This is a genomic window from Nonomuraea sp. NPDC050691, from assembly GCF_040654455.1.
GTDB lineage: Bacteria > Actinomycetota > Actinomycetes > Streptosporangiales > Streptosporangiaceae > Nonomuraea.
The window spans coordinates 1-57671 of record NZ_JBFAIA010000031.1 but is presented as its reverse complement, the minus strand read 5'-3'; the positions used below and the strand labels follow the sequence as shown (position 1 = coordinate 57671).

The following is a 57671-nucleotide window of genomic DNA, read 5'->3' as shown; positions in this document are numbered from 1 at the left end:
GGGTGAGCTGGGCGACGCGCTGCGTCCCATCTACATCGAGTACCTGACCAAGCACCCGGACGCGTAGCCGCGCCGTCCGCTCACCGGAAGGGGCGCGGGCGGCCCGCCGGTCACCCCGCCAGGCGGGGCTGCGCGATGTGCGCGGCGAAGCCGGGCGTCGAGTACTCCCGCCCGTCCCCCTCGATGATCATGCTCTCGTACGGGCTGCGCACCGCGGTCTCGGCGGCGAAGCGCCGGGCGCGGACCGGGCCCATGGCGTACATGGCGGTGGCGTAGGCGTCGGCGACGCCCAGGTCGGGGCCGATCACGGTGACCGCGTCGACGCCCGTGCGCCGGCGTCCCGTACGGGGATCGACGACGGGCGAGGCGCCCGAGGTGGCGATGCCGAGGTCGTGCGCCGCCACCACCGCGCGCACCAGGCCGGTGCGCGGGTCGCGGACGCCGACCTCCCAGCGGCGGCCGGGGGCGGCCGAGCCGCGCAGCCTGATGTCGTCGCCCGCGTCGATGCGGTGGTCGCCCGCTCCGGTGCTGGCCAGGGCGCGCGACAGCCGCTCCAGCGCCCAGCCCTTGATGTAGCCCGACGGGTCGACGACGCCGCCACGGCGGGCCTCGAACCAGCCGCCGGTGGCCTCGCTCAGCTCGTCGCAGCGGTGCAGCACCTCGATCAGCTCGGGCACCTGCTCGATGGTCTGGCCGCGGTTCAGGCGTCCGATCTGGCTGTCCTCGCGAGAGGGGTGGAACGTGGCCTCCACCCAGCGCAGCCAGGCGAACGCGTTGTCGAGCAGGGGGGTGAGCTCCCGTACGGGCAGCGGGGTTCTGATGTCCACGCTGACGGGCATGCCGGCGATCATCTCGACACGGGTGCCACCGGGAAAAGTCGTCACCTTGCCTCCTTGCTCGCCTGTGGGCTGCAACCGTCCCATATCAGGCGTAATGTCGCCCTAAGTGATCCACTCGCCGGGGAGATCGGTTCGCCGTCAGGCGCTCTGGGTGTCCTCGACCCGGCCCGGGGCGAGGCGGAACAGGCCGGCTCCGGCGCCGGCCGTGCGGATGCGCGCCCCCGGAACGGCCAGGCGGGACAGGGCGCCGCGGACGTACCGCTGGAAGGGGCGCGGACCCGCCACGACCACCTTGCGCGCGGCGATGTCGGGCACCTGCCGCCGCAGCCCCGAGGCGCTGACCCGCTCCTTGACGCGCGGGTCGTGCTCGTCGCCGACGACCAGGGTCAGTCCGTGCTCGTCCTGGAGGGCGCGCAGCTCGGCGGTCATCCGCTCGGCGCGGTAGATGACCACGGTGTCGTCGGCGCGTTCGGCCAGCAGGGCCCGCAGGCGGGCGGCGCCGAGGCCGGACGCGACCACCAGCACGCCCTTGGCCGGGGGCGGCGTGGCGTGGTGCCAGACGGCCATCGCGGCGGCCATGCCGTACAGGATGAGGGAGCCGGTGCGGCTGAGCGGCGTCACGTACGCGGTGGAGCTGAGCTGGTGCACGGGCACCAGCACGCCGGCCAGGTACGTCGCGAGCCGGAGCCGCTGCCGGGCCGTCTCGGACCGGAGCAGGTCCGCGGCCTTGACCGCGAGCAACCCCAGGGCGACCAGTAAGCCCGCCATCGCGTAGGCCGTGGGACGCCAGGGGAACCCCAGACCCGGCTGGATCGCCCCGAACTCCGCCACGGCGACCCCGCACCAGAAGAGGATCGGCCACTGATCCGTTTTCGCCTTACCAACCATGACTTCAACGATGCGTGCCGAATATGAGAGGTGTCTGAGTAGGGTCTAAATCATGGCTAACGTGCGTGTTGAGCGGACAGATGACGGCGGATTCAGGGCGACGAACGCCCGCGGCGCCGAGGTCCGGATGGGCGGCGGCGACGAGGACGGGGTCTTCACGCCGGTCGAGCTGTTGCTGGCCGCCGTGGGCGGCTGCAACATCGTCACCGTGGAGCCGCTCACGGCCAAGCGGGGACACCAGCTGGTGCGGCTGGCGATGACGGTGGAGTCGGAGAAGGTCGAGCCGAACCTCCTCGGCCCGGTGACGATCACCTACGACGTCGAGCTGCCCTCGGAGGAGGCCGGCGAGGTTTACCGTGCCGTGGCGCAGCGGGTGCACGAGAAGTACTGCACGGTCAGCCGTTCCCTGCAGGAGGGGACGGAGGTCCGTTTGGAGCTTTCGTAGCCGGATTAGGCCGATATTCGACCCCGTTATGACGCGTCCGTTGCATTCCTCTCGGTAGTGTCGAGGCAGGTCAGAAGGTACGCCGACTGACCGCGAGAGCCTTTACCGAGGCGGACGCGGAGGGGGACCGTAGTCCGCAAGTGCGGGACCGCCGGCGTTTTGGGGGAAGCGTCGGCCTGGACCGCCTTCGATCGGGGCCGGGCAGGTTTGGGGGAACTGCCCGGCCCCGACTCATGCCCGGGGTCGTCCTGGAGTCCATGCCCGGGACGGGGGCTTCGACGCCCTGCCCCATAAGGTGCATCCGTGACAAAACTCCTCATCGACTGTGATCCCGGCATCGACGACGCCCTGGCCCTCGCCCTGGCCGCCGGCTCCCCGTCCCTGGAGATCATCGGCATCACCACGGTCGGCGGGAACGTGGACCTCTCCCTCACCACCGCCAACGCGCTGGCCCTGCGGGAGTTCCTCGACCTCGGGGAGGTGCCGGTCGTGCCGGGCAGCCGCGGGGCGCTGCTGCGGCACGAAGTCCGCGCCGCCACCGTCCACGGCAGCACCGGCCTCGGCGACGCCGTCCTGCCCCCCGCCACCCGCCCGGCCGGCGACGGTCACGCGGTGGACTTCATCATCGAGGCCCTGCGCGCCGCCCCCGGCGAGATCACGCTCGTGGCCATCGGCCCGCTGACCAACATCGCCCTCGCGGTGCGCAAGGAGCCGCGCGTCGTGGAGTGGGCCCGCGACTTCGTGATCATGGGCGGCTCGTACACCCGCGGCAACACCAACCCGGCGGCCGAGTTCAACATGCTCGCCGACCCCGAGGCCGCGGCGATCGTGTTCGACGCCGGCTGGACCGTGAAGATGCTCGGCCTGGACGTCACCCTCACCGCCCTGGTCACCACGGACGTCCTGGACCGCATGCGCCCCCTGGGCCGGCTCGCCGACCTCCTCGTGCCCGCCGCCACGTCCTACGGCGTGGTCACGGCCGAGGGCGGCCCCGCCATCCACGACGCCTGCGCGGTCGCCTACGTCCTGGACCCGTCGCTGTTCGCCTGCGTCCCGGCCGTGGTCAAGGTCGAGACCGCCGGCCGGTACACCTCCGGGATGACCGTGACGGACTTCAGGCCGGCGGATCGGCAGGCGAACGCCCTGGTCGCGACGGCCCTGGACGTGAAGAGGTTCTGGGACCTGGTGCTGGACGCGTACACCCGGCTGGCCTCCCGCCTCGGCTGAATGTGCGGGTGGTCCGCGGCGGCTGCTACAGTTACACCTGTTGCGGGCGCCGCTAGCTCAGTTGGTTAGAGCAGCTGACTCTTAATCAGCGGGTCCGGGGTTCGAGTCCCTGGCGGCGCACAGCGAGAAACCCCAGTTCGGCAGGTTCGGGCTGGGGTTTCTTTGTGCTTTCTCAGAGGGAGCGGCGCCGTTGACGACAGCTCGCTGCGTCATACCCCTCCTTTCGGGGCCAAGTCGGATACCCTCTGTCGCCTCATCCCGCTAGCGAAGAGGGACAGCGCGTGGCCGAGATCGGGGACAGGCGGCTCACCGTCAAGGACGTCAAGGCGCTGTGCGCGGACGCCGGCCTCCTCCTCGGCGACGCCCGGACCCTGATCGAGGAGCACGCGGAGGTCCTCCAGGCGGTCCATCGGGCGCTGGCGGACGTACGGGCCGAGCTGTCGCGGGCCGAGCTGGGGTCGATCCCGGTCAGCCGGATCAAGGACGTCACCGGTGGCCGGTTACGCATCGGAACGCTGGAGCGCTCCGGGTACACGACGGTGCTGCAGGTCCTGGACGCTTCGCCGTACCGGTTGCAGTTGGTGCCGGGGATCGGGGCGCAGACCGCGGGCCAGGTGCATGCGGCGGCCCGCCAGATCGCCACGGCCGTCGAGCAGGCGGTCGGCATCCGGCTGGACATCGAGCACCAGGACCGGCACAGCAGCGCGCTCGTGGTCGCCCTGCACCGGCTGGTGAACGTCGGTCCCGAGCTGGCTCGTGCCCTGGAGGCGGCGCGGACGCTGAGCACGCGCCTCGACCGGCTGCTGCGGGACGCCAAGCCCGCGCGCAGCCGGCTGCGGATGTTGTTCGCGGGGGGTGAGCGGCGCGGCCAGGCCCAGGCGGCGCTGGCGTCGATCGCGGCACTGCTCGAGGACGCGCGCGAGACCAGACTGCTGCTCGCCCAGACCACCGCGGACGTGCTGCGGCCCGCGGTGACGGAGTTCGAGGCGTGGACGGACTTCGAGTACCGATCGGCGGACTACTACGGCCTGCTCGCGGAGGTGGCGGGCGAACCGGTCGCGGCCGACCAGGGGATCCTGCCCGACGATCTGCTCGCGAAGGTCAACGCGCAGGAACTGGACGACACGCACCGGCGGGTGTCGTTGCGCGGCTACCAGTCGTTCGGCGCCCGTTTCGCCCTGGCGCAGCGCCGGGTGATCCTCGGGGACGAGATGGGCCTGGGGAAGTCCGTCGAGGCCATCGCCGCACTGGCCCATCTGAGGGCGCGCGGGGCCACGCACTTCCTCGTGGTGTGCCCGACCAGCGTGCTGATCAACTGGGTGCGGGAGATCGAGTCGCGCAGCACCCTGGCCGTCCACCCCGTCCACGGCGCCGGCCGCGAGGCGGCCCAGCGGGAATGGGTACGGCGGGGCGGGGTCGCCGTGGCCACCCTGGACAGCCTGCACCGCCTTCCGGTGACGGAGGTCGGCCTCCTGGTGGTGGACGAGGCGCACTACGTCAAGAACCCGCAGACCAAGCGGGCCAGGGCGGTGGCCGAGTGGTGCCGGCGCACCGAGCGGGTGCTGTTCCTGACCGGCACGCCGATGGAGAACCGGGTGGAGGAGTTCCGCACGCTGGTCTCCTACCTGCAGCCCGACCTGGCCGCCGAGCTTCGCGGCAGTGACGTGGTGGCCGGTGCGCAGGCCTTCCGCAAGGCGGTCGCCCCCGCCTACCTGCGTCGCAACCAGCAGGACGTGCTGAAGGAGCTGCCTGAGCGGGTCGAGGTGGAGGAGTGGGTGGAGTTCAGCGGAGCCGACTTCGCCGCCTACCGTCAGGCCGTCGCGGAGGGCAACTTCATGGCCATGCGGCGGGCCGCCTACGCCGCCCCCGACACCTCCGCCAAGCTGAAGCGGTTGCTGGAGCTGGTGGAGGATGCCCGGGCCAACGGGCTCAAGGTGATCGTCTTCTCCTACTTCCGCGATGTCCTCGGCGCCGTGCAGTCGGCGCTGAACGGCCGGGCCCATGGCCCGATCTCGGGCTCTTTGACGGCGGCGCGCCGCCAGCAGGAGGTGGACGCGTTCTCCCGGGCCAGAGGGCACGCGGTCCTGCTCAGCCAGATCCAGGCGGGCGGGGTGGGACTCAACCTGCAGGCCGCATCGGTGGTGATCATGTGTGAGCCGCAGGTGAAGCCGAGCATGGAGGCCCAGGCGGTGGCCCGCGCGCACCGGATGGGTCAGGTACGCACGGTCCAGGTGCATCGCCTGCTGTCGGTGGACGCGGTCGACCAGCGCATGCTCGACATTCTGGGCGCCAAGGCGGAGTTGTTCGACGCCTATGCCCGGCGGAGCGATCTGGCCGAGTCCACCGCCGACGCGGTCGACGTCTCCGAGCAGTCGCTGGCCCGGCAGATCGTGGAGGAAGAACAGCGCCGCCTCGCCCTCACCGGCGCTCCCGCGGCGGATGGAGCCGACGGGCCCGCGACGGATTGAGCCGGTGTGCCCGCGGCGGATCGCGCGGTTTTCTCCGCCGAAAAGCGTTATGCCGCTGGTCGTGGGCCGTCTCCTGCCCGAGAGCTCGTCTTGACGAAAGGACTGACATGGGTCTCCAGACCAGCCGGCGTGACCTGTTGAAGGCGGCGGCAGGGGTGGCCGTGCTGCCCGCGCTGGGCGGCCGGGCGTGGGCGGAGGAGCGGGCGGCGGCGCCGTTCAAGCATCCGGGGCTGCTGCACACCCAGGCCGACTTCGACCGGATCGCGGCGGCCGTGCGGGCCGGGGCGCAGCCGTACAAGGCCGGGTGGGACAAGCTGGTGGCCAACGGACGCTCGAGGAGCACCTGGAAGCCGCGGCCGCTGGCGACCGTGGTGCGCGGCGGCGACGGGCAGAACTACTCGCAGCTGTACAACGACATCCACGCGGCGTACCAGAACGCGCTGCGCTGGCGCATCAGCGGTGACAAGGCGCACGCCGAGACGGCGAGCGCCATCCTCAACGCCTGGTCGGCCACGCTCAAGACGGTCACCGGCAACGCCGACCGGTTCCTCGCCGCCGGCATCTACGGCTACCAGTTCGCCAACGCCGCCGAGCTGATGCGCGGCTATCCCGGGTTCGAGGTCGAGCGGTTCCGGACCATGCTCCGCACCGTCTTCCACCCGCTGAACGAGGCCTTCCTGACCAAGCACAACGGCGCCTGCATCACCAACTACTGGGCCAACTGGGACCTGTGCACCATCGCCTCGGTCATGGCGATCGGCGTCTTCTGCGACGACCGGGCGATGTTCGACCGGGCCGTGGACTACGTCAAGAACGGCAAGGGCAACGGGTCGATCATGAACGCGATCCCGTTCCTGCACCCCGGCGGGCTCGCCCAGTGGCAGGAGAGCGGACGCGACCAGGGGCACACCATGATGGGCGTCGGCCTGCTCGGCACCATCGCCGAGATGGCCTGGAACCAGGGCCTCGACCTGTACGGGTACGCCGACAACCGGATCATGAAGGCCGCCGAGTACGTCGCGCGGTACAACCTCGGCCAGAGCGTGCCGTTCACCACCTACACCTGGGGCACCGGCCAGAACTGCGGCCACCGCGAGCAGACCGTGATCTCCGCGGCCTCCCGGGGCCAGGACCGGCCGGTGTGGGAGCTGCTGTACAACCACTACGCCAACCGCCGGGGCCTGGCCGTGCCGAACACCAAGGCGTACGCCGAGCGGGTGCGCGCCGAGGGCGGCGGCGGCGACTACGGGCCCAACAGCGGCGGGTTCGACCAGCTCGGCTTCGGCACGCTCCTCTACACCCGCGCCGCCACCGCGACCACGCCCGCCGGCGGCGTTCTGCTCCAGGCCGGCACCACCCGGCGGCTGCTGTCGATCAACTTCCCGGAGGAGGGGATCGGCGCCTCCGGCGCTCTGGGCATCCTGGGCGAGGGGGCGGCGCTGCGGGTGGTGCCGGGCCTGGCCGACGCGAAGGGGTTCTCGTTCGTGGACGACGACGGGCGCTACCTGCGGCACAAGGACTTCCGGCTGCGCTTCGAGGGTGACGACGGGACGGCGCTGTTCGAGCGCGACGCGACCTTCCACCCCCGGGCGGCGGCGGGGACCGGGCGCCTGCGGCTGGAGTCGGCCAACTACCCCGGCCGTTTCGTCCGGCACCGCCACCACCAGCTGTGGCTCGACAAGGACCAGGCGACTTCGGCCTTCCGCGCCGACAGCACCTTCCGCCCCACCGCCTGACGATCCTCCCGCCCCGAGGCGCTCCTCGGTGACGGAGCGGTACGTCGTATGGCGATTCGGGTGATCATGGTAGCGGCGCACCGCGCCCTTCCCGTACCTTTGCCCCCAACGTAAACGATCTTCGATCGGGGGTTCGACCATGGTGAGAGCAGGATTCAAGGCGCTGGCCGCGGCCTCGGGTGTCGCCGTCGTGCTGGTCGCCGGCGCGGGCGTCGCGCAGGCGCAGACCACACGTGCCGCGGTGGACTGCGTCAAGAAGGTGGACGGGGGCCGGACGATCACGGGCAGGCCCTGGGTCAAGGTGAAGAACGAGTGCGCCTGGACGTACGACATCAAGATCGTGTGGAAGTACGGGCCCGACAGCCTCTGCAGGGAGCTCTCGCCGGGTGAGACGCTGCGGCACGAGTCCGCCCAGAGCGCCACGTACGACGGCACGAGGATCTGCTGAGCTCGCGGAGCAGGACGAGCCTCCTGGGCAACTTGCCCAGGAGGCTCGTCTGTTTTCGTCAGTCCCTTGACGGCGTGGAGCCGGGATCTGAACCACGAACCTGCCTCGGTCCGGTCTCCACACCACGCCTCGACGCGGGTCAGTCAGCCCAGCACCTGACCGCACACGCAGGGCTCAGGGGCCGTCCCCGCCGGGCAACGGCTCGCCCTTCGGCAGGTCGAGGGGCGCGGGTTTGGCCGCCCACGGCACGGCGACCCTCATGGTGACGTTGCCGGGGAAGCCTATGACGTACCCCTTCGCGAGCGGAGGAAGGCCGCTCCACCACCCGCGCCACGCCGCGGAGCCGAGCCTGTTCACGAGCTTGCTCTCCCCGATGCCGACATAGAGCACGTTCAGGCTCCCGGCGAGAGCGGTCGACACCGCGACGTCCTTCACGGTCTGCTCCCACGACTTGTTCTCGACCCGGTCGTTCCAGAGCGTCGAGCCGCCGCTGGCGAGTGCCCCCTGGATGAGGTTGCGCTTCCATGGCTTCATCGCGGCGAACATCGCCATGCCACCGATGCCGCCGACGGCGCCGCCGACGATGGCGGAGTTGCTGCCCTCGGCGAGCGAGAGCAGGGACCTGTCGAGCGGGTGCCGTCCGCGGAACGGGTTGGCCACGGCGTTGATGGCGACGTTGCCCCCGATCCCCCACCGGTACAGCTGCCAGTAGGAGCTCCATGACCCTCGCGCCATCTGCAGGAAGGTCAGCCGGCCCTCGCCGGCCGCCGTGCCCAGCCCCCGCACCACCCGCGACCGGCCGACGGCTATCGTGCTGCTCCTCAGGAGGCCACCGAGCAGGCGGAGGACGAGCTGGAGCCTGCCGAGGGCGCCGGTGGCGGCGAAGGCGACGTCGGCGGTCGTCTTCGCGGACCTCGCCCAGGCCGCCAAGGTGCCCAGTCCGGCGGTGACGCTCGCGATCGCCGCGGCCGCCACCACCGAGATGATCAGGCTTTTCAGCAGCTCCTCGAGGGCCTTCTGCGTGCTGACCGAGATCTCGGCGGCGGAGTCGAGCATGGTGGCGGCCTCACCGAGCTGGGCGATGGCCTGCAAGCGGAAGTCCCGGTCGAGAAAGCGTGCGTACTTCGCCTTGAACGTGGCCGCGTCCTCGCCCTCCCACACGTCGAGCAGCTCGTTGACCGGGGTGAGGTCGTCGTCCGCGGCCATCAGCGCCGTTCTCATCCGCCGGCAGCCCTCGGCCATGGTTCTCAGGCGGCGTACGTCCTCGTCGTTCCCGATCCGGAGGATCGCGTGGCAGAGCGTCTCGATGAGTTGCAGGGGCCGCTCATACCACTCCGCCACGCGTTCCCCCTTGTCCGGCCACTGTCACCAGGCGGACCCGTCGAGCCTGGCGGCTTCCGCCCACGTGTGGTCCTCGGTGCGTTCCTGGTTGCGGCTGATGCGCGTGAGCGCCTCGCCGGCCGCGGCCAGCTTCTTGTGCAGGTCGCCGACGTAGTCGTTCAGCTCTGTGTAGAAGTCCCCGTAGTGCTCGTCGAGCTGCCTGGAAGCGCCTTCCACGAGACCGAAGCAGCGCGCCGTGGGAGCCGCGTCGACGGCGAACGCCTCGGCGTGTCCCTTGAGCACTCGTCCGACCTCGCCGCAGACTCCTCCTGCGGACTTGATGCTGGTCGGGGGAATGACCCTTTTCTCAGTCATACGGCTCCATGCTTCAGGCTTGGCGTGAGCGTAGTGGACGGCTTCCCGTCAAGGTGACGCCGGCCTGGCGATCAGGCAGAGCATCAGGTCAGGTCGCGGACCGAGCCGCGTGCCTTGAGCGTCGGCCGCTGGACGACCCGGCGGCGGCGCGCGCCCCCGTCGGCGGCGGCCGACACCAGCCGGACGGCCGCCTTCACGATGCCGTCGATGTTCCAGTCGACGGTGGTCAGCCCCGGCGTGAGCAGGCCCGACATCGGGTGGTCGTCGTAGCCCATGACGGAGACGTCGCCGGGGATCGACAGGCCGAGCTCCTGGGCCGCCGCGTAGACGCCGTACGCGATGGAGTCGGCGAAGCAGAACACCGCCGTGGGGCCGCCCGGGCGCAGCGCGCGGTGCGCGGCCTCGGTGGCGGCGGCCAGGCCGTGGGAGGCGGTGAGCACCTCCATGTCCAGCCCGAGCCGCTCGGCCTCGGCCGTCACGTGGACGTCGGCGGGCCGGTCGGGCGTGCTGGCCCGGGTCGGGGTCAGCACCGCGATCCGGTGGTGGCCCAGGGCGCGCAGGTGCTCCAGGGCCAGCGTGACGCCGTCGCGGTTGTCGAAGACGACCTCGGCGGCCGTGCCGGCCAGCGAGTCGCCGATCGCCACGACGGGCACGGACTCGCACAGCTCCGGCCAGAACGGCGCCGCCGGGTCGACCGGCTGCACGATCATGCCGTCGACCCGCTGGTCGCGCAGTTGCTGGGCGAGCGCGCGCTCGCGGGCCGGGTCGCCGACGGCGTCGAGGATGAGGGCGTAGCGGTCCTTCTCGCGCAGACCCCGGCTGATGCCGACGGCGAGCGACTGCTGCCAGAGGTCTTCGAGGGAGCCGCACAGCAGCCCGATCATGCCGGTGCGCCCGCTGGCCAGGGCCCGGGCGATGGGGTCGGCCTCGTAGCCGAGCTCTGTCGCCGCCGCGCGCACCCGCTCCATGGTCTCCTCCGAGACCTGCAGGCCGCGCAGTGCGTAGGAAACGGCCGCCGGCGACAGACCGGTCGCCTTGGCCACTTCCCGGATCGTCGCTCTCTTCCGGGGCATTGGATCAGCCTATTGCGTGACGCGGACAGAAACCCGTACCGCTGCGGAACACCCGTTGACAGCGAAGAGGTGAAGCGGTTCACTGAACCGTATCACTGAAGCGGTTCACCCCCTTCGTCGTACAATGAGTGATCAGTAACCTATATTATCAGTAGGAAATGCAGGAAGGAGGCGGTCCGCCGTGGCCATCGACGTGCACCAGCACCTGTGGACGCGCGCGTTCATCGAGGCGCTGCGCGCCCGCACGACCCCTCCCCGCCTGGACGGCTGGACCCTGCACCTCGACGGCGAGCCCCCGTACGAGGTGAACCCGGCCGACCATGGCCCGCGCGACACCACGGGGCTGGACCTGGCCCTGGTGTCGCTGTCGAGCCCGCTCGGCGTCGAGTTCCTGCCGCCCGAGGAGTCCTGGCCGCTGATCGACGCCTACCACGAGGGGGTGCTCGGCCTCGGCGAGCCGTACGGCGCGTGGGCCGCCACCTGCCACAGCGACCCCGACCCCGAGCGGCTGGCGCGCGACCTCGACCGGGGGTTCGCCGGGCTGCAGATCCCCGCCACGGCGCTGCCCGACGACCGCCTGCTGAAGGTTCTCACCGACCGCGACATGCCCCTGTTCGTCCACCCTGGCCCCGCCGCGCCGCCCCGCGCCGGCGAGGCGCCGCAGCCGGCCGAGGCGCCGCCGTGGTGGCCGGCGGTCGTGCCGTACGTGCAGCAGATGCACGCGGCCTGGCACCACTTCCACGCGGTCGTCCGTCCGCGCCACCCCGGCCTGCGCGTGTGCTTCGCACTGCTGGCCGGCCTGGCGCCGCTCCACTCCGAGCGGCTGATCGCCAGAGGCGGCGGCGGGCGCGGCCGGGTCGATCCCGGCTTCTTCGTGGAGACCTCCTCGTACGGCCCGCGCGCGATCGACGCGATCGTCCGCGAGCTCGGCGTCGACGTCGTCGTCAACGGCTCCGACGCCCCCTACGCCACCGCGCCCGACCCGGGCCTCGGCGAGGCCGCCGCGCACGCCATCCGGGTCACCAACCCCCGTCGTCTGCTCGCCAGAAAGGAGACTCGTACGTGAACGAGGGCACCGAACCGACCACCGGCCCGGTCGTCGCCACGCCCGGCAACCCGGACATCGACCACGGCAACACGCGCCAGACCCAGGACGGGGGTGTCTGCGCCGACCTGCCCGAGCGCGCGCTCGACCGGCGTGAACTGCGCGAACTGGTCGACACGCTCGCCGCCAACCCCGAGCAGTGGGAGCACGAGGTGGACTTCCCCGAGGACGGCGGGCGGCACTACGCCTCGCTCTACCGGGACGCGTACGTGGACGTGTGGCTGCTGTGCTGGCGCCCGGAGGACGACACGGGCTGGCACGACCACGACGTGTCGTCCGGCGCGGTCCACGTGGTGCGGGGCGCGCTGCTGGAGTGCAACCCGCGCATCGGCGGCGAGCACCTGGAGACGGTGGTGCCGGAGGGGCGCTCGTTCTCGTTCGGCCCGGACCACATCCACCGGCTGACCGGGGCCACGCACGGCAGCGTCTCGATCCACGCCTACTCGCCGCCGCTGTGGCGGCTCGGGCAGTACTCGATCGACGGCACCGGCGTGATGCGCCGCGTCTCGGTCAGCTACGCCGACGAGCTGCGCCCTCTCGACGACATGGCGCCGGCGGACGAGGCGGTCGCATCGGGCCACCGGGTCGCCGCCGCCGCCGCCGCCGTCGCGGACGAGGCCGTCGCCTGAGGGCTAGGGACGCGGCCGCAGCACGCAGCAGCTTCCGCAGGGCTCCACGTCCGGCAGGGTCACCCACAGGCAGCAGGTCCTGCGGAAGTACGCGTCTCCGGCGGGCTCGACGAGCCCGTCGACCGGCCGCCCGATCGCGCGCAGCAGCGCCATGTAGTCGCCGGGCACCATGAGGGTCAGCGGGTGGGCGAACGCCTCGGCGGTCGAGCCCCACAGCGTGCGCTCGCCCACCTTGGCCATCCCGCTGAGGACCCGCACCAGCGGCGCCTGCGACTCCTCCAGCGCCTCGCGGATCGCCTCCGGCCCGGAGCCCCGGCGCACGCCGGAGGCGCCGATCGTCACCCCGGCCTCGGAGACCTTGAAGTACGTCTCGGCGAGCGGCATGACCGGGATCGGCCCGCCGAGCGCCCAGGCCAGCGCCATCGGCAGGGTGTGCCAGTAGCCGAAGGTCTTCCAGAACAGCGCCGCGCCGACGTGGCGGGGGGCGTTCCAGCGGGCCGCGGTCTGGCCGACGAGCTCGTCCAGCAGTGTGTACGGCGGGCGCAGCAGCTCCGTCACGGGCGTCCACGTCGCGTCGGGCGTGACGACGAGCCCCGGCGGGACCCCGATCACCCCGCCGCGCTCGGCCGCGACGCGTTCCAGCACCCCGGTAACGTCGCGCACGTCGGTCGCCACCACGCCGCACCCCCACATCGATAGGTAAGCCTTACCTAAGGTAGCAGGGGCCCGCTCGTCAAGGTCAATCGGACGTCCCGGGTGACAACGTTGTCCCCCTCACCGCCATGGGACATGATCCAGGCGTGAGACCGACGATGAAGGACGTGGCCTTGGCCGCCGGGGTGGCGCTCAAGACGGTGTCCCGGGTGGTGAACGGCGAGCCCGGCGTCCACCCGGCCACGGCCGAGCGGGTGCGCGAAGCCATCGACCGCCTCGGCTACAGCCGCAACGAGAGCGCCCGGGTGCTCCGCGCGGGCCGCACGTCCACCGTCGGCCTGGTCATCGAGGACCTCGCGGACCCCTTCTACTCGGCGCTCGGCAGGGCCGTCGAGGACGTCGTCATCGGCCAGGGCTGCCTGCTGCTGAGCGCCTCGTCGAGCGAGGATCCGGTGCGGGAGCGGGAGCTGGTGCGCACGTTCTGCGCGCGCCGGGTGGACGGGCTCATCATGGTCCCGGCCGGGCACGACCACTCCTACCTGTGTCAGGAGCTGGAGGCGGGCACGCCGGCGGTGTTCGCGGACCGGCCGCCCGGGCCGGGGCTCGACGTGGACACCGTCCTGTGCGACAACGCGGGCGGCGCCGCCCTGGCGACCCGGCACCTCCTCGCGCACGGGCACCGCAGGATCGCCTTCCTCGGCGACGACCCGTCGATCTTCACGGCCGCGCGGCGGCTGCACGGCTACCGCTCCGCGATGGGCCACCTGTACGACGAGCGGCTGGTCGCGATGCGGACGCCCGCGCCCGGCTCGGTACGGGCCGACCTGGAGCGCATGCTGGCCCTGGACCGGCCGCCGACGGCGCTGTTCACGGGCAACGGCCGGCTCACGGTGACGGCGCTGCGGGCGCTGGCGGGGCGGCCGATGGCGCTGGCCGGGTTCGACGACTTCGAGCTGGCCGACCTGCTCACCCCGGGGGTGACGGTGGTGGCGCAGGACCCGGCGGGGATGGGCCGGATCGCGGCGGAGCTGCTGTTCCGCCGCCTGTCGGGCGAGAACGACCCGCCGCGCCACGTCACGCTCCCGGTACGGCTCATCCCCCGTGGCTCGGGCGAACTGCCCCCGTGACATCCGCGACGGGGTCCTCGGCGGGCTCGTGCCTGGTCCGGAAGACGGGGATGAGCGCCAGCGCGGTCACGACGCCGGCCGCGCCCGCCGCGGCAATCGCCACCTGGGGCCCGGCCGCCTCGCCGAGCGCCCCCACCAGGGCCGCGCCCACCGCCTGGCCGGTCATCAGCCCCGCCGACAGCAGCCCGTACGCCTGCCCGCGCACCTCCTCCGGCACGGCCTCCAGGAACCTGCGCTGCAACCCGAGCTGGTAGGCCAGCCCGGCGGTGGCGACCGCGGCGAGCGCCGCCGCCCAGCCCATGCCGGGCCCGGCGAGGAAGCCCAGCCAGGGCAGCCCGAGCAGCACGGCCAGCGGCAGCGACAGCCGCTCCCTCAGCCCGGGCGCCGCGAACCGGCCGACCGCGAACTCCCCCGCGGCCATGCCCAGGGCCGCCGCCGCCAGCACCGCCCCGGCCCGCCCCTGCCCGCCGAGGTAGGGCACGACCATCGCCTCGGCCCCGGCCAGGCACGCGGGCGGCAGCCAGCTCGCCAGCAGCAGCCCGCGCACGCGCCGGTCCCGCACGAGCAGCCCGTTCACGCGCACGGTCGCCCGTACCGTCCCGCCCCGCGCCCGGCCGCCCGCCCCGGCGTCGCCGGTCCCGCGCTTCCCCAGGCCGGCGACCGTCGCGCTCCTGGGTGGCCGCTGGGGCAGGCCCGCCCACAGCACCACCGCGGCCACCGCCGCCAAGGCCGCCGTGACCCCGAGCGCCCCCTCCGGGCCCGTGGTGGCGAGGAACGCGCCCCCGAGCGCGAGCCCCGCGATCTGCGCCCCCGCCGAGGTCACCCCCATGAGCGAGCGGGCCAGCACGAACCCGTCCCCGGGCAGCACCTCGGGCAGCATCGCGTTGCGGGCCGCGCCGAACACCGGCGAGAACAGCCCCGTCACCAGCACCAGGGCGAGCATCGCCCACACCGGCAGCCCCCCGTACGCCAGCGCCAGGCAGACCACCACCCGGACCAGCTCGCCGGTCACCATGAGCCCCCGGGCGGGCAGCCGGTCGGCCAGCGACAGCAGGAACATCCCGCCGAGGATGTAGGGCAGCCACCCCGCCATGTACGCGGCGGCCGACAGCCCCGGCGACCCGGTCCGCGCGTACACCAGCACCGACAGCGCCAGCATCTTGACCGAGTCGCCCGCGATCATCAGCGCGAAGCTCCCGAACAGGACCCGGAACTCCCGGACCGCGAACACCTGTCCGAACGTCGCTCCACGTTCGCTCACCAACGCCCCCTTCACCGAGAACTCGTACAGAGCCCGATGGTGACGACGGCGGGCGCCCCGCGGCGAAGCTTTCGGATATAACCGAAAGGTGTTCACGATCGAGGTCACGCCCCAGGACGTGGCCGCCAGCCGGTTCGCCGTCTCGCCGCTGATCGAGACCATGCATGCCCAGTGGGTCCTGGCCGGCCGGGTGGAGGCGGGGCCGCACCGGCGCTGGGCGGAACGGTGGCGCGGGCCGTACCTGGAGCTGGAACGCGCCTGGCCCGCGCTGCGCGCCACGGCCGCGATAACCGGCAACCGGGGCGACAACGTGGACTTCGTCGCCCCGCCGCCGGCCGGGATGAGCGTGCCGTTCGAGACGGAGCTCGCCGCGATGCGCACCACGCCGGTCGCGCAGGCGCACGCGGAGATCACCGCGGTGCTGGCGAGCCGCCCGCCGGCGCCCGCATGGGTGCGGGAGCTGCTGCTCGGGCCGGACGTGGTGCGGGTGCTGGCGGACGCGTTCGAGGCGCTGTGGCGGGAGATCGTCTCCCACTCCTGGCCGCGCTTCCACGCGGCGCTGGAGCGGGACGTGATCCAGCGGGCCGGGCGGCTGGCCACGTACGGCTGGGCCGCGGCGCTCGGCGACCTCAGCTCGCAGGTGCGCTGGCGTGACGGCCGCATCGAGATCGAGATGAGGAGCGGCCGCGACGAGCGCCACCGGCTGGGCGGGCGGGGGCTGCTGTTCCTGCCGTCGGTGTTCACGGGCAACGTGGGCGCGTACCTGGAGGAGGCGTGGCCGTACGCGCTGATCTATCCGGCGAGGGGCGTGGCGGTGGAGCCGCCGCTGCCCGACGCCGGGCTCGCGGCGCTGGTCGGGCGGACCCGCGCGCGCATCCTGGCCGAGCTGGCCGTGCCCGCGACGACCACGCACCTCGCGGCCCTGCTCGGGCAGAGCGTCGGGACCACGGGCGGGCACCTCGCGGCCCTGCGCGGCACGGGTCTCGTGACCGGCACCCGCTCCGGCCGCTCCGTCCTCTACGTGCGTACGCCGCTCGGGGACGCGCTGGTCGCGGGCTCTCTTCCCTGAGCCTCGCCTGGGGGTTCGCCGGGGCCGGTCACGCCTGAGCCCGGGGCTCGCTAGCCTTTGCTCGGAGTGCGCGGAGGTATAGTCGGTGCGCATCCGTTCTGCACACGTGTTCACGCACCTGATCTCGCAGTTGATCTCGCACCCAGGGAGACCGCGCGCATGAATGCCGCCGACGTCGCACCGGAGGCCCAGACCCGGTTCCCTCAGGAGCTGATGTACGCGGCCGCCTCCCAGTACTACCTGGAGGACGCGACCCAGGCCGACATCGCCAAGCGGCTGGGCGTCAGCAGGGCGACCGTGAGCCGCCTGCTGACCGAGGCGCGCCGCCACGGCATCGTCGAGATCCGTGTCCACCGCCCGGCGACCCTGGAGGAGGGCCCGCTCGCGGCGGAGGTGGCCGAGGCCCTGCGGCTCCAGCGCGTCTACCTGGTGCCCAAGGTCAGCGGCCCGGCGCTGGGCCCATGGCTGGCCCCCGGGCTGGCCAGGGCGCTGACGGGCGTCGGGCTGACGTCCGGCGACATCGTGCTCGTCTCCTCCGGCAGCACGGTGTACGAGTGCGCGCGCGAGAGCCTGGGCCACTTCCCCGGCGTGACGATCGCGCCGGCCGTGGGCGGGCAAGAGGACCCGCAGCCCTGGTTCCAGACCAACGAGACCACCCGGCTGCTCGCCGAGCGGGTCGGCGGCGTACCCAGCTACCTCTACGCGCCCGCGCTGCCGGGCCCCGAACTCTTTGCCTCGCTGCAGCACGAGCCGTCCGTCCGGCGGGTCATGGACCTGTGGGCGCACGCCAAGTGCGCGATCGTCGGCGTGGGCTCGCCGCCGCTGATGCGGCAGGTCACGCCCGCCTTCGTGCCCCGCTACGCCGACAGCCTGCGCCAGGCCGTGGGCGACGTCTGCTCCCGGTTCTACGACCGCGACGGCGAGACGGTGGGCTACCCCGGCAGCGAGCGGCTGGTCGCCACCGGCCTGGACGAGCTGCGCCGCATCCCGTTCTCGATCGCGGTGGCCGCCGGCCCGGAGAAGGTCGTCTCGATCGTCGCCGGCGCCAAGGGCGGCTACTTCAACCAGCTCGTCACCGACGCCCTCACGGCCGAGAGCCTGCTCGCCGCCACCCGCTGAGCCGCGCACCCCGCCGGCCCTCACCCGCCGAGCCGCGGGTCCCGCCCGCCCTCATCCCGGGTCCACACCAACCTTCGGCGCGCCCGCGGAGGCATCCCTCCGCGCCTTGCCATGCGCAGTCCTCGCCATGCCCTCAGCCGGCCGTCCTAGGTGAACCGCAGGTCAAACGCATGGAAATACCGTGAACACTTTTGCTGGACAAATATTCCGAGGTCGCGCTAGCGTGAAACGCACCACAGCACGGCGCCGACCGTGAGCGATCCGTGCGTGCCCGGGATCCCGACCCGACCGGCTCCGCGAGGACCTAGCAAGTGAGGAAGCGACCCGTGAACAGAGCCAAGATCCGGACCTCCGCGCTCGCCGCGGCGGCAATCGCCGCGAGCGTCTCCCTGACCGCCTGCGGTTCGGGCTCCACCAACGGCGGCACCGGCTCAGGTGGCGGCGGCGTGGAGAACGCCAAGGTGGCCTTCCTCATGCCGGACCTGGCCTCCACCCGATACGAACTGGCCGACAAGCCGCTGTTCGAGGCCAAGATGAAGCAGCTCTGCCCGAGCTGCACGGTCATCTACCAGAACGCCGACTCCGACGCCGCCAAGCAACAGCAGCAGGCCAACTCCGCCCTCGCCCAGGGCGTCAAGGCCCTCGTGCTCGACCCCGTCGACTCCGCCGCCGCGGCCACGATCGTCAAGACGGCGCAGTCCCAGAAGGTGCCGGTCATCGCCTACGACCGGCCCATCCCGGCCACGCCCGCCGACTACTACGTCTCCTTCGACAACGAGAAGATCGGCGCGATGATCGCCCAGTCGCTGGTCGACCACCTCAAGGAGCAGAAGGCCACGGGCGGCCTCCTGGAGGTCAACGGCTCCCCCACGGACGCCGCGGCCGGCCTGATCAAGAAGGGCATCCACAGCGCCATCGACCCGAGCGGCTTCAAGCTGCTCGCCGAGTACGACACCCCCGACTGGCAGCCCGAGAAGGCGCAGACCTGGGTCAGCGGCCAGATCACCCGCTTCGGCGACCAGATCGCGGGCGTGGTGGCCGCCAACGACGGCACCGGCGGCGGCGCGATCGCCGCGTTCAAGGCCGCGGGCGTGAAGGTGCCGCCGGTCACGGGCAACGACGCCGAGGTGGCCGCCGCCCAGCGGATCATCTCCGGCGACCAGTACAACACCATCTCCAAGCCCATCAAGATCGTGGCCGAGGCGTCGGCGAACGTCGCCTTCCAGTTCATGAAGGGCGAGAAGCCGGCCGGCAAGACCACCCTCTACAACACCCCCTCCGAGCTGTTCGTGCCCACGGTCGTCACCCGGCAGAACATCAACGAGGTGCTGTTCCAGAGCGGGATCATGAAGGCGTCGGAAGCGTGCACGGGCGCCTACGCCAAGGGCTGCGCCGAGCTGGGCATCAAGTAGGCCCGCGTCAGACGGCCCGGCATCGAGTAGACCGACAGGAGACCCCTTGTCCTCCATCCGGCAAGCAGACAGCCAGCAGGCGGACGCCCCACGCGCCGAGAACGTCCTGTCGCTGCGCGGGATCAGCAAGACCTTCGGCGCGGTCGCCGCGCTGACGGACGTCGAGCTCGACGTGGCCGCGGGCCAGGTCGTGGCCGTCGTCGGCGACAACGGCGCCGGCAAGTCCACCCTGGTCAAGATCCTGTCGGGGGTCCACCCGCCGGACTCGGGCACGATCACGTTCGAGTCGCGCGAGGTGCACATCCCGACGCCGGCGGCGGCGCACAAGCTGGGCATCGCCACCGTCTTCCAGGACCTCGCCCTGTGCGAGAACCTCAACGTGATCCAGAACCTGTTCCTGGGCCAGGAGGTGCGTCCGCTCCGGCTCAACGACGTGGCGATGGAGACCCGCTCGTGGGAGCTGCTGCGGCAGCTCTCCGCGAAGATCCCCAGCGTCCGCGTGCCGGTGGCGTCGCTGTCCGGCGGCCAGCGGCAGACGGTCGCGATCGCGCGGTCGCTGCTCGGCGACCCGAAGGTCATCATCCTCGACGAGCCCACGGCCGCCCTGGGCGTCGCCCAGACGGCCGAGGTGCTCAACCTCGTCGAGCGGCTCCGTGAGAACGGCCTCGGCGTCATCATGATCAGCCACAACATGGCCGACGTGAAGGCCGTGGCCGACACCGTGGCCGTGCTCCGGCTCGGCCGCAACAACGGTGTCTTCGACGTCGCGGACGTCTCCACCGAGGACATCATCGCCGCCATCACCGGCGCCACCGACAACGTGGTGACGCAGAGGCAGGCGCGCAGCAAGGAAGGGCTCTCGTCGTGAACAGCATGGTCACCACCGATCGCCAGGACGAGCGGCTGCAGAGCCGCGACGGGCTGCGCGGCGCGGTCACCGATGTGGTGGAGCGCGCCCGCGGCGGCGACCTGGGCGTGATCCCCGTCGTGGTCGGCCTCGTCGTGATCTGGACCGTCCTCCAGATCCTCAACCCGGTGTTCCTGTCCAGCGCCAACCTGGTCAACCTGACCCTGGAGTCGGCCGCGGTCGGCGTCATCGCGCTCGGCATCGTGTGCGTCCTGCTCGTCGGCGAGATCGACCTGTCGGTCGGCTCGGTCAGCGGCCTGTCGGCTGCGGCGCTCGCGGTGCTGTTCGTCGGGGAGGACCTGCCGGTGTGGCTGGCCATCGCCGCCTCCGTGATCATGGGAGCGGCGATCGGCTGGGTGTACGCGCAGCTCTACAACCGGTTCGGGGTGCCGAGCTTCGTCATCACCCTGGCCGGCCTGCTCGCCTTCCTCGGCCTCCAGCTCTACGTGCTGGGCACCAAGGGGTCGATCAACCTGCCGTTCGACTCCGGCCTGGTGGCCTTCGCGCAACTCGACTTCGTGCCCGCGTGGCTGTCGTACACGTTCGCCGTGCTCGCGGCGGGCGGGCTGTTCGTCACCGGCTACCTGCACGCCCGCGAGCGGCAGCGCGCCGGGCTGTCGGCCAGGGGCGTGCCCGTGCTCGCGCTGCGGAGCGCGGCGCTGCTCGTCGTGCTGCTGTTCGTGGTCTGGTACCTCGGCCAGACGCGCGGCGTGGGCTGGATGTTCGTCTTCTTCGTCGCCCTCGTCCTGATCATGCACTACTTCCTGTCGCGGACGAAGTGGGGCCGGTCGGTCTACGCCGTCGGCGGCAACGTCGAGGCGGCCCGGCGGGCCGGCATCAACGTCAAGGCCGTCTACACCTCGGTGTTCGTGCTCTGCTCGACGTTCGCCGCGGTGGGCGGCATCCTGGCCGCCGCCCGGCTGGCCGCGGCCAACCAGAGCAGCGGCGCCGGCGACGTCAACCTCAACGCCATCGCCGCCGCGGTCATCGGCGGGACGAGCCTGTTCGGCGGGCGCGGCACCGCCTTCGGCGCGCTGCTCGGCATCATCGTCATCCAGTCCATCTCCAGCGGCCTGACGCTGCTCAACCTCGACTCCTCGATCCGCTTCGTGGTGACGGGCGTGGTGCTGCTGCTGGCCGTGGTGGTCGACTCGGTGGCGCGCAAGTCGCGTACCTCTCACGGAAGGGCCTGATGGCCGCCATCTGCGTCGACGCCGGCACCACGGTGATCAAGGCGGTCGGCTACGACGAGGAGGGCGCCGAGGTCGCGGTGGCCCGGCGCGAGACCCGCGTGTCCCGGCCCCTGCCGGGACACGCCGAGCAGGACATGGACGACGTCTGGGACGCGGTCGCGCACACCGTGCGTGAGGTCGCGTCCCAGGTGGAGGGGCCGGTCGACTTCGTCGCCCTCACCGCGCAGGGCGACGGCGCCTGGCTCGTCGACCGCGACGGCCGCCCCACCGGCCCGGCGATCCTGTGGAACGACGCCCGGGCCGCCGCCGTCGTGGACCGCTGGAACCGCTCCGGCCTGGCCGAGCGGGCCTTCCGGACCAACGGCTCGTCGGCGGCCTCCGGGCTGCCGCACGCCGTCCTGGCCTGGCTGGACGAGCACGACCCGGACCGGGTCACCCGCTCGGCCGCGCTCCTGACCTGCGGCGGGTGGATCTTCTCCCGGATGACCGGCGAGCTCGCGGCCGACGAGTCGGACGCCTCCGCCCCGTTCCTCGACCTGCGGGCGCGCTCCTACTCCACCGAGCTGCTGCGGATGTTCGACCTGGAGTGGGCGGAACGGCTGCTGCCGGAGCTGCGCGACGACGGTCACCGCGTTGCCGGCCTGACCGCCGAGGCGGCCGGCGCGCTCGGGCTGCCGGCCGGGACCCCGGTCGTCATGGCCCCGTACGACATCGTCTCCACCGCGATCGGCTCGGGAGCCGTGGGCGCCGGGCAGGCGTGCAGCATCCTCGGCACCACGCTGTGCACCGAGACGGTCGTGGCCGAGCCCGAGCTGGACGGACCGGCCGTGGGCATCACCATCGCCGTCCCCGGCGGCTACCTGCGGGCCTTCCCCACCTTCGCCGGGGTCGAGGTGCTGCACTGGGCGTGCCGCATGCTGGGCCTCGCGGGCCCCGCCGAGCTGGGCGAGCTGGCCGCCGCCGCGCCGCCGGGCGCGTGCGGGCTGGCGTTCCTGCCGTACTTCTCGCCGGCCGGCGAACGGGCGCCGTTCTCCGACCCGCTGGCCCGGGGCGCGTTCCTGGGCATGTCGGTCGAGCACGGGCGCGAGCACGTGGCGCGGGCCGTGCTGGAGGGGCTCACGCTGGTCGTCCAGGACTGCCTGGCCGCCTCCGGCGTGCCGGCCCGCGAGCTGCGGGTGTGCGGCGGCGGCTCGGCCAGCGACCTGTGGGTACGGATGATCGCCGACGTCACCGGCGTGCCCGTGCTCCGCTCGGCCGACTCCGAGGTGGGCGCCAGGGGCGCGTTCCTCGTCGGTCTGGCCGCCACCGGCGCCGCCTCGGGCATCGAGGCCGCCGCCGACCGGCACGTACGGCTGCGCGACGCCGTCCGGCCCGAGCCGGGCGCGTACCGCACCGCGTACAAGGACTTCCTCGCCCTGCGCGAGACCACCGCGGGAACGTGGCCGCTGCTGGCCGAGATGCGCGCCCGCACGGGGAGCGGCGCATGACGGTGGCGCACCCCACGACGGACATGACGGGCATGACGGGGAGCACGGCATGAGCGTGTGGATCGGCGTCGACCTCGGCACGCAGAGCGTGCGGGCGATGGCCGTCGCCGCCGACGGACAGGTGCTCGGCGCGGCCAGTCGGTCGCTGACCAGCCGCCGCGACGGGCCCCGGCACGAGCAGGACCCCGAGCAGTGGTGGCGGGAGCTGGCCGCGGCCACCCGCGAGGCGCTGGACGGCGTGCCGCCCGAGCGGGTCAGGGGCGTGGCCGTGGACGCCACCTCCGGCACGATCCTGCTCGCCGACCCGGCGGGCCGCCCGCTGACGCCCGGCCTCATGTACGACGACCGCCGCGCCGCCGGCGAGGTGGACCGGGTCAACGCGGCGGGCGCCCACGTGTGGGAGAAGCTCGGCTACCGGCGCATGCAGGCCACCTGGGCGCTGCCCAAGCTGATGTGGCTGCTCCGCGACGCCCCCGAGGGCGCCCGGCTGCTCCACCAGAACGACTTCGTCAACCGCCGCCTGGCCGGCCGCGAGGTCGCCACCGACCTGAGCAACGCGCTGAAGACCGGCGTGGACCTCATCCAGGAGCGCTGGCCGCACGACGTGCTCGACGCCCTGGGCGTCCCCGCCACGATGCTGCCCCCGCTCGTACGGCCGGGCACCGTGATCGGCGAGGTGTGCGCCCAGGCCGCCGGGGAGACCGGCATCCCGGAGGGCACCCCGATCGTCGCCGGCACCACCGACGGATGCGCCGCCCAGCTCGGCGCCGGCGCCCTGCGGCCCGGGAGCTGGAACTCGGTGATGGGCACCACGCTCGTCCTCAAGGGCGTCACGACCGAGCTCGTCCACGACCCGCTCGGCGTCGTCTACTCCCACCGGGCGCCCGACGGCTCCTGGCTGCCCGGCGGCGCGTCCAGCACCGGCGCCGGGGTGCTGGCGCGCGACCTGCCCGGCCGCGACCTCGACGCGCTCGCCGAGGAGGCCGCCCGGCGCTTCGGCCCCGGCGGCGGGGAACCGGCCGCGACCACGTACCCGCTGGTCTCGCGCGGCGAGCGGTTCCCGTTCGCCGCGCCGGAGGCGGAGGGCTTCACGCTCGGCGAGGTGAGCGACGACGTCGACCGCTACGCCGCGATCCTGCGCGGTGCCGCCTACGTCGAGCGGCTCTGCTTCGACTACCTCGACCTGCTCGGCGCCCCCGTCGACGGCGAGATCATCCTGACCGGCGGGGCCACCAGGAGCGCCTACTGGAACCGGCTGCGGGCGAGCGTCCTCGGCCGCCCCGTGACCCTGCGGGAGAACGCCGAGCCCGCGCTCGGCATGGCCGCCCTGGCGGCCGGCCCCGGCGCGACGGACGGGATGGTCCGCACCCGCGAGATCGTCCACCCCGACGGCGGCGACGGCCTGCGCGAGCACTACCTGCGCTTCGTCGGCGAACTGGAGACCCGCGGCTGGCTGCCCGCCACGGCCGCCGCCCACGCCCGCAAGAGGAGCACACATTGACTCGGCTCGTTCTGGTGCGTCACGGCGAGACCGTCTGGCACGCCGAGAACCGCTACGCCGGCCTCAGCGACGTCGCGCTGACCCCGCGCGGCCGCGAGCAGGCCGGCGAGCTGGCCGCCTGGGCCGCCACCGCCGGGCTCACCGGCGTCTGGGCCTCGCCGCTCAGCCGGGCCATGATCACCGCCACCCCCAGCGCCGAGGCCGCCGGCGTGGAGCTGCGCGTGGACGAGCGGCTGCGCGAGATCGACTTCGGCCGGGGCGACGGCCTGACCTCGGCCGAGATGCACGACCGCTTCCCCGAGGCGCGCGCCGCGTTCGAGGCCGACCCCGCCGCGCACCCGCTGCCCGGCGGCGAGGACCCGGCCGCCGTGGCCGACAGGTTCGTGGCCGCGCTGGAGGACGTCCGCGCCGCGCAGCCGGACGGCCGGGTGCTGGTGGTGGCCCACACGACCGCCATCAGGCTCGCCCTGTGCCGGCTCATCGGGGTGCCGCTCGGCTCGTACCGCCGGCTGTTCCCGCACCTCGGCAACTGCGCCGTCACCGAGCTGCGCCTGCGCGACGGACACGTCGCCGTGCTGCAGTTCAACTCCCCGATTGGAGCCGACCGTTGACCATCCGAGTCCTCGCCGCAGGCGACCACTTCGTCAAGAACAGCCTGCTCATCGACGCGCTCAAGCGCGAGGTGCCCGGCGACCTGGACGTCAGCGAGCTGACGCTGCCGTGGCCGGTCGTCCCGTTCGGGCCGGTGGGTGAGGTGATCGAGGCCTCCGACGTGGAGGACGAGCTGATCGAGGCGCTGCGGGGCGTGGAGGTGTGCGTCACGCAGATGGCGCCGCTGACCCGGCGCGTGCTCGACGCCAGCCCTGACCTGCGGCTGTTCTGCGTCAGCCGGGGCGGCCCGGTCAACGCCAACCTGGAGGCCGCCACCGGGGCCGGGGTCGCCGTCACGTTCGCGCCCGGCCGCAACGCCGTGGCCACGGCCGAGCACACGCTGGCGCTGCTGCTCGCGGCCACCCGCCGTGTCCCGCAGACGCACGCCGACCTCGCCGGCGGCGTGTGGCGGGGCGACTACTACAGGTACGACATGGTCGGGCCGGAGCTCGACGGCAGCACGGTGGGCCTGGTCGGCTACGGCGCGATCGGCCGGCGCGTGAGCCGCATGCTGGAGGGGTTCGGCGCCGAGGTGCTGGTCCACGACCCGTACGTGGACGACGTGCCCGGCAAGGTGGAGCTGGAGGAGCTGCTGTCACGCTCCCGCTTCGTGTCCCTGCACGCCCGGGCCACGCCCGAGACCACCGGCATGATCGGCGCCGCGCAGATCGCGCTGATGCCCGCCGGGTCGGTGCTGGTGAACTGCGCGCGGGGGGCGCTGCTCGACTACGACGCCCTGTGCGACGCGCTGGACTCCGGGCAGCTGTTCGGCGCCGCCCTGGACGTCTTCCCCGAGGAGCCGATCCCGGCCGGGTCGCGGCTGCTGACCACACCCAACCTGGTGATGACCCCGCACCTCGCGGGCGCCAGCAAGGAGACGGCGGTCAAGGCGGCCCGGATCGTGGCGGCCGACGTGGCCCGCTACGTGCGCGGCGAGCCCCTGGCCCACTGCGCCAACCCGTCGTTCGCCACCTCCTGACGCCCCGGTGTCCCCGCTCCTTCCCGGCAGCGGGGACACGGTCAGCCCTTGAGCGCCCCCGCCATGAGGCCGCGCATGAAGAAGCGGCCCAGCAGCACGTAGATGAGCATGGTGGGGATGGACGACAGGATCGCCGCCGCCATCTGCTGGCTGTACGGGGTGGCCTGCGCGCCCGCGATGTTGTTGAGCATCACCGTGGCCGGCCAGCTCTGCGGCCCCGTGAGGAACACCGCGAACAGGAAGTCGTTCCACAGCGACGTGAACTGCCAGATGACCACCACGGCGATGGCCGGCGCGGAGACCGGCAGCACCACGGACCAGTACGTCCGCAGCATGCCGGCGCCGTCCACCCGCGACGCCTCGATCAGCTCGTCGGGGATCGTGACGTAGTAGTTGCGGAAGATCAGCGTGCAGATGGGGATGCCGTACACCACGTGCGCGAGCACGAGGCCCGGGATGCCGCCGTAGAAGACGCCCTGCAGCCCGGTCAGCTCGTTCAGGCCGACGAGGAGCTGCACCAGCGGGATCATCACGCCCTGGTACGGGATGAACATGCCGAACAGGAACAGCGTGAACAGCACGTCCGCGCCCGGGAAGCGCCACTTGGACAGCACGTAGCCGTTCATCGACCCGAGGGCGCACGACAGCAGCGACCCGGGGACTGCCAGCAGCACGCTGTTCCACAGGCCCGGCGCCAGCTTCTCCCAGGCCACCCGCCATGCGTCCGTGGTCCAGGTGACCGGCAGGTTCCACGCCTGGCCGGGGTCGGCCTCGGTGAGCGGCTTGAAGCTGGTGACCAGCAGGACGTACACGGGGATCAGGAAGACCACCACGAACGCGACCAGGATCGCCAGCCGCACCCCGGTGAACACCCGCCCGCGTGGGGCGACCGCCGTCATGATCGCTTCTCCTTGCGCACGGACCAGATCAGGTACGGGATGACGAAGATCGCGACGCTCAGCACGATGTACGACGCGATGGTGGCGCCCTTGGCCGGGTCGTGGGAGTCGAAGACCGCCACCCACATGAACACCGCCGGCACGTCCGTGATGATCTGCTTGCCCGAGACCGCCACGATCAGGTCGAACACCTTGAGCGAGATGTGGCCCAGGATGATCAGCGCCGAGAGCGTCACGGGGCGCAGCAGCGGCAGCACCACGTGCCGGTAGACGCCCCACTCGCCGCACCCGTCCACGCGCGCCGCCTCGCGCAGCTCCTCGGGGACGCCCCGGAAGCCCGCCAGGAACAACGCCATGACATATCCCGACATTTGCCATATTGCCGGTAACGCCATCGCGGCCATGCCCCAGTCGGGGTCGCGGAACCACTGCCACTGCGGCAGCCCGATCGCGTCGAACAGCCGGTTCAGCCCGACCGCCCGCTCCTCCATGCCCGAGTTCATCAGCCACCGCCACACGATGCCGGTCGCGACGAACGAGATGGCCATCGGGAACAGGTAGACGGCCCGGAACGTGCCCTCCCCGCGGATGCCCTTCTCCATGAGGAAGGCGAGGAACCAGCCGAGCACCAGCGCGCCCAGCACGAACACGACCGTGAACATGATCGCGTGATTGACCGATATATGCCATCGGGGCTGGTCCCAGATGGCGACGAAGTTGTCCAGCCCGACGAACTTCCCCTCGGACACCTCGTCGTGCTTGTCCGTCATGGCCAGCCGGAAGTTCCAGCCCAGCATCCCGTACACGAACACGCCGATCGCCACGATCGACGGCGCGACCAGGAGCAGGCCCGGCAGCCAGGTGCGTGCCCGCCTCACGGCGAATCCCTCCAAGCCTCTCTCGCGGGCTCTCCTCGGGAGGCGCGGCGGGCGCCGGACGGGCGCCCGCCGTGCCCGCGACTCACTGGGCGTTCGCCTTGGCGGCGTCGGCCAGCGCCTTCTGCAGCGCGGCCACGTCCTTGCTGCCGATGAACAGGCCGACCGCCTCGGTGATCGAGGCCAGCCACGGCTGGTTCACGGACACGCCGTGCTGGATGGAGCCGGCGAGCTTGTCGCTCGACCAGTCCTTCAGCGCGTCGGCCAGGTAGTCGGTGTAGAGGGACTGGTCGGCGTCCTTGCGGGCCGGGATGGAGCCCTTCTTCGGGTTGAAGGCGTCCTGGCCCTCCTTGCTTGCCGCGACCTTGAGCCAGGCGACGGCCCCGTCACGGTTCTTGGCGCCCTTGGGCAGGGTGAAGCTGTCGGACAGCCACAGGTAGGTGCCCTCGGTGCCGGGCGAGGGCGCCCAGTCGAAGTCGGTCTTCGAGGTCTTGCCGAGGCCGCCGTCCGGCGGGTTGTGGAAGTAGCCGTACGCCCAGTCGCCCATGATGTTGAACGCGGCCTCGCCGTCGGCCACCTGCTTGGCCGCGGGCTGCCAGTCGTCCTGGGGGTCGCCCGCGTACGACATGATCGTCTTGAACGTCTCCAGGGCCTTGGTGACCTGCGGGGAGCTCCAGTCGGCGCCCGGCTTGAACAGCGCGTTGTAGGCGTCCGTGCCGAGCGAGCCGAGCAGGACGCTCTCCAGCAGGTGGGTCACCGTCCACTCGGAGCCGATCGACAGCGGGATCTTGCCCTTGGCCTTGACCTTCCCCAGGTCGGCGACGAACTCCTCCAGCGTCTTGGGCGCCCCGGCGATGCCGGCCTCCTTCAGCACCGACGGGTTGAACCACAGGACGTTCGACCGGTGGATGTTCACCGGCACGGAGTAGACCTTGCCCTGGACGCTGATCTGGTCGACGAGCTGCGCCGGGAACACGTCACGCAGCTTGAGCTCGTCGTAGAGGGAGTTCAGGTCCTCCAGGTCGCCGGCCTTGATGTAGCCCTGCAGCTCGGCGCCCGCGTGACCCTGGAACGTGTCGGGCGGGGTGTCCGCCTGGAGCTTCGACTGGAGCAGCGCCTTGGCCTTGTCGCCGGAGCCGCCCGCGACCGCCGCGTCGAAGAAGGTGTACGACGGGTTCTTCTGCTCGAAGATCTGCCGCATCGCCTTGAGCCCGTCGGCCTCTCCTGGTCCCGTCCACCAGGAGAACACCTCCACCTGCTTCTTGGCGTCACCCCCTCCGCTGGAGGGCTGCGCCCCCTGGCCCCCGCCGCCACCGCAGGCCGCCAGGGTGAGCACGCTCGCCAAAGTGATCGCGACGGTGGCCGTCCACCTACGCCGCATCATGCACCGTCCCTTCGAGTACCCCCGAGAACGCGTGTCCGACAACGTTGTCTGATTGACAACGTTGTCAGACGAATCAACCCACTTCGGGCTCCGGGCCGTCAAGCCGTGCGCGATAACAGCTCCGCATACCCACCCGGACCATGAGGAACGCCACGCGATTCACCGGCCTGGGCTCCCGGAGGGGAAAGTGTCGGTGCCCGCGGGCACACTCACCTCATGGCCGAGAGCCCCTGGAACTCGGTGAGATCGCCAATCCCGACTGGTACGCCCACATGCACCCTGGCCACCATCTCGCTCCAGCTCCTCGGCGGCGTCTTCACCGCGTTCGAGCTGCTGGCTACCGCCGGAGTCCTGACAGCGCTGTTCGAGCAGGGCCCCACCCCCGAGTGGTTGCGGCCGGAAAGCTCAGCGACGAACCGAGTAGGTGCGCACAACGAAACGCAGTAGCTGCCAGTCCCGATGTTCCAACCTTCGGGCATAGACCAACGGTAGGATCATGGTGTGCTCCGGTACACCTTCCGCCTCTACCCGACCGCCAGTCAGCACGTCGCGCTGGCTCGGACGTTCGGATGCGCGCGGAGGTGTTCAACGACGGGCTGCGCATGCGACGCGAAGCGCACATCAACGGCCTGCCGTATGTCTCGGACGGGGACCTGTCTAAGCGCGTCATCACACAGGCGAAGAAGGCCCCGGAACGCGCCTGGCTGTGCGAGGTGTCTGCGGTGGTGTTGCAGCAGGCGCTGGCTGACCTGAACACCGCCTACCGCAACTTTTTCGCCTCCCTGTCCGGCAAGCGCAAAGGGCCGAAGATGGCCGCCCCTCGGTTCCGGTCGAGGAAGGACGCCCGGCAAGCGATTAGGTTCACCAGGAACGCCCGGTTCGCCGTCACGACGGGTGGCAAGCTGCGCCTCCTGGGCCTCACGCGTTTCGCGGTGCTGTCGGACGGGCGGAAGATCGACTCTCCGCGTTTTCTACGCCGCGCGGAGAAGAAGCTGAAGAAGGCGCAGAAAGCTCTCAGCCGCACGACCAAGGGCAGCAATAACCGGAGCAAGGCCCGGGTGAAGGTGGCCCGCGCACACGCCCGGGTGGCCGACGCCCGCCGCGACTTCGCGCACAAGCTCTCCACGCAGATCATCCGTGAGAATCAAACGGTGGTCATGGAGGACTTGTGCGTCAGGGGTCTGGCCCGCACTCGGCTGGCGAAGTCCGTGCACGATGCGGGCTGGGCGATGGTCACCGGCCTGCTTGAAAGCAAGGCCAAACGATACGGCCGCACCCTCGTGCGTGTGGATCGCTGGTTCCCCTCCTCGAAGTTATGCTCGGCCTGCGGGGCACTGGCCGAGGCGATGCCACTCGACGTGCGGTCGCGGGTCTGCCTGTGCGGGGCCGTGCACGACCGCGATGTGAACGCGGCGATCAACATGCTGGCCGCCGGGCGGTCGGACAGCCTAAACGCCTGCGGAGGGACTGTAAGACCCGCCGCTTAGCGGAGGGCAGGACCCGTTGAAACAGGAAGCCGCAGAGGTGCCGCACGTGCGGCGCGGGCTGGATCCCCCGCCTTCAGGCCAGGGAGCGCGTCAAAACATCACGATGGGCACTCCTCCCCCTCGGCGTAACCACGGTCCCCGGCCAAGCATGCGCGTCGTCACGGCGAGCACCCCGTGAGCCCTCACGACCGGCCATGACTGAGCCCGGCCGACGTCGGCGCGTGCGCGTGACCTTGGCTGTGCCGTAAGAAACGAAAGTCTTGCCGTAGAAGAAGAAAAAGAGCGTCTACGACAGGGCGGCGCGCAGGATGGCGCGGGCCAACGGGGTGGCCGTGGACGGGGTTGGGGACTCCACCACCACCCCCACCGCCACCTCCGGCGCGTCCGCCGGGGCGAAGGCCGTGCAGGCCGACGGGCCGTGGCCGGACGTGGTCGTCTTGGCCGCCACCTCCACCCCCGGCAGCGCCGCGCCCGCCGCCGGGCCGCCCGGCACCGTGGTCGTCGTCATCAGGGCCGCGAGCTGTCCCGCCGGGAGCGGCGGCATGGCCGTCCGGTACGGCGCCGGCTCCGCGTGGTCCGTCGTGGACCCGTCCGGCAGCCGTACCTCCTCCACCAGGTAGGGCCGCATCAGCAGCCCCCCGTTGGCCACCGCCGCCGACAGCATGGCGAGCATCAGCGGACTCGCCCGGACCTCGTCGCGGCCGATCGCCGACAGCGCCGCGCGCGACTGGTCGAGGTCGCCCGGGTACGTGCCGGTCCTGGCCGGGAGCGGGACCGTGAGGTCGTCGGCGTTGAAGCCGAACGCCTCCGCCTGGTCGCGCAGCAGGTCCGGGCCGAGCTGGAGGCCGAGGTTGGCGAGCGCGGTGTCGCAGGAGAGCTGGAAGGCGTAGGCCAGCGGCGGCCGCCCGTCGCCGCAGGGCCGTCCGGCCGCGGCGGTCAGGTAGGCGGGCGGGCCCGGCAGCGGCAGCCGGGCCGGCGCGCCGACCCGCGAGGCGACCGTGTACTCCCCCGAGCCGAGCGCGGCCGCCGTGGTGACCAGCTCGAAGACGGACCCCGGCGGGTAGGCCCGGTGGAGGGCCCGGTCGAGCAGCGGCCGGCGCGGGTCGGCGCGCAGCCGCCGGTCCGTGGCGGCCTCCAGGGCGGGGTCGCCGGGCGTGTAGAGGGCCGGGTCGTACGACGGGTAGCTGGCCAGCGCGAGGACCGCGCCGGTCACCGGGTCGAGCGCCACCGCGGCGCCCGGCCGTCCCGTGGCCTTCAGCGCCTCGTACGCGGCCCGCTGCACCGGCTCCCTGATCGTCAGCCGGACGTCGGCGCCCCCGTAGGCGCGGTCCTCGACCAGGGCCCGCACCCGCACCTTGGGGTCGCTGCCCGACAGCACCGCGTCGCGCGCCCCCTCGACGCCGGTGGCCCGCCGGAGCGAGACGTAGCCGGTGACGTGCGCGTACATCTCGCCGTGCGGATAGACCCGCAGGCGGCCGTACGGCCCGCCGTCCGTGCGGCGGCTGGTGGCGACGACCGCCCCCTCGTGGGTGAGGATGTCGCCGCGCGGGTGGCCGAGCCTGGCGAGCAGCACCCGCTCGTCGCGCGGGTCGGCCTCCAGGTCGCGCCGGCCGAACGCCTGGAGGTAGGTGAGGTTGGCCAGCAGGGAGAACAGCAGCGCGGCGCAGGCCAGGCTGGCGCGCCGCAGCGGGATGTCCATGCGTCTCGCCCTGGGCCCGGCCATGGCTTCTGGTCTAGCAGCCGCGGCCCCAAGGCGGGGCTAGAGGACGCTGCGGTAGTAGGAAATCTTGCGGTGGATGTAGTGCTGGCGCTCGGTGAGGTTGGCGATCTGCCCCTGGACGCGGCGGTCGTGCTCCTCCAGGAGCCTGATGCGGTCGGGGATCGTGTGCTGGCCTGCCCGCACCAGCTCGGCGAAGCGGAGCATCTCGGCGATCGGCATGCCCGTGTCGCGCAGGCACCGGATCATGCCGAGCCAGCTCAGGTCCTCCTCGCTGAAGCGGCGCTGTCCCGCCGCGTTGCGCTCGACGGGCTCCAGCAGCCCGATCTTCTCGTAGTAGCGCAGGGTGTCGAGGGTGAAGCCGGTCTCCTCGACCGCTTCGGCCGGTGTGTAGACGGTCACGCGGTCAATGATCTCACCGGGAGCCGACTCCAGGTCAAGCTCCAGCCCGCTTGACATGGAGCGCACTCCAGGTCGGACAGTCATGACCATGAACACTGGACTGAACATCGTGCTCGGTGCCATCCCCTTCGGCACCACGGTCGGCGAGGAGGACTCCTTCGCCCTGCTCGACCGCTTCTTCGAGGCCGGCGGCCGGATGCTGGACACGTCCAACAACTACCCCTTCTGGCTGGAGGGCCGTACGGGTGACGAGAGCGAGCTGACGCTGGGCGCGTGGATGGCCGCCCGCGGCAACCGTGACGAGGTCTTCGTGAGCACGAAGGTGGGCGCCCGGCCCACGGTGCCCGGTGACACCACGCTGGACTCGGCCGAGGGGTTGTCGGCGGCGGCCGTCGCGCGGGGCGTCGAGGGCAGCCTGCGCCGCCTGCGCACCGACCGGATCGACCTGTACTGGTCGCACATCGAGGACCGGTCCGTGCCGCTGGAGGAGACGCTCGGGGCGTTCGGGGAACTGGCCGCGCAGGGCAAGATCCGTGAGCTGGGCGCCAGCAACATGCCGGCCTGGCGGCTGGAGCGGGCGCGCGCCGTGTCGGCCGCGCACGGCTGGGTCCGCTACACCTACGCGCAGCTTCGCCACACCTACCTGCGTCCGCGCCCGTTCACGCGGCTGGCGGAGGGCGGGCACCAGCTCGCCACGGACGACATGCTCGACTACGTGCGCTCCGAGCCCGACATGACGCTGTGGGCGTACAACACGCTCATGTCCGGCCGGTACACCCGCCCGGACCGGCCGCTGCCGGAGTCGTACGACCACCCGGGCACGGACCGGCGGCTGGCCGTGCTGCGCGAGGTGGCGGCGGAGCTGGGCGTGACCGTCAACCAGGTGGTGCTGGCCTGGCTGATGGCCGACGGGCACGTGCCGATCGTCGGGGCGTCCACGGCCGCCCAGCTCGACGAGGCGGTCGCGGCGGCGGAGGTCAAGCTGGACGACGACGTCCGCGCCCGGCTGGACGCCGCCTGCTAGCCCCGGGCCCGCGTCAGGGGAGGTGGTCGGAGAGGTAGCGGTGGACGAGCTGCTTGCACTCGGCGATCATGTCGGCGTCGCCGGACGGGTCCGTGCGGAAGGCCAGCTTGAGCACCGCGTCCGTGGCCTCCACCGCCACGAGCAGGGCGCGGTCGAGGTTCTCGCCCGCGGGGGCGCCCAGCAGCTCGCGCGTGAGCGTCCGCAGCCGGTCGGCGACGATCGCGTTGTTCTCCAGCACCGAGTCGAGCATCCGGTTGGTGCCCTCCAGGGCGGGGCCGCCGGGCGTCACCAGCACCTCGCCGAAGTCGACCACCCCGAACCCGGGCGTGGTCCGCTTCATGGCCACGAACTCGTCGATGGCCAGGTCGATCAGGTCGGTCCAGTGTTCGAGGGTCGTGTGCGAGAGCCGCTCGGTCACCCGGCGCAGGAACGCGTCGAGGTTGCGCCGGGCGAGCGCGCGCACGAGCCCCTGCTTGTCGGGGAAGAACTGGTAGAACGTGCCGATCGGCACCTCGGCCCGGCGCGCGACCTCCTTGGTCGTGAGCGCTTCGTAACCGACCTCGTCGAGCAGCACGGCGCACTCGTCGAGCATGCGCTCGACCCGCTCAAGGCTGCGGCGTTGGGCGGGGCGGCGCCGCAAGGTACTGGTCATGCCCCCCATCCTGGCCCATTACCGGCAGGTAGAGGATCTCGCTTTGCCGTCAGTTAACATGAGCCACACTCGCATAGCACTGAGGAGCCGCGATGTTCCTGTGGGGTACGGCCACGGCCGCCTACCAGATCGAAGGAGCCGTCGCCGAGGACGGCAGAGGCGCGTCCATCTGGGACACCTTCACCCACGAGCCGGGCCGCACCCGTGACGGGCACACCGGCGACGTCGCCTGCGACCACTACCACCGGTGGCGCGAGGACGTGTTGCTCATGTCGGGTTTGGGGGTCAACGCCTACCGCTTCTCGATCGCCTGGAGCCGCGTCCTGCCCGAGGGCTCCGGCGCGGTCAACCCCAAGGGGCTCGACTTCTACGAGCGGCTGGTCGACGGGCTGCTGGAGGCCGGTGTCACGCCGGTGCCGACGCTGTTCCACTGGGACCTGCCGCAGGCGCTGGAGGACCGCGGCGGCTGGCTGGACCGCGACGTGTCCGGCCTGTTCGCCGAGTACGCCGCCGTGGTGGCCGAGCGGCTCGCCGACCGCGTCCCCACGTGGATCACGCTGAACGAGCCCTTCATCCACATGGCCTGGGGATACGGGCTGGGCCTCCACGCCCCCGGCCGGGCGCTGCTGCTCGACGCGCTGCCCGTGGCCCACCACCAGCTCCTCGGCCACGGCCTGGCCGCGCAGGCGCTGCGGGCGGCGGGGGCCCGCGAGGTGCTGATCACCAACAACTGCACGCCCGTCTGGCCCGCCTCGGACTCCGGGGAGGACCTGGCCGCCGCAGCGGCCTACGACACGCTGCACAACCGGCTGTTCAACGACCCGGTGCTGCTCGGGGCGTACCCGGACCTGTCGGCGTACGGGATCCGGCCGGACGGCGCCGCGGGCGAGGGGCCCGAGCTGAGCGCGGCGCTGGGCATCCGCGACGGCGACCTGGCGGTGATCTCCGCCCCGCTCGACGGCCTCGGCGTGAACTACTACAACCCCACCCGCATCGCCGCCCCGGCGGACGACGTCCTGCCGTTCACCGACGCGGGCGTCACCGGCTACCCGACCACCGCCTTCGGCTGGCCCGTGGTGCCCGACGGGCTGCGCGAACTGCTCACCGGGCTGCGCGAGCGGTACGGGCAGGCCCTGCCTCCGGTGTACGTCACGGAGAACGGCTGCTCCCAGGACGACGAGCTGACCCCGGAGGGCGTGGACGACCAGGGACGGATCGCCTTCCTCCGCGACCACGTCGCGGCCCTGGAGCGGGCCCGTGAGGAGGGCGTGGACGTGCGGGGCTACTTCGTGTGGTCGCTGCTGGACAACTTCGAGTGGGCCGAGGGGTACCACCAGCGCTTCGGCCTGGTCCACGTGGACTTCGCCACCGGCGAGCGCACCCCGAAGGCGTCGTACGGCTGGTACCGGGACCACATCGCCGCCGCGCTCCGCCCGTAGCCTGCATCTTTCGCGGGGCCGCCCGGTCCGCCGGCGCGGCCACGCGTGCCCCGCGCGCCCCTCGTGATCAGAAGACCGACACGTGGACGTGGTCGTAGTGGTTGGCGGTGACGCCGCCCCGGTCGGACATGGGGTCCCAGCCGCCGCCCGACCGGATGTCGTAGTAGCGCTGCTTCCAGATGATGTACATCACGCCGATCTTCGACCCGTTCTGGATCAGCCACTCCGCCAGCGCGTCGCCGCGCTCCCCGTCGGCCCCGGTGGCGGCGCGGCCGCCGCTGGACATCATGAAGTCGCAGGCCCGGCCCTTGCCGTGCTCGCCGGGGTCGCCGCGGCGCAGGCAGCCGACCCCGTACGGCATGGGGAAGTTCGCCATGACGGCGGCCCGGACCGCGATCATGCGCTGCGTGAGGCCCTCGGCGCCGCCGGGCTGCTGGAAGCCGTACTTGGCGAGCAGGCGCTCGATGTCGCGGCGCTTGCCCTGCATGGCCTTGATCTCGCGCTTGAGCTTCTCCACCTTGTCGTCGGCCGCGACCTCGGCCTTCTTGGCGTCGTCGATGAGCTTCTGGACGCGCTGGACCCGGCCGGCGCGCTCCGCGGCGATGTAGTTCATGTTCGCCGCCTGGCCGAGCGCCATGGTCGGGTCGCCGTCGAAGCCCAGAAGCCCGACTCCGTCGAGGGGACCCATGATGTAGGTGTTGCGCGCGATGGCCGACACGTCGGCCTTGGCGCGGCCGAGCCGGGCCTTCAGGTCGCCCGAGGTCTTCACGGCCTTGCGGACCTGGAGCTTGATCTCCTCCAGGCTCTGGATCTGGCCGCGGTAGCGCTCGTTGAGCTCCTGCGCCTGCTTGGTCAGCTTGCGCAGCTCGGCGGGGTTGGGCGCGGCCGTGGCGGCCTGCGGCAGAGGCAATAAGAGCAGGCCGGAGAGAAGGACGGCCAGCAGGGCGACGCGACCGAGTCTCACGCCCGTCCTCCCCTCATAGACGGTCCGAAACTATAGAAGATGATCTTGAATACTGTCACCTGAACGACCGAACCGGCGCACCTTTGGCGATGTATATGGTGATAAATCACGTTTGTCGGTTCTAAGGGTGAGATAAAAGTTGGGCCTTGCCGGGAGCGCGGCCCCGGTTTGAGATGGCGAGGAATTCGTCTCCGACGAAGGGCACGCCGTGTCTCGTACCTCAGCCGCACTCGTGGCCGCGCTCCTCGGCCTGGGCACCTCCCTCGTGGCCCTGGAGGCCCAGGCGCAGGTGGACCCGTTACCCCCGGCGGACCGCATCGAGCTCTACCAGCTCGACAGTCCGCCCGGAACCGCCCAGACCCTCAGGGAGAAGGGCTTCGACGTCGTCCAGCAGAAGGCCGCCTCGGGCAAGGAGCACATCGAGCTGACCGCGGCCCAGGAGGAGCTGGAGGGCCTGCGCAAGCTCGGGCTCAAGCCGGAGCCCGTACGCAACCCGCAGGGCCACACCCAGCTGGAGGCGGCCCGCGCGCAGGCCGCCGGCGGCTACACCGTCTGGAAGTCCTACTCGGAGCCCGGCGGCATCGCCGACCAGCTCAAGGCCATCGCCGCCGCCAACAAGGACATCGTCAAGATCCAGTCCATCGGCAGGTCGCTCAAGGGCCAGGACATCCTGGCCGTCAAGGTGAGCACGCTGGCCAGGACGCTGCCTGACGGGCTCAAGCCCTCCACGCTGTACTCGGCCACCCAGCACGCCCGCGAGTGGATCGCGACCGAGGTGGACATGCGGCTGCTGGAGTACGTGGTGGCCAACAAGGCGTCGCTCAGGAGCCTGCTCGACCGGACCGAGCTGTGGTTCGTGCCCGTGGCCAACCCCGACGGCTACGACTTCACCTTCACCGAGGGCAACCGCCTGTGGCGCAAGAACCTGCGCGACAACAACGGCGACGGCAAGATCACCAACGGTGACGGCGTGGACCCGAACCGCAACTTCCCCACGAACTTCCACTACGACGAGGAGGGCTCCTCCTCCATCCCGAGCAGCGAGACCTACCGGGGCACGGGGCCGGCCAGCGAACCGGAGACGAAGGCCATGGACGGCCTCCTCAGGCGCGTCGGCTTCGAGATGCAGCTCAACTACCACTCCTTCGGCCCGCTGCTGCTCTACCCGATCGGCTACCAGATCGCGACGGAGACGGCCGACAACCCGATCTACGAGGCGCTGTCCGGCGACGACGCCAGACCGGCCGTCCCCGGCTTCGACCCCGACCTCGGCGCCGAGCTGTACACCACCAACGGCGACACCAACGACCAGGCGCACTTCCGCTACGGCACGCTGTCCTGGACCCCCGAGCTGGACGAGGGCTGCGACGGCTGCGGCTTCGTCTTCCCCGACGACGAGGCGCCGGTGCAGGCGGAGTTCGACAAGAACCTGCCGTTCGCGCTCGACGTGGCGAGGTCGGCGGTCAACCCGGTCGAGCCGGTCAGCCACCTGGGCAACACCACGCCCGACTTCGTGATCGACCCGTTCGACACCAGTCACGGCCGCGACCAGGTGGTCCAGGTCAACGCCAAGCGCAGGCTCGGGCCCGTCCTGCTCAACTACCAGGTCAACGGCGGCCGCACCAAGGTGACCCTCACCGGCGAGTGGAAGGGCGGCGAGCGGTACGGCAAGGGCTACGACCGCTATTACCACCGGCTGCGGGGAAGGATCACCGGCACGAAGCCCGGGGACAGCGTGAAGGTCTGGTTCACCGCCCTCGGCAGGAAGAGCGCGGACTTCACGTACAAGGTGGCCTCCGACATCGGCGGCGACGTGCTCGTGCTGGCCACCGAGGACGTCACCGGCATCAGCCCGGCCCAGGGCGCGACCGAGGCGAAGTACGCCGCCACGTACGTCAAGGCGCTGGACGAGGCGGGCTACAGCTCGGACGTGTACGACATGGACAAGCTGGGCCGCGAGGCGCCGCATCCGCTCGGCGTGCTCAGCCACTACAAGGCCGTGGTCTGGGAGACGGGCGACGACATCATCCCGCGCAGCGCCGGCCAGACGCCCGGCACCACGTCCAAGGGCGGCGTGGACACCGAGCTGGCCGTGCGCGACTACCTCAACGAGGGCGGCAAGCTGCTGCACGCCGGCAAGTACCCGTCGTACGCGGCCAACGCCAACGGCTCGTACTACTACCAGCCGGACCAGCCCGCGCAGCCGGAGTGCACCACGCCGGACGACCCGCCGTGCATCCAGGTGTTCAACAACTTCCAGCAGTACTACCTGGGCGCGTACGTGTTCTTCGACGACGCGGGCACCGACCAGGGCACTGGCACGCCGTTCGGCCTCAGGGGCGTGGGCGGGACGTTCGACGGCTTCACGGGGACGGTGGAGCCCAGCCACACGAACGCGTACGTGGCCACCTCCGCGATCCTGCCCGCCGACCGGTTCCCGCTGTTCGCGAGCTCGGCGCCGCTGAAGTGGGCGCGGCCGGGCGGGCCGTTCGACCCGCACACGGGCTCCTGGGACGTCTACAGCGGCATCGCGGACGTCTCCTGGAAGCGGCTGACCAGGACCGTCGACCTGACCGGGAAGTCGTCGGGCGACCTGTCGTTCTGGACCTCGTACGACACGGAGTCAGGCTGGGACTTCATGACCGTCGAGGCCCACACGGCCGGACAGGACGACTGGACCACGCTGCCCGACGCCAACGGCCACACGAGCCAGGCGACCGGCAGCAGCTGCGACCCGCCGAGCGGCGGCGCGGGCTGGCGCTCCATCCACCCGTTCACCCAGCGCTACCAGGGCCCGGACTGCGAGCCGACCGGCACCTCCGGCGCGTGGCACGCGGCCACGGGCAACTCGGCGGGCTGGCAGCAGTGGAAGATCGACCTGACGCCGTACGCGGGCAAGAAGGTCGAGCTGTCGATCTCGTACATCAGCGACTGGGGCACCCAGGGCGCCGGCGTCTTCCTCGACGACTTCACGCTCACGCTCGACGGCGCGACGGCCGAGCAGACGTCGTTCGAGAGCGACCTCGGCGGCTGGACCGTCGCCGGCCCGCCGGAGGGCTCGTCCCCCTCGATCAACAACTGGTTCCGCACGGACCAGGTGTTCGAGGAGGGCGGCGGCATCACCACGAAGGACACCGTCTACCTGGGCTTCGGCGTGGAGAGCCTGTCCACGCAGGCCCAGCGGACCGACGTGGTCAAGCGGTCGCTGAAGCACCTGATCGGCGCGCCGCGCTGACCCGCTGACGCGCCACGGAGGGGTGCGGCGGCAGCGCCGCTGAAGGGTGCGGCGGCGGCGCCGCACCCCTCTTGCGCACGCGCACAGAACATGATTCGGTCGGCTTGGGCACCCTTACTCTCAACCAAGCATCCGGTCAAGCAGGAGGCTCACGACATGCGCCAGCACGACACGCTGTTCATCGGAGGCGAGTGGGTGGCCCCGGCGGGCACCGGGACGCTCGACGTGATCTCCCCGCACACCGAGGAGGTCGTGGGCCGCGTGCCCGACGGCACGGCCGCCGACATGGACCGCGCCGTCGCCGCGGCGCGCGAGGCGTTCGACCGCGGCCCCTGGCCGCGCATGACCTTCGCCGAACGCGCCGAGGTCCTCGGCCGGCTGGCCGAGATCTACGCGGCCTGGCAGAACGAGATGGCCGAGCTGATCACCGAGGAGATGGGCTGCCCCATCACGTTCTCGCACCTCGCGCAGGTGCCCCAGCCGCTCGGCACGCTCCGGTTCTACGCCGAGCTGGGCCGCACGTTCGCCCAGGAGGAGCAGCGGCCCGGCCTGTTCGGCCCGACGACCGTGCGGCGCGAGCCGGTGGGCGTGGTCGCGGCCATCGTGCCGTGGAACGTCCCGCAGTTCGTCGCCATGACGAAGATCGCCCCCGCGCTCCTCGCGGGCTGCACGGTCGTGCTCAAGCCCGCGCCGGAGACACCTCTCGACGCCTACCCCCTGGCCGAGATGGCGCTGGAGGCCGGGGTCCCGGCCGGGGTGCTCAACATCGTGGCCGCGGGCCGCGAGGCGGGCGAGCACCTGGTCTCCCACCCCGGTGTGGACAAGGTGGCCTTCACCGGCTCGACCGCCGCCGGCCGCCGCATCGCCTCCATCTGCGGCGAGCAGCTCAAGCGGGTCAGCCTGGAGCTCGGCGGCAAGTCGGCGGCCATCATCCTCGACGACGCCGACCTCGGCTCCAGCATGGGCATGCTGGCGATCGCCTCCCTGCTCATCAGCGGCCAGGCGTGCGTCGCGCAGACCCGCATCCTCGCCTCGCGCAACCGGTACGACGAGGTCGTCGAGGCCGTGGCCGGCATGGTCTCCTCGCAGCAGGTCGGCGACCCCGCCGACCCGGCCACCGGCATCGGCCCCCTCGTCGCCCGGCGCCAGCAGGAACGCGTCGAGGGCTACGTCAGGATCGGCATGGACGAGGGCGCCAAGGTGGTCGTCGGCGGCCTCGACCGGCCGTACGACCGCGGCTGGTACGTCGCGCCCACCGTCTTCGCCGGCGTGAACAACGACATGCGGATCGCCCGCGAGGAAATCTTCGGGCCGGTGCTGTCGGTCATCCCGTACGAGGACGAGGCCGACGCGATCCGCATCGCCAACGACAGCGACTACGGCCTGGCCGGCTCCGTCTGGACGGCCGACACCGAGCACGGCATGGACGTCGCCCGCCAGGTGCGCACCGGGACCTACGGCGTCAACTGCTTCACGCTGGAGGCCAACGCGCCCTTCGGCGGCTACAAGTCGAGCGGCGTCGGACGCGAGCTGGGCCCCGAGGGGCTGACCGGCTACCTGGAGCACAAGTCGATCATGCGACTCGGCTGAGGGGCCTTCTTACGAGGCGGGGCTCCGGCACAGAGGCACCGGAGCCCCACCCGGGATCGGCGAGCACCCAGCGCGCCCCCGCAACGCTAGGTGCCGCTGACGCGGCTAGCACACCGTTCCACCCGGGCGGCCAACCGACCTCCCGAGGAGTACGCGGTGGTGAGCCACTGGATGTGGATCACTGTGAGCAACCGCCCGGATACAAGAAGTATGTCCTACGGATCCCGCCAACGGCGGTTTCCTTCCCCAAGGACTTTCTCCCGGCGGATTTCTTCCATCCGCTCTAGGTAGACGCGTATTACTCACGAAAGGTTCGTTGTGATCCACTTTCCGATTCGATGGATGAGTTCGGGGGTCGCGGCGGACTCCGCGTGACCGTACCCGGGCTCGATCCAGAGCTCTCTGGGCTCGCGCGCGCCGTCGTAAAGCTGATGGGCGTGCTCCAGAGGGAAGAACGCGTCCGCGTCGCCGTGGACGACCAGCAGCGGCGCCGGCGAGATGAGCCCGGCGGCCTCGTACGGCGGCATCGGGATCGGGTCCCACCGGCCCCGGGCGATGCGCGTGCGCTTGGCCACGCGCGCCGCCCACCGGCCCAGCGGCCGTTCGATGGCCCAGTGGACCTGGCGCATCGGCTTGGTGCCCCGGTAGTACCAGCGGGCCGGGCCGCTCACCGACACCACCGCGCCCACGCCGCCGCGCAGCCCCGCGTGGCGCACCGCGACCGAGGCGCCCATCGAGAAGCCCACCACCGCGATCCTGCGGTAGCCGACCACCCGGGCGTGCCGGACCGCGGCCTCCACGTCGAGGATCTCCAGGTCGCCGACCGTCGTCTCGCCTCCCGAGCGCCCGTGGCCGCGGAAGTCGAAGCCGACCACGCCGCCGTACCCGCTGAGCACGTGCACGATGCGCCGCGCGGTGCGCTCCCGCCACGACCCGGTGAACCCGTGCGCCACCACGATCCCCACTTCGGCGTCCGCTCCGGCGGCGGGCGGCGTGTGCGCGGCGTCGATGCGGACACCGTCCTCGGTGCGGAGCATGACCGGGAAGTTGGGCGCGAGCGGCATGACGCCGAGCCTATGACCCGGCGCCGTCGCTCCCCAGGTCGGCCACGCTGACCACCATCCGCACGTGGGAGCCGTCGGCGGCGTCCATGGCCTGCGGCAGGTCGGAGATCATGACGCGGGCGCGGCTGGCCAGGATGCGCCGGCGCAGATGCCACGGGTCGAGCTCGACCGGCACCGGCCAGGCCACTCCCCCGGCGGCGATCACCGCGTCGGTCGCCACCAGCAGGTCGGGCCCCACCGGCAGGCAGATGAGCACCGAGTCGCCCGCGCGCACGCCCCGCCGCCGCAACTGCGCGGAGGCCGTGGCCGACCGCTCGTCGAGCTGCTCCTCGGTCAGGCCCACGCCCGTGCCCCAGTCGACCATGACGATGCGCTCCTCCATGCCGCCACGGTAGGTGCCGGCCGCCGACCGTACATGAGGCGGATTATGCAGATCGCTATGCAGAAACGCCCAGATGCTGGGTCGCCCAGACCGCGATCTGCGCCCGGGAGCTGTAGCCGAGTTTGTCCATGATGTTGGCGATGTGCCGGGCCACAGTCGCGGGGCTGATCACCAGTTCCGCGGCGATGGCCCGGTTGGACAGGCCACGGGTGAGCAGCGTGGCGATCTCCTGCTCGCGCGCGGTCAGCAGCATCCGCCGGACCGCGCCCCGTGACGCCGGCCCCACCGGCACCGCCCCGGTGTCCACGCCCGTGCCCGTCCTGGACCCGCTCCCTCTGGAACGGTCCGCCTGCGGGCTCCCCGCCACAGACGCACCCGCAGCCGCAGCCGCGGAATCTCCCACGTTCTCCCCGTCGCCCGCGTCCACCGCCTGGGCCACCCGGGCCAAGGCCGCATGGGCCGCATGGGCCGCATGGGCCGCATGGGCCGCATGGGCCGCATGGGCGGCGGCGGCCGCGTAGGTACCGCAGGAGGTGCACGTCGTGGTCGCCCGCGGCGCTCGTTCCCGGCCGGCGAGGAGGTGGCGGGCGACGTCGAGGGGATCGGCCGCCCGGCCGCCCGCCCACAGCGCGGCGGTACGGGCCTCGCCCAGCCTCGCGCTCGCCCGGCCCAGCAGCTCCTCGACCCGAGTGCCGGCGGAGCGCTGGCAGATCGCCTCGCGGAGCGCGACAGCCGCGGCGGTGGCCAGCACCGCGCCCTCCAGGTCGCCCTCGGCCTCGGCCAGCACCGCCAGCCCGACCAGGCAGCGGGCCAGCCCCCGGCGCTCACCGGTCCGCGTGCTGAGCGTCAGGCTCGCCGCCAGCCGCTCCCGCGCCACGTCGTACTCGCCCAGCATGGCCGCCACCCGGCCGAGCCTGGCCAGGCACCGGGACAGATCGACCCCGCTGCTCGGCCCGCAGCCCAGCTCCCGCAGCCACGGCACCGCCCGCTCGTAGTGGGCCATGGCCGTCACCAGGTCGCCGCGCGCCTCGGCCACCGCGCCGAGCTGCGCAGCCGTACGGGCCATGATCCAGCGGTGGCCGTGCTCGCGGGCCCGCAGGCACGCCTCCTCGCCGTGGCGCTGCGCCTCGCGCAACCGGCCGCGGACCAGCGCGACCGCCGACAGGCCGGCCAGGGCGGCCGCCTCGTTCCACGGGTCGGCGGCGGCGCGGGCCAGCGCCAGCCCCTCCTGGGCGTGGCGCAGCGCCTCGTCGGGCCGTCCGAGGCGCAGCAGCACCACGACGCACAGGCTGTGCATGACGCCCATGGGGAACGTCCCGGCGCCGCCGAGCCGCCCCATGCTCTCCGTGACCAGCTCCAGTGCCCGGACCAGCTCGTCTCGCGCCTCCAGGCCGTAGGCGAGGTACGCCTTGGCCCGCGCGACCTGCTCGGCCGGCACCTCGCCCAGGTCGAGGGCGAGCAGCCGCTCCACCCAGCCGACGACCTCGGTGGGACCGCTCACGGGCAGCAGGCTCGTGCTGTGGAAACACAGCCACAGGCCGCGCCGCGCGTCGCCGGACTCGATCGCCCAGTCGAGCGCCGCCCGCTGGTCGTCGGCCAGGGCACGGCCCGCGTCGAGGGCGGCCAGCCGCCGCGACCACGGCAGGCGCGGCTCGACCAGTTCCTCGAAGAAGTGGCGTTCCTGCAACTGGCAGAGCACTTCGAGGTGGCGTCCGCGCACCAGCTCACGCTCGCCCGCCTCGCGCAGCCGCCCCGCCGCGAACCGCTTGATGGTTTCCAGCAGGTGGTATCGGCCCCGGCCCTCTTCGCGCAGCACCAGCGACTTGTCGACCAGCCCGCCGAGCAGGTCGAGGATCTCAGCCTCGGAGACGGGCGGCTGGGCGCACACCCGTTCGGCCAGCTCCAGGTCGAACGGGCCCGCGAACACCGACAGCCGCCGCAGCAGCACCTGCTCGCGCGGCGACAGCAGGTCGTGACTCCACTCGATCGCGGCCAGCAACGTGCGCTGCCGTTCGGGTGCGGTCCGGCCGCCGGTGGTCAGCAGGGAGAAGCGGTCGTCGATGCGGTCGGCGATCTGCCCGGGGGTGAGCAGGCTGGTACGGGCGGCGGCCAGCTCCAGGGCGAGCGGGAGGCCGTCGAGCGCCCGGCAGAGCCGCACCACGTCCGGCAGGCTCTCCAGGCCGAGCCGGGCACCGGCGGCCGCGGCCCTCTCCCGGAACAACCGCACGGCCTCGGCGTCGTAGGCGGTCCTGATCGCCTGGGGGTTCCACTCCAGGGCCGCGGTGTACGCCCCGGCTCCGCGCGAACCGACTTCACCCTGCCCCGCCCAGGACTCCCCCGGCCTCCACGAACCGGCCTCCTCCGGCGGCACCGAAGTCTCCCCAGATTTCCGTGAACCGTCCTCGTCCGGCCGGCCCCAAGGCTCCCCGTGTCCGTTCGAACCCGCCTCGTTCGGCCAGGTCCAGGGCCCCCCGGGCCCCTTCCTGGACGCGCATGGCTCCTGCGGCGCGCTTGGGCCTGTGGTCACGTCCCATGCGGACGAGACGGCCCCTTGCGGGCGCCCGCCTCCCTCGGGAAGAGGGAGCCCTGAAGGCAGGGCCTCCCCGCTGGAGCCGAATCCGGACAGGATGACCCCGGAAGGGACAGCGTCCCACCCAGGCGCCGCGCCACCTCCGGACGGAGCCCTCTCCACCAGAGCCCCCTCCAGTGGGGCGTCCTCCACCAGAGCACTCTCCGGCCGAGCGCCTCCCGGCAGGGCGCGGCCCTCCGACGAGGTGTCCGTTCTTGACCGGGCGGCACGCACGACCGACCCGCTCCCTTCCGACCGCGCGTCGGCCACGGCGGCCCCGTCCTCAACCCGCCGGGCCGCACGAAAGAGGGCCATGGGCGAGGAAGCCGCAGGGGCTGGGGCCGCGAACGAGGGACCCGCAGGGGTGGGGCCCGCGAGCGAAGGAGCCTCAGAGGCCGGAGCCGCGGGAACAGGGACCGCACCGGTGGAGGCCGTGGCACGGGAGGGGAAGGCGTCGGCCTGGGGAAGGTGGAGGGGCGGGGGGAGGTCGAGGGGCGGTACCCGCCAGACGATCTCGCCGGCGATACGGAGCGGCTCGCGGCTGGTCGCCAGGATGCCCACCTGCCGGCACGAGGCCACCAGCGCGGCGACGACCCGGGCGCACGCGTCGATCAGATGCTCGCAGTTGTCGAGCACCAGCAGGCATCGCGTGTCGCCCAGCCGGGCGGTCACGGTGTCGAGCAGCGAACGGCCTGGCTCCTCGCGTACGCCCAGCGCCCTGGCGATCTCGCCCTCGACCAGTTCGGGCCGGTTGACCCGGGCCAGCTCGACCAGCCAGACGCCTCCCGGGTGCATCGGCACGAGCCGGGCGGCCACCCGCAGCGCCAGCCTGGTCTTGCCGATGCCGCCCGCTCCGCACAGGGTCACCACCGCCCGCCCCAGCGCTCCCGTCCGGTCGTGTGGGCAGGCTGGGGCGGTCACCTCCGGGAGACGCTGAGGGTCGTGGCGGTCGGCTCCGCCCTGGCGCGGCACCCGGAGCGCCCCGCCGCCTCCCGTGCCCTCATGGCCCGGCCCTGCCGGAACCACGCCGGTCCGCGTGCACACGCGACCCGCCGGAGCTCCCGGCTCCCCCGCGCACGGGCGTACGTCGCCCAGGAGCGCGCACAGGTCGTCGACGTCGCGTTCGCGGCCGACGAAACGGTTGGGCTCGGCCGGAAGGTTGTGCATGCGGGACTGCGGCATTGTGGTCACCCTGCGTCACGGAAGGATCACAGTTTCCCATAGTGTCGCACTTCTCAGAGCCCGAGGGACCTCACGATCGCTCTTTCGTCCAGAACGTGCAGCTCCGGGTCGGCGGAGAGTTTGCGGGCCAGCTCCGGTGCGGCGATCGTGACCGAGATCGCATGCTCGGCGATCAGCACCCGGCAGCAGAGGACCGACGGATCTTGCGCGATCACCACGCTGGAGCCCGCGGTCATCGCGATGTCGACCACCCACAGCCCCTTGAACGGGTCCGGCTGGCCGCTGACAGCGGCGAGCACGGTGTCCCACTCCTCCAGCAGCAACTCCTCGTCGATCTTGCGTAGGTGACCGGTCAGCTCCTCCAACCGCAGGACGCGCCCACCGTACAGGACCAGCGCGGGGCCGCACAGCGGCCCGAAGTCGACCGTGCGCTCGCCCTCCAGATCGCTGAACGGCTGCGAGCCCGGCGCCGGCTCCACGGTGAAGACGTGCTCCACGTCGGTCCTGACCGGGCCCTTGACGCGCTCGGCGATCATCATGCGGGCCGGGCCGCGGGTGTGGAGTGCCGCGACGCCGCCCGCCCAGACGACGGAGTGGACCGCGACGGCCAGCTCGATGCCGAGCGGCAGGTCGATCAGCACCTGTTCGCCGTAGCGGAGTCCGCGGGCGCGCAGTCCGCCCGCCACGCGCGCGACGCGGCGCGCGAACACGCTGCGGGCCAGCACCTGGCCCGTGCGGACGTCGGTCATCGTCGGGTCGCCGTCGTGCTCGGCCGCGGCCCCCATAACCAGCTCCGTCCAGGTCATGGCGCCAATGTAGGGACCCCAGACGGCTGAGGCATGCGCACAATTGTGCATCCCGCTATGTACGTCTGCCCGACGCCGCCTGGGGGGCGCCGAGCCTGTCCCTGTTGGTCCAGGATGGCGTCTTACGTCCTCGGCAGGGCATCCGCACGTGCCATGACCAGGGATCAACTAGACTTGACTGAGCCGCGACATCGCGCGGCGGCCCCCACCGACACAGAGCGAGACGTCATCATGCCCTTGAACAGCCGCGACGACCTGCGGAACATCGCGATCATCGCGCACGTCGACCATGGCAAGACCACGCTGGTCGACGCCATGCTCTGGCAGTCCGGGGCCTTCCGCGCCAACCAGGACGTCGACGACCGCGTGATGGACTCCAACGACCTCGAGCGCGAGAAGGGCATCACCATTCTCGCCAAGAACACGGCGGTCCAGCACGGCGGCATGACCATCAACATCATCGACACCCCGGGCCACGCCGACTTCGGCGGCGAGGTCGAGCGCGGCCTGTCGATGGTCGACGGCGTCGTGCTGCTCGTGGACGCCTCGGAGGGCCCGCTTCCGCAGACGCGCTTCGTGCTGCGCAAGGCGCTGTCGGCCAAGATGCCGGTCATCCTGTGCATCAACAAGGTCGACCGGCCCGACGCGCGCATCAAGGAGGTCGTCGACGAGGTCTACGAGCTCTTCATGGACCTCGACGCGACCGAGGAGCAGATCGACTTCCCGATCGTCTACGCCTCGGCCAAGGCCGGCCGGGCCTCGCTCAACCGTCCCGAGGACGGCGGCATGCCCGACTCCGGCGACCTGGAGCCGCTGTTCGACATCATCAAGTCGACGATCCCGGCCCCGACGTACGACCCGAGCGCACCGCTGCAGGCCCACGTCACCAACCTCGACGCCTCCTCCTACCTCGGCCGTATCGCGCTGTGCCGCATCCACCAGGGCGTGATGCACAAGGGCCAGCAGGTGGCCTGGTGCCGCACCGACGGCTCCATCCAGCGGGTCAAGATCACTGAGCTGCTGATGACCGAGGCGCTGGAGCGCAAACCGGCCGAGGAGGCGGGCCCCGGCGACATCATCGCCATCGCAGGCATCCCCGAGATCATGATCGGCGAGACGCTGGCCGACCCCGACGACCCGCGCCCGCTGCCGCTGATCACGGTCGACGAGCCGGCCATCTCCATGACCATCGGCACCAACACCTCGCCGCTGGTCGGCAAGGTCAAGGGTGCCAAGGTCACCGCCCGCATGGTCAAGGACCGCCTCGAGAAGGAGCTCGTCGGCAACGTGTCGCTGCGCGTGCTGCCGACCGACCGTCCCGACGCCTGGGAGGTGCAGGGCCGCGGCGAGCTGGCGCTGGCCATCCTGGTCGAGCAGATGCGCCGCGAGGGCTACGAGCTGACCGTGGGCAAGCCGCAGGTGGTCACCAAGCTCGTCGACGGCAAGGTCCACGAGCCGGTCGAGCGGCTGACCGTCGACTGCCCGGAGGAGTACCTCGGCGCGGTCACCCAGCTCCTGGCCGTCCGCAAGGGCCGCATGGAGCACATGACCAACCACGGCACCGGCTGGATCCGCATGGAGTTCGTGGTCCCGGCGCGCGGCCTGATCGGCTTCCGCACCGAGTTCCTCACCGAGACGCGCGGCACCGGCCTGGTCCACCACGTGTTCGACTCCTACGAGCCGTGGTTCGGCGAGCTGCGCACCCGTAACAACGGCTCGCTGGTGGCCGACCGCTCCGGCCCGGTCACCGCGTTCGCCATGCTCAACCTCCAGGAGCGCGGCACGCTGTTCGTGTCGCCCACCACCGAGGTGTACGAGGGCATGATCGTCGGCGAGAACTCCCGCTCCGACGACATGGACGTCAACATCACCAAGGAGAAGAAGCTCACCAACATGCGCTCCTCCACCAGCGAGGAGACCGAGAAGGTGATCCCGCCGCGCGTGCTGTCGCTGGAGCAGGCCCTGGAGTTCATCCGCGAGGACGAGTGCGTGGAGATCACGCCCGACGCGGTGCGCATCCGCAAGGTCGTCCTCGACGCCGCCACCCGCAACCGGGCCGCGGCCCGCGCCAAGCGCGCCTGACGCCCGACCGGACGCGGACACGTCCGCGCCGAGCGTTTCCGGCGGCCCCGTTCCGGGGCCGCCGGACCTGTCTCCGACACTGTGACCTGGCCGGACGTGGGCGTGTCCGGCCAGCCGGTCAGGCCCGTACCCGCGTCCTGACAGCCGGGTTCTCCGGCGGTTCGGACAGGTGTGACCACACCGTTACCCCACCACGCAGAACATCCGGCCCTGCCCGTGGATCATCCAGACTGTGGGGAAGCTCCGGATCGTCGTCGCGTTCGGGCTGGCCATGGTCTCGCTGGCGGCGATCCTCTGGTGCGTCGTGGCGGCCCGGCCGGTCGTCGGCCCCATGCTTTCGTCGGGGCCCGAGGTCCCCGACACGTGGGAGCTGACGGCCGGGCGTACCGAGCGCGAGTTCGCGGCCGGGCGTGAGGCCACCACCGAGGTCGTGGTGGGCCGGGCGAGCCGCGCCGACCTGACCGGCGTGCCCGCCGGGCGCATCGACGAGCGGCAGAGCCAGGTCAAGGTGACGATCACGCACCGGCTGCGGATGCGCGCCGCCGACGAGCTGGCCACGACGCTGCGGCAGGGCAGCGAGTTCCCCGGCGGCATCCAGCGCTTCACCGACGACGGGTTCGGCGCGATCAAGGTGCTCGGCGCCGTGCTGGCCCCGACGAAGCGGCTCGCGCCCGTCCTGACCACCTCCGCCGGGCGCACCACGGTCGAGTTCCGGGTGACGATGCTGCGCCAGCTGCAGCCCGGCGAGCTGATGGAGCTGAGTTTCCGGACGCCCACCGGCCGGCCGCTGATCGTGCTGCGGCGCGCGTTCACGGTGTTCCCCGGCGAGTGGACGCCGCTGCGCGTGCAGGGCGTGCGGCCGTCGCGGGAGGATCCGGAGCGGCTGGAGTTCGGCGTCGGGTTCTACCCGGTGACCGTGACGCTGGCCCCGGACTCCTACGGGTTCCCCGACCGCGAGGAGGAGGACGACTTCTCGTGGGCCACCGCGCTCGGCGTCGGCACCGCGGTGGTGCTCGCCTGGTACGTCCTGCGGGCCATGGGGATGGCCTGGTGGCGGCAGACGGCCAACCGCGAGTTCGCGATCGGCCTGGCGCTGGCCGCGCCGTCCCTGCTGATCCCGCTCGTGGCGAAGGAGTTCACGCCGTTCGCGTACGTGATCCTGTTCGGGGCGGTGCCGGCGCTGGCCGTCTGGCACGCCGGGCGGGTCCTGCCGACGAGCCCCCCGTGGACGGTGCGCGAGGTGCTGGGCGTGACGGGCCTCGGCGTGCTGCTGAGTGTGGGCATGCTGTCCTGGTCGTGGCTGCACGAGCAGCTTCCGGGCCGCACGCTGCTGACGGGCGCCGTCATCGCGGCGCTGGCCGCCGCCGGCTCCGCCGTGGGGTTCAGCGCCGACCTCGGCATCCGCATGGTCGCGGTACGGCTGGCCGCGTTCGCCGCCGGGTCGGCCGTCGCTCTGATGGCGCTCGCGCTGTGGGCCCGGGCGCTGGCCGACGGCGTCTACCCGCCCGACAGCGTGCGGCTCGTGCTGGCCCTCGGCTGGGCGCTCATCCCGATCGCGGCGGTCGCCGTGGCCACGCGCCAGTGGTCGAGGCGGGCGGTCGTGGTGGCGGTGGTCGCGAGCTTCCTGGTGCAGGGCTGGCCGACCGAGTGGCTGGACGCCGGGTCGTGGAGCCTGCCCCTCGCCACGCCGGGGATGGAGCCCAAGCTGGGCGACCTGCCGCTGAGCCCGCTGATGCGGGGCGTGCTGGGTCTGCTGCTGCTCGGGTTCGGGCTGCTGGTGCTGCGGCTGCGCCGCCTCGGCGCCTCCCTCCAGGCGGTCAGCATGCCGGCGGCCGAGGGCACGATGATCGCCGGGCTGATGGTCCTGTACCTCACGCCGCGGGGCAGCATCACGATCGCCGACAGCGACGTGCCGCTGCCGCTGCTGTCGATCACCTCGATCGTCGCCTGGCTGGCGGCGCGCTGGCTGCTGGTCACCCCGCACCCGTCGGTGGTCGAGCCGGCCTCTGCCGACGAGCACCGTGAGCTGATCAGGTCCGCGCTGCACAAGCGGCTGCTGCTGATCTCCGAGCAGGAGCTGTACAGGATCGGCCGGGGCAAGATCGGCGCGGGCGAGATGACGATGGACGACTTCGACGAGCGGCGGCAGGCCCTGGAGGAGGCGCTGCGCCTGCACGGACGCGACCCGGAGACCGCCTTCGCCACCGGCGCCGGGTGCCCGCCGTGGGTGAACGGCGTGTACGGCTTCGTGGTGAGCCTGCTGCTGAGCCTGCCGTTCGCGTTCCTGTACGGCCGGCCCAACGGGGTGGATCTGAGCAGCTTCGTGTTCGACACGCGCTACCTGCTGGCGCTGCCCGCCTTCGGGTTCCTGTTCGGCTACTTCTACCCCCGGATCCGCGGCACCCAGCCCATGACCAAGGCCCTCTACCTCATGGCCGCCGCCCTGGTCACCGAGCTGTCCGGCTACCTGTCGGCGCTGGTCGAGCCGGACATCGGCGCGCTGGACAAGGTTCAGGTGGTGGCGATCGTGGGCGGCGAGGTGGCGCTGGTGTGCATCGGGCTCGGGTTGTACTGGGAGTGGCGGCTCATGCACCTGGCCGGGGAGCCGTGGGCACGGGTACGCAACATCCGCAGCGTCCGCAGCCTGGCCACGCCGCTGCTGGCTGTGGTCATCGCGGCGGTCACCACGGCCGCCACCTCGGCCGCCGGCCAGACGGTGGACCGCATCCTCCAGGGCGACGAGCAGGTCACCACCTCGACGTCCAAGTAGGGACGATTCCTACGACCGCGGGTCAGCGCGCCTTCCTGGTGCGCGTGACGTAGCGGAACGGCGATCCGCCCGGGACGGCGAGGATCCCGTCGGCGTCGATGTCCCCGGCGAACCAGACCTCGTCCCTGACGCCGGGGCCCGGGACGGGGAAGGAACACTGGGACTGGCCGTCCGGCCTGAGCAGGACGAGGCGGCCCTCGGTGCTCCACCGGCGTCCGCCGGCTCGTTCGCCCTCCGAGGACACCACGCGGACGTTCTCGCCTCTGCAGGGCCAGACCTCCCATGGACTGGTCTGTAAGATGCGCACTTCCTTGCGCCGCGCCCGCTGCCACATGACGACGAGACCCAGCGTGACCGCACTGGTGCAGGCCAGCATCACGCCCAGGAAGCTCGCCGGCCCTCCCCGGGGTATCAGCCACGCGGTGAGACAGAGCTGGAGCACGAGCGGGGGCAACCCCAGGCGAAGCCCGGCTCTCGCCTCGCCCCTCACGGTGTCCAGCACTCCCGGCGTCTGCGCCGCGGTGCCGGGAAGGATCTGATATCCGTACTCGCGAGCGGTCATGTCTGCCTCCCCATGAGGATCGACGTCTTCTCAGCCGGGCGTCTTCTCCGACGTCAGCACCACGTAGCCGGCGCGGGAGAACCGTACCCGGTAGCCCTCCTGGAGCAGGGCCCGCACGCGGTCCCGCTGCTCGTCGACGCTCGCGAACGGGAACGCGCGCCGGTCCACCTGGGCCACCACCCATGGCGCCCGGCGCGGGGTGCGGTCCCACAGCAGCACGGTGGCGCGGCCGGACAGCGCGGGGGCGAGGTTGTTGGCGGCCTCGACGAGCGCCCCGTCCGGCACGGCGGCCACGGCCGCGGCGGCGGCGCTCTGCCGCGCGTCACGCCGGTAGGAGGCGGGGTCGGCCAGGTCGGCCAGCGCGAAGAACGGCACGGTCGCGACCGCGAACGCCGTCACGCCGGCCGCCCACCCCCGCACCAGCCGCGTGCCCCAGGGAGCCCGCCCGGCCTCCAGGCGGTCGCGCAGGCGGCGGATTCCGTCCACCCCGGCCGCGAGGACGACGACCACGACGAACGCGTTGTAGTGGTACTCCGGCACCCACCAGTTCGGAAAGGAGCTGGCCAGCATCCGCTCGGCCAGCAGGGGCACCGCCATGAGCAGGATCGGCGACCCCAGCGCGGCCAGCAGCGTGATGCCGAGCAGCAGGCCCAGCGTGAGCAGTTTCACGGGCGGGCTGCCGAGCTGCGCCACGACCGCAAGCGGGTCGCTCACCACGGTGCGGGCGGCGGCCCCGGCGTCGGCCCCCAGCGCGCCGTACGCCCAGTAGTAGTCGGCCCGCCCCCCGAACAGCGGGATGAGCACCTGCGAGGCCAGCCACGTGGCCGCCAGGCCGCCCGCCACCAGTGACGCGCCCAGCGCCCGCCACCCGCGCCGGCCCAGCAGCATCACCCCGAACCCGGCGACGAGCAGCCCCATGTCCTCCTTGACGCACAGCAGCGCCAGGGCGGCGAGCACGACGTGGGCGCGCCGCCCGGCCTGCCACCGTTCGAGCAGCAGGCCGGTGAGCAGGGGCGCGAACGCGGCCTCGTGGAAGTCGAACGCGGCCGTCTCCACGACCGGCCACGACAGCGCGTACGCGACGGCCACGAGGTGCGCGGCGCGAACCCCCAGGGCGCGCCGGGTGAACACCCACAGGGGCACGGCGGCCGACGCCAGCAGCACGGACTGGGCGACGAGCAGCGTGGCGGGGCCGTCGTGGATCCAGTAGAGGGGCGCGAGCACGGCCAGGACGGGCGACCAGTGGTCGCCGAGCACGGTGAACCCGGGCCCGAAGTCGTTGTGGACGCCCTTGACCACGGCCACCGGCAGGCCGAGCCGCGAGTAGGACCGGACCGCCTGGTCGAAGATCACCAGGTCGTACGCCCCGGCCCGGAACCCCGCGAACCGCACGAACGAGACCGCGCCGTACAGCAGGGCAGCCACAGCGGTGATCGCCGCCAGGACCCGCCCGTCGCGCCGCCCGGCTCCCGTCTCCGTCACGCCGCCCCGCTCCTCCTGCCGTCGCGCCACCGGCGCGCTCATCGGTCTCCCCCAGGACAGCCGTGACGGATCTCCACAAGCCCCATCATCCCGCCCTGAGCCGGTGGCTGGGGCCGGTCAGCGGCGGCGGGGCAGCTCACTCCCGCGTACGTGCGTGGCCAGCCAGTCGACCAGCGGCGCGTACGCCCGCCAGGTCGCGCGTACCCGTTCCACGACCTCCTTCGTGTGGATCCACGGCTCCGGCGGGAAGCGGCGGCCGGCGTGCAGCGAGCGGTGGCGCAGCAGGTCGATGCGCGGATGGTCGGGCGGGTAGTCGCGGGGCCGGGTCTTCAGCCGGTCGCCCCCCTGCTCGTAGCCGGCCGCCCGCAGCTCGGCGACCACGGCCTCCAGCGGCTCGCCCGACAGGTCCTCGGCGACCGCCGCGCGGTAGCGGGCGACCTGGTCGGGGGCCTGGGTGTAGCAGCCGCCCGCCGTGAAGAGCCCGTCGGCGCCGATCTGGACGTACAGCCCGATGCCCGGCATGCGGTCGACGAAGGCGCCCTGGTGGGTCTTGTACGGCGACTTGTCCTTGGCGAAGCGGACGTCGCGGTGCGGCCGGAACAGGTGGGCCTGCCCGAACTCGGCGGCCAGCTCCTCGGCGAGCGCGAGCATGGGCGCCCGCACCGCCTCCTCGTAGAGGTGGCGGTGCCGGGTGAAGTACGTCTTCGTGTTGTCCGCCTCCAGGCCCTCGTAGAAGACGAACGCCTCGTCGGGGAAGCCGGTGAAACCCATGAGGCCAGCCTGCCATGCCCCACCGACAACGCCCTCACCGCTCCTTCGCGGTCGCGGCGCCGGAGTACGTCCGGCCCGGCAGCGGCGCCCTGCCGTACAGCTCCGACACCGTGACGAAGCGGTAGCCCTTCTTCGCCAGCGTGTCGAGCACCCGGGGCACCGCCGCGACGCTGGTCGGGTGGATGTCGTGCATGAGCACGATGGAGCCGGGGGCGGCGGCGCCGGCGCGGCGCGCCACGATCCCGGTGTCGCGGTCGCGCCAGTCGAGGGTGTCCACCGTCCACAGGATCTGCGCCAGTCCCTCCAGGCGGGCCTGCGCGGCGACGCGGGCGTTCGTCGCCCCGTACGGCGGCCGCATGAGCCGCATGCGCACGCCCGTGGTCCGCTGCACGATCTCCTCGGTGTCGGCCAGCTCGCTCCTGAGCCGCTCGTCGGACATGGCGGTCAGCGGCGGGTGGCTCCACGAGTGATTGCCCAGCTCGTGCCCGTCCTCCACCATGCGGCGGGTGAGCCCGGCGCGGTCGGCGGCCACCATCTCGCCGAGCACGAAGAACGTGGCCCGCACGTGCCGCTCGCGCAGCAGGTCGAGCAGCTTGCCGGTGTGCTCCCCGGGCCCGTCGTCGAAGGTGAGCGCGACGCACTTGCGCCGCCGGCAGTCGACCACGCGGCGGGCGGGCCAGTCGGGCTGGACGGCGGCCAGGCGGCGGGCGAGGACACCGGGGTCGGCGACGGCGGGTGGGCGCGGGGCGGGCGCCCTGGACGCGGTGCCGCATCCCGCCGTCAACGTCGCCAGCGCCGCCACGGCCGTCAACGTCGCCAACGGAGTCGGCAGAGTCGGCAGAGTCGGCGCGCCACACGCGGTCACGGCGGCACCGTGGCTACGGGTAGTCCTGCGCCAGGTTCCCCCGCAGCTCTTTGGCCAGGTCATCCCACCACAGTGGGACATCAGCCTGGAGCTCCGTGAAGCGACGCGCCACCCTTATGGCGCATCCGACCGCGTCCGTACCCAAATGCCGACGTTTGATCGGTCCTTCCTGCCATCGGTAAAACCCGTCCCGGTAGCGGACGACCAGGCCGATCCAGACGGGCAGCGTGACGTCGTCGCCCATCTCGTACGCGGTGGTGACGCCGAGCGTCCGCAGCTCGGCCCGGAGCCGCTCCGTCGCCGCGCGGGCCTCGGTCACGCGTCACCCCCTGCCGGCGATCGGACGCACACACAGGGATGTACCCACCCACGGCCCACAACCGACAATGACATGTCGTCATCATGCGGCTCCGCCGCGTGACAGGGAGGCCGTTCGGCGTTATTGGGACGGCCCGGAGTGGATCAGTGGTCGGGAGCCTCCCGCGGCTCGGCCACCACCATGATCAGACGGAGCTCCTCGTGGCCCAGGTTCGCGTAGCGGTGGGGGCGGTCGGCGGTGAACAGGACGGCCGCGCCGGCCCGGACCAGGTGGCTCCTGCCGTACACGGTGAGGGTCATCTCGCCCTCCAGCACGGTCACCATCTCGCGGGTGCCGGGCGGGTGGGCGTCGCCGTCATGGTGCCGGCCGGGGGCCAGCCGCCAGTCCCAGAGCTCCAGGATCATCGGCTCGTCCGCGCCGACGAGCAGCCGGGCCCGCACGTCGCCCTGGTCGAACGTCACCACGTCGGCCTCCTCGACGATCCGCACCGTCGGCACGTCGGAGACCTCGACGAGCCGCGCCACGGTGACGCCGAGCGCGGAGGCGATGCGGGTGAGGGTCGAGACGCTCGGGTTGGTCCGGCCCTGCTCGACCTGTACGAGCATGCCCCTGCTGACGCCGGAGCGGGCGGCCAGCGCGTCCAGGGTGAGGCCGCGGTGCGAGCGCTGGGCGCGCACGTTGTTGGCGATGGCCTGGGTGATCGTCTCCGGGTCTTCCATGGAGTGCAGTCTAGTGATATCGATTTGCAGTCTGGTGCACCCTGTGTGTTGTACTGGGAGTGCAATCCAATGGACTGGACGGTGAGAGCACATGACTGCGGTGATCCTGGCGACCGCGTGCGCCGTGGTGTACGGCACGGCCGACTTCTTCGGCGGACTGGCCACGCGACGATCGCCGGTGCTCGCGGTCGTGGTGCTCTCACAGCTCGCCGGCCTGGCGATGATCGTGGGGCTGCTGCCGCTGCTGCCCGGGCTGGCGAGCGGACCGGCGCTGCTGTGGGGCCTCGCGGCGGGCCTGGCGGGCGCGGGCGGGCTCGTGCTGTTCTACCGGGCGCTGGCCACCGGCGTGATGTCCGTGGTCGCGCCGGTCGCCGCGGTCACCTCGGCGGCGCTGCCGGTGCTGTGGGGGCTGGCCAAGGGCGCCGCCTCGTGTTCCGGCCGGTTCAAGCGTCCAGATTGGTGCGCGGATGAGGGAAGAGTTTCGTACTGAAAATAGGGATAGCGTTCCCCCGCGCGG

Annotated in this window: 49 protein-coding genes, 1 tRNA gene and 1 pseudogene (1 of these 51 running past the window's edge); 27 read left to right on the top strand and 24 right to left on the bottom strand. The window is 72.1% G+C overall.

The genetic code is table 11. The annotated features are described in order from the left end of the window. Positions 1 to 67, top strand: the end of a protein-coding gene (locus AB0H81_RS15435) for a hypothetical protein (RefSeq protein ID WP_358374489.1). Its footprint begins 209 nt before the window's first position; 67 of the gene's 276 nt are visible here — the last part of the coding sequence; the start codon falls outside the window, past its left edge; the stop codon is at positions 65 to 67. A 43-nt stretch (positions 68 to 110) separates the two neighbouring features. Here the strand turns inward: AB0H81_RS15435 and AB0H81_RS15430 are convergent, their stop codons facing one another. Together AB0H81_RS15430 and AB0H81_RS15425 are read right to left on the bottom strand one after the other, a co-directional pair. Then, the gene (locus AB0H81_RS15430; protein ID WP_358374486.1) at positions 111 to 884 is read right to left on the bottom strand and encodes an FAD:protein FMN transferase; all 774 of its coding nucleotides are present in this window, start codon (positions 882 to 884) and stop codon (positions 111 to 113) included. Between the two features lie 93 nt (positions 885 to 977). Then, a complete protein-coding gene (locus tag AB0H81_RS15425; protein ID WP_358374483.1) occupies positions 978 to 1727 on the bottom strand; it encodes a hypothetical protein in 750 nt (249 codons plus the stop codon). A 52-nt stretch (positions 1728 to 1779) separates the two neighbouring features. On the opposite strand from AB0H81_RS15425, the gene AB0H81_RS15420 reads away from it, so the two are divergent. From AB0H81_RS15420 to AB0H81_RS15395, 6 genes are all read left to right on the top strand, one after another. Beyond that, a complete protein-coding gene (locus tag AB0H81_RS15420; RefSeq protein ID WP_358374482.1) occupies positions 1780 to 2172 on the top strand; it encodes an OsmC family protein in 393 nt (130 codons plus the stop codon). A gap of 303 nt (positions 2173 to 2475) precedes the next feature. After that, the gene (locus AB0H81_RS15415; protein ID WP_358374479.1) at positions 2476 to 3399 is read left to right on the top strand and encodes a nucleoside hydrolase; all 924 of its coding nucleotides are present in this window, start codon (positions 2476 to 2478) and stop codon (positions 3397 to 3399) included. 46 nt (positions 3400 to 3445) lie between these two features. Continuing rightward, positions 3446 to 3519: transfer RNA gene (locus AB0H81_RS15410), tRNA-Lys, on the top strand. 161 nt (positions 3520 to 3680) lie between these two features. After that, positions 3681 to 5867, top strand: a complete 2187-nt coding sequence (locus AB0H81_RS15405; protein WP_358374476.1) for a DEAD/DEAH box helicase — start codon at positions 3681 to 3683, stop codon at positions 5865 to 5867. Positions 5868 to 5974: 107 nt separating this feature from the next. Then, on the top strand, positions 5975 to 7603 hold the full coding sequence (locus AB0H81_RS15400) for an AbfB domain-containing protein (RefSeq protein ID WP_358374473.1): 1629 nt from the start codon (positions 5975 to 5977) through the stop codon (positions 7601 to 7603). Positions 7604 to 7742: 139 nt separating this feature from the next. Beyond that, the gene (locus tag AB0H81_RS15395; protein ID WP_358374471.1) at positions 7743 to 8051 is read left to right on the top strand and encodes a hypothetical protein; all 309 of its coding nucleotides are present in this window, start codon (positions 7743 to 7745) and stop codon (positions 8049 to 8051) included. A 174-nt stretch (positions 8052 to 8225) separates the two neighbouring features. On the opposite strand, the gene AB0H81_RS15390 is transcribed toward AB0H81_RS15395, so the two are convergent. The 3 genes from AB0H81_RS15390 to AB0H81_RS15380 all read right to left on the bottom strand — a co-directional run bounded on the left by AB0H81_RS15390 (position 8226) and on the right by AB0H81_RS15380 (position 10819). Beyond that, on the bottom strand, positions 8226 to 9392 hold the full coding sequence (locus AB0H81_RS15390; RefSeq protein WP_358374468.1) for a hypothetical protein: 1167 nt from the start codon (positions 9390 to 9392) through the stop codon (positions 8226 to 8228). Positions 9393 to 9416: 24 nt separating this feature from the next. Then, the gene (locus AB0H81_RS15385; protein WP_358374466.1) at positions 9417 to 9746 is read right to left on the bottom strand and encodes a hypothetical protein; all 330 of its coding nucleotides are present in this window, start codon (positions 9744 to 9746) and stop codon (positions 9417 to 9419) included. 83 nt (positions 9747 to 9829) lie between these two features. Next, positions 9830 to 10819, bottom strand: a complete 990-nt coding sequence (locus AB0H81_RS15380; RefSeq protein ID WP_358374464.1) for a LacI family DNA-binding transcriptional regulator — start codon at positions 10817 to 10819, stop codon at positions 9830 to 9832. A gap of 181 nt (positions 10820 to 11000) precedes the next feature. On the opposite strand from AB0H81_RS15380, the gene AB0H81_RS15375 reads away from it, so the two are divergent. Together AB0H81_RS15375 and AB0H81_RS15370 are read left to right on the top strand one after the other, a co-directional pair. Continuing rightward, positions 11001 to 11885, top strand: a complete 885-nt coding sequence (locus AB0H81_RS15375; protein ID WP_358374461.1) for an amidohydrolase — start codon at positions 11001 to 11003, stop codon at positions 11883 to 11885. Beyond that, entirely contained in the window at positions 11882 to 12553 is a 672-nt protein-coding gene (locus AB0H81_RS15370; protein ID WP_358374458.1) for a cysteine dioxygenase family protein, read from the top strand. The genes AB0H81_RS15375 and AB0H81_RS15370 overlap by 4 nt, the downstream gene beginning before the upstream one ends. Before the next feature lie 3 nt (positions 12554 to 12556). On the opposite strand, the gene AB0H81_RS15365 is transcribed toward AB0H81_RS15370, so the two are convergent. Beyond that, entirely contained in the window at positions 12557 to 13228 is a 672-nt protein-coding gene (locus AB0H81_RS15365) for a (2Fe-2S)-binding protein (RefSeq protein ID WP_358374455.1), read from the bottom strand. Between the two features lie 125 nt (positions 13229 to 13353). Here AB0H81_RS15365 and AB0H81_RS15360 point away from each other — a divergent pair, with 125 nt between their 5' ends. Next, positions 13354 to 14334 carry a LacI family DNA-binding transcriptional regulator gene (locus AB0H81_RS15360; RefSeq protein WP_358374453.1) on the top strand — a complete coding sequence of 327 codons (981 nt, stop codon included), beginning with the start codon at positions 13354 to 13356 and terminating at the stop codon, positions 14332 to 14334. Here the strand turns inward: AB0H81_RS15360 and AB0H81_RS15355 are convergent. After that, positions 14300 to 15595, bottom strand: coding sequence for an MFS transporter (locus AB0H81_RS15355; protein WP_358374450.1), 1296 nt, complete (start codon positions 15593 to 15595; stop codon positions 14300 to 14302). The genes AB0H81_RS15360 and AB0H81_RS15355 overlap by 35 nt on opposite strands. Positions 15596 to 15683: 88 nt before the next feature. Here AB0H81_RS15355 and AB0H81_RS15350 point away from each other — a divergent pair, with 88 nt between their 5' ends. The 9 genes from AB0H81_RS15350 to AB0H81_RS15310 all read left to right on the top strand — a co-directional run bounded on the left by AB0H81_RS15350 (position 15684) and on the right by AB0H81_RS15310 (position 25913). Further along, a complete protein-coding gene (locus AB0H81_RS15350) occupies positions 15684 to 16664 on the top strand; it encodes a DUF5937 family protein (RefSeq protein ID WP_358374448.1) in 981 nt (326 codons plus the stop codon). Between the two features lie 159 nt (positions 16665 to 16823). After that, positions 16824 to 17783 carry a sugar-binding domain-containing protein gene (locus AB0H81_RS15345; RefSeq protein WP_358374445.1) on the top strand — a complete coding sequence of 320 codons (960 nt, stop codon included), beginning with the start codon at positions 16824 to 16826 and terminating at the stop codon, positions 17781 to 17783. A gap of 326 nt (positions 17784 to 18109) precedes the next feature. After that, entirely contained in the window at positions 18110 to 19195 is a 1086-nt protein-coding gene (locus tag AB0H81_RS15340) for a sugar ABC transporter substrate-binding protein (RefSeq protein WP_358374443.1), read from the top strand. Between the two features lie 46 nt (positions 19196 to 19241). Then, on the top strand, positions 19242 to 20063 hold the full coding sequence (locus tag AB0H81_RS15335) for an ATP-binding cassette domain-containing protein (RefSeq protein ID WP_358374440.1): 822 nt from the start codon (positions 19242 to 19244) through the stop codon (positions 20061 to 20063). Positions 20064 to 20068: 5 nt separating this feature from the next. Further along, entirely contained in the window at positions 20069 to 21295 is a 1227-nt protein-coding gene (locus tag AB0H81_RS15330) for a sugar ABC transporter permease (RefSeq protein ID WP_358374498.1), read from the top strand. Beyond that, a complete protein-coding gene (locus AB0H81_RS15325; RefSeq protein WP_358374438.1) occupies positions 21295 to 22782 on the top strand; it encodes an FGGY-family carbohydrate kinase in 1488 nt (495 codons plus the stop codon). Before AB0H81_RS15330 ends, AB0H81_RS15325 begins: the two co-directional genes overlap by 1 nt. A gap of 49 nt (positions 22783 to 22831) precedes the next feature. After that, positions 22832 to 24283: an FGGY family carbohydrate kinase gene (locus tag AB0H81_RS15320; RefSeq protein ID WP_358374435.1), complete on the top strand. Its 1452-nt coding sequence runs from the start codon at positions 22832 to 22834 to the stop codon at positions 24281 to 24283. Next, positions 24280 to 24894, top strand: a complete 615-nt coding sequence (locus AB0H81_RS15315; protein WP_358374432.1) for a histidine phosphatase family protein — start codon at positions 24280 to 24282, stop codon at positions 24892 to 24894. Before AB0H81_RS15320 ends, AB0H81_RS15315 begins: the two co-directional genes overlap by 4 nt. A 2-nt stretch (positions 24895 to 24896) precedes the next feature. After that, entirely contained in the window at positions 24897 to 25913 is a 1017-nt protein-coding gene (locus AB0H81_RS15310; protein WP_358374495.1) for a 2-hydroxyacid dehydrogenase, read from the top strand. A 41-nt stretch (positions 25914 to 25954) separates the two neighbouring features. On the opposite strand, the gene AB0H81_RS15305 is transcribed toward AB0H81_RS15310, so the two are convergent. The 3 genes from AB0H81_RS15305 to AB0H81_RS15295 form a co-directional block, all read right to left on the bottom strand. Beyond that, complete coding sequence (locus tag AB0H81_RS15305; protein WP_358374430.1) at positions 25955 to 26812, bottom strand: carbohydrate ABC transporter permease; 858 nt, start codon at positions 26810 to 26812, stop codon at positions 25955 to 25957. Beyond that, positions 26809 to 27690: a sugar ABC transporter permease gene (locus AB0H81_RS15300; protein ID WP_358374427.1), complete on the bottom strand. Its 882-nt coding sequence runs from the start codon at positions 27688 to 27690 to the stop codon at positions 26809 to 26811. The genes AB0H81_RS15305 and AB0H81_RS15300 overlap by 4 nt, the downstream gene beginning before the upstream one ends. Positions 27691 to 27772: 82 nt before the next feature. Then, on the bottom strand, positions 27773 to 29071 hold the full coding sequence (locus AB0H81_RS15295) for an ABC transporter substrate-binding protein (protein WP_358374425.1): 1299 nt from the start codon (positions 29069 to 29071) through the stop codon (positions 27773 to 27775). A gap of 501 nt (positions 29072 to 29572) precedes the next feature. Between AB0H81_RS15295 and AB0H81_RS15290 the strand changes: the two are divergent. Then, positions 29573 to 30558 (top strand): annotated as a pseudogene (locus AB0H81_RS15290) (transposase). 286 nt (positions 30559 to 30844) lie between these two features. On the opposite strand, the gene AB0H81_RS15285 reads toward AB0H81_RS15290, so the two are convergent. Both AB0H81_RS15285 and AB0H81_RS15280 read right to left on the bottom strand, forming a co-directional pair. Then, positions 30845 to 32257 (bottom strand): penicillin-binding transpeptidase domain-containing protein, encoded by a 1413-nt coding sequence (locus AB0H81_RS15285; RefSeq protein ID WP_358374422.1) that lies wholly within the window; start codon positions 32255 to 32257, stop codon positions 30845 to 30847. Positions 32258 to 32317: 60 nt separating this feature from the next. Further along, positions 32318 to 32734 carry a MerR family transcriptional regulator gene (locus AB0H81_RS15280; protein ID WP_358374420.1) on the bottom strand — a complete coding sequence of 139 codons (417 nt, stop codon included), beginning with the start codon at positions 32732 to 32734 and terminating at the stop codon, positions 32318 to 32320. A 31-nt stretch (positions 32735 to 32765) separates the two neighbouring features. On the opposite strand from AB0H81_RS15280, the gene AB0H81_RS15275 reads away from it, so the two are divergent. Then, a complete protein-coding gene (locus AB0H81_RS15275) occupies positions 32766 to 33701 on the top strand; it encodes an aldo/keto reductase (RefSeq protein ID WP_358374417.1) in 936 nt (311 codons plus the stop codon). Between the two features lie 13 nt (positions 33702 to 33714). On the opposite strand, the gene AB0H81_RS15270 is transcribed toward AB0H81_RS15275, so the two are convergent. Next, complete coding sequence (locus tag AB0H81_RS15270; RefSeq protein ID WP_358374414.1) at positions 33715 to 34353, bottom strand: TetR family transcriptional regulator; 639 nt, start codon at positions 34351 to 34353, stop codon at positions 33715 to 33717. 92 nt (positions 34354 to 34445) lie between these two features. On the opposite strand from AB0H81_RS15270, the gene AB0H81_RS15265 reads away from it, so the two are divergent. Next, positions 34446 to 35792 (top strand): GH1 family beta-glucosidase, encoded by a 1347-nt coding sequence (locus AB0H81_RS15265; RefSeq protein ID WP_358374412.1) that lies wholly within the window; start codon positions 34446 to 34448, stop codon positions 35790 to 35792. 67 nt (positions 35793 to 35859) lie between these two features. Here AB0H81_RS15265 and AB0H81_RS15260 read toward each other — a convergent pair whose 3' ends face one another. Further along, a complete protein-coding gene (locus AB0H81_RS15260; protein ID WP_358374410.1) occupies positions 35860 to 36756 on the bottom strand; it encodes a hypothetical protein in 897 nt (298 codons plus the stop codon). A gap of 208 nt (positions 36757 to 36964) precedes the next feature. Between AB0H81_RS15260 and AB0H81_RS15255 the strand changes: the two genes are divergently transcribed. After that, positions 36965 to 39991, top strand: a complete 3027-nt coding sequence (locus AB0H81_RS15255) for a M14 family zinc carboxypeptidase (RefSeq protein WP_358374407.1) — start codon at positions 36965 to 36967, stop codon at positions 39989 to 39991. 156 nt (positions 39992 to 40147) lie between these two features. Further along, positions 40148 to 41581, top strand: coding sequence for an aldehyde dehydrogenase (locus tag AB0H81_RS15250; RefSeq protein ID WP_358374404.1), 1434 nt, complete (start codon positions 40148 to 40150; stop codon positions 41579 to 41581). A gap of 302 nt (positions 41582 to 41883) precedes the next feature. Here AB0H81_RS15250 and AB0H81_RS15245 read toward each other — a convergent pair whose 3' ends face one another. From AB0H81_RS15245 to AB0H81_RS15230, 4 genes are all read right to left on the bottom strand, one after another. Continuing rightward, positions 41884 to 42645 carry an alpha/beta fold hydrolase gene (locus tag AB0H81_RS15245; protein WP_358374401.1) on the bottom strand — a complete coding sequence of 254 codons (762 nt, stop codon included), beginning with the start codon at positions 42643 to 42645 and terminating at the stop codon, positions 41884 to 41886. A gap of 10 nt (positions 42646 to 42655) precedes the next feature. After that, positions 42656 to 43027, bottom strand: coding sequence for an AMP-binding protein (locus AB0H81_RS15240; RefSeq protein WP_358374399.1), 372 nt, complete (start codon positions 43025 to 43027; stop codon positions 42656 to 42658). Between the two features lie 55 nt (positions 43028 to 43082). Further along, positions 43083 to 46763 carry a LuxR C-terminal-related transcriptional regulator gene (locus AB0H81_RS15235; RefSeq protein ID WP_358374397.1) on the bottom strand — a complete coding sequence of 1227 codons (3681 nt, stop codon included), beginning with the start codon at positions 46761 to 46763 and terminating at the stop codon, positions 43083 to 43085. Positions 46764 to 46831: 68 nt separating this feature from the next. Then, positions 46832 to 47584: a hypothetical protein gene (locus AB0H81_RS15230; protein ID WP_358374394.1), complete on the bottom strand. Its 753-nt coding sequence runs from the start codon at positions 47582 to 47584 to the stop codon at positions 46832 to 46834. A gap of 231 nt (positions 47585 to 47815) precedes the next feature. Here AB0H81_RS15230 and typA point away from each other — a divergent pair, with 231 nt between their 5' ends. Continuing rightward, on the top strand, positions 47816 to 49666 hold the full coding sequence (gene typA / locus AB0H81_RS15225) for a translational GTPase TypA (RefSeq protein ID WP_358374392.1): 1851 nt from the start codon (positions 47816 to 47818) through the stop codon (positions 49664 to 49666). Positions 49667 to 49898: 232 nt separating this feature from the next. Beyond that, positions 49899 to 52436 carry a hypothetical protein gene (locus AB0H81_RS15220; RefSeq protein ID WP_358374391.1) on the top strand — a complete coding sequence of 846 codons (2538 nt, stop codon included), beginning with the start codon at positions 49899 to 49901 and terminating at the stop codon, positions 52434 to 52436. Between the two features lie 22 nt (positions 52437 to 52458). Here the strand turns inward: AB0H81_RS15220 and AB0H81_RS15215 are convergent, their stop codons facing one another. From AB0H81_RS15215 to AB0H81_RS15190, 6 genes are all read right to left on the bottom strand, one after another. Continuing rightward, positions 52459 to 52998 carry a hypothetical protein gene (locus AB0H81_RS15215; protein WP_358374388.1) on the bottom strand — a complete coding sequence of 180 codons (540 nt, stop codon included), beginning with the start codon at positions 52996 to 52998 and terminating at the stop codon, positions 52459 to 52461. A 30-nt stretch (positions 52999 to 53028) separates the two neighbouring features. Beyond that, a complete protein-coding gene (locus AB0H81_RS15210; protein ID WP_358374385.1) occupies positions 53029 to 54522 on the bottom strand; it encodes a DUF2079 domain-containing protein in 1494 nt (497 codons plus the stop codon). Between the two features lie 75 nt (positions 54523 to 54597). Beyond that, the gene (locus AB0H81_RS15205) at positions 54598 to 55251 is read right to left on the bottom strand and encodes a DUF2461 domain-containing protein (RefSeq protein WP_358374383.1); all 654 of its coding nucleotides are present in this window, start codon (positions 55249 to 55251) and stop codon (positions 54598 to 54600) included. 34 nt (positions 55252 to 55285) lie between these two features. Then, complete coding sequence (locus tag AB0H81_RS15200; RefSeq protein ID WP_358374381.1) at positions 55286 to 56071, bottom strand: polysaccharide deacetylase family protein; 786 nt, start codon at positions 56069 to 56071, stop codon at positions 55286 to 55288. A 58-nt stretch (positions 56072 to 56129) separates the two neighbouring features. Continuing rightward, on the bottom strand, positions 56130 to 56435 hold the full coding sequence (locus AB0H81_RS15195) for a hypothetical protein (RefSeq protein WP_358374379.1): 306 nt from the start codon (positions 56433 to 56435) through the stop codon (positions 56130 to 56132). 143 nt (positions 56436 to 56578) lie between these two features. Next, positions 56579 to 57154, bottom strand: coding sequence for an XRE family transcriptional regulator (locus AB0H81_RS15190; RefSeq protein WP_175604809.1), 576 nt, complete (start codon positions 57152 to 57154; stop codon positions 56579 to 56581). Between the two features lie 91 nt (positions 57155 to 57245). Between AB0H81_RS15190 and AB0H81_RS15185 the strand changes: the two genes are divergently transcribed. Next, positions 57246 to 57644, top strand: coding sequence for a hypothetical protein (locus tag AB0H81_RS15185; protein ID WP_358374377.1), 399 nt, complete (start codon positions 57246 to 57248; stop codon positions 57642 to 57644). Positions 57645 to 57671: the final 27 nt, after the last annotated feature.

Excerpts from the sequence above, each read along its gene's own strand:
- AB0H81_RS15425 (WP_358374483.1), bottom strand. The coding sequence starts at position 1,727 with ATGGTTGGTAAGGCGAAAACGGATCAGTGGCCGATCCTCTTCTGGTGC.
- AB0H81_RS15420 (WP_358374482.1), top strand. The coding sequence starts at position 1,780 with ATGGCTAACGTGCGTGTTGAGCGGACAGATGACGGCGGATTCAGGGCG.
- AB0H81_RS15400 (WP_358374473.1), top strand. The coding sequence starts at position 5,975 with ATGGGTCTCCAGACCAGCCGGCGTGACCTGTTGAAGGCGGCGGCAGGG.
- AB0H81_RS15395 (WP_358374471.1), top strand. The coding sequence starts at position 7,743 with ATGGTGAGAGCAGGATTCAAGGCGCTGGCCGCGGCCTCGGGTGTCGCC.
- AB0H81_RS15385 (WP_358374466.1), bottom strand. The coding sequence starts at position 9,746 with ATGACTGAGAAAAGGGTCATTCCCCCGACCAGCATCAAGTCCGCAGGA.
- AB0H81_RS15380 (WP_358374464.1), bottom strand. The coding sequence starts at position 10,819 with ATGCCCCGGAAGAGAGCGACGATCCGGGAAGTGGCCAAGGCGACCGGT.
- AB0H81_RS15345 (WP_358374445.1), top strand. The coding sequence starts at position 16,824 with ATGAATGCCGCCGACGTCGCACCGGAGGCCCAGACCCGGTTCCCTCAG.
- AB0H81_RS15330 (WP_358374498.1), top strand. The coding sequence starts at position 20,069 with ATGGTCACCACCGATCGCCAGGACGAGCGGCTGCAGAGCCGCGACGGG.
- AB0H81_RS15325 (WP_358374438.1), top strand. The coding sequence starts at position 21,295 with ATGGCCGCCATCTGCGTCGACGCCGGCACCACGGTGATCAAGGCGGTC.
- AB0H81_RS15320 (WP_358374435.1), top strand. The coding sequence starts at position 22,832 with ATGAGCGTGTGGATCGGCGTCGACCTCGGCACGCAGAGCGTGCGGGCG.
- AB0H81_RS15305 (WP_358374430.1), bottom strand. The coding sequence starts at position 26,812 with ATGACGGCGGTCGCCCCACGCGGGCGGGTGTTCACCGGGGTGCGGCTG.
- AB0H81_RS15295 (WP_358374425.1), bottom strand. The coding sequence starts at position 29,071 with ATGATGCGGCGTAGGTGGACGGCCACCGTCGCGATCACTTTGGCGAGC.
- AB0H81_RS15285 (WP_358374422.1), bottom strand. The coding sequence starts at position 32,257 with ATGGACATCCCGCTGCGGCGCGCCAGCCTGGCCTGCGCCGCGCTGCTG.
- AB0H81_RS15280 (WP_358374420.1), bottom strand. The coding sequence starts at position 32,734 with ATGTCAAGCGGGCTGGAGCTTGACCTGGAGTCGGCTCCCGGTGAGATC.
- AB0H81_RS15275 (WP_358374417.1), top strand. The coding sequence starts at position 32,766 with ATGAACACTGGACTGAACATCGTGCTCGGTGCCATCCCCTTCGGCACC.
- AB0H81_RS15270 (WP_358374414.1), bottom strand. The coding sequence starts at position 34,353 with ATGACCAGTACCTTGCGGCGCCGCCCCGCCCAACGCCGCAGCCTTGAG.
- AB0H81_RS15265 (WP_358374412.1), top strand. The coding sequence starts at position 34,446 with ATGTTCCTGTGGGGTACGGCCACGGCCGCCTACCAGATCGAAGGAGCC.
- AB0H81_RS15250 (WP_358374404.1), top strand. The coding sequence starts at position 40,148 with ATGCGCCAGCACGACACGCTGTTCATCGGAGGCGAGTGGGTGGCCCCG.
- AB0H81_RS15245 (WP_358374401.1), bottom strand. The coding sequence starts at position 42,645 with ATGCCGCTCGCGCCCAACTTCCCGGTCATGCTCCGCACCGAGGACGGT.
- AB0H81_RS15240 (WP_358374399.1), bottom strand. The coding sequence starts at position 43,027 with ATGGAGGAGCGCATCGTCATGGTCGACTGGGGCACGGGCGTGGGCCTG.
- AB0H81_RS15235 (WP_358374397.1), bottom strand. The coding sequence starts at position 46,763 with ATGCACAACCTTCCGGCCGAGCCCAACCGTTTCGTCGGCCGCGAACGC.
- AB0H81_RS15230 (WP_358374394.1), bottom strand. The coding sequence starts at position 47,584 with ATGACCTGGACGGAGCTGGTTATGGGGGCCGCGGCCGAGCACGACGGC.
- typA (WP_358374392.1), top strand. The coding sequence starts at position 47,816 with ATGCCCTTGAACAGCCGCGACGACCTGCGGAACATCGCGATCATCGCG.
- AB0H81_RS15215 (WP_358374388.1), bottom strand. The coding sequence starts at position 52,998 with ATGACCGCTCGCGAGTACGGATATCAGATCCTTCCCGGCACCGCGGCG.
- AB0H81_RS15210 (WP_358374385.1), bottom strand. The coding sequence starts at position 54,522 with ATGAGCGCGCCGGTGGCGCGACGGCAGGAGGAGCGGGGCGGCGTGACG.
- AB0H81_RS15205 (WP_358374383.1), bottom strand. The coding sequence starts at position 55,251 with ATGGGTTTCACCGGCTTCCCCGACGAGGCGTTCGTCTTCTACGAGGGC.
- AB0H81_RS15190 (WP_175604809.1), bottom strand. The coding sequence starts at position 57,154 with ATGGAAGACCCGGAGACGATCACCCAGGCCATCGCCAACAACGTGCGC.
- AB0H81_RS15185 (WP_358374377.1), top strand. The coding sequence starts at position 57,246 with ATGACTGCGGTGATCCTGGCGACCGCGTGCGCCGTGGTGTACGGCACG.